Origin of the sequence: Ilumatobacter fluminis (assembly GCF_004364865.1) — a bacterium.
GTDB lineage: Bacteria > Actinomycetota > Acidimicrobiia > Acidimicrobiales > Ilumatobacteraceae > Ilumatobacter > Ilumatobacter fluminis.
This window is the reverse complement of sequence record NZ_SOAU01000001.1, coordinates 169919-227589: the sequence shown is the minus strand read 5'-3', so window position 1 is coordinate 227589 and position 57671 is coordinate 169919. Positions and strand designations below refer to the sequence as shown.

The 57671-nt window shown below is 68.0% G+C and carries 45 protein-coding genes (2 of these 45 running past the window's edge); 18 read left to right on the top strand and 27 right to left on the bottom strand.

Going from position 1 to position 57671, the window contains the following annotated elements; all coding sequences use genetic code 11:
• A protein-coding gene (locus BDK89_RS00965) for a hypothetical protein (protein WP_133867172.1) crosses the window boundary here: on the bottom strand, positions 1-66 show its start. The gene continues 531 nt to the left of window position 1, outside the view; 66 of the gene's 597 nt are visible here — the first part of the coding sequence; its start codon is at positions 64-66; the stop codon falls past the left edge of the window.
• 190 nt (positions 67-256) lie between these two features.
• Entirely contained in the window at positions 257-2812 is a 2556-nt protein-coding gene (locus BDK89_RS00960; RefSeq protein ID WP_133867171.1) for a LuxR C-terminal-related transcriptional regulator, read from the bottom strand.
• Positions 2813-2993: 181 nt separating this feature from the next.
• Between BDK89_RS00960 and BDK89_RS00955 the strand changes: the two genes are divergently transcribed.
• A complete protein-coding gene (locus tag BDK89_RS00955; RefSeq protein ID WP_133867170.1) occupies positions 2994-9644 on the top strand; it encodes an autotransporter outer membrane beta-barrel domain-containing protein in 6651 nt (2216 codons plus the stop codon).
• A gap of 60 nt (positions 9645-9704) precedes the next feature.
• On the opposite strand, the gene BDK89_RS00950 is transcribed toward BDK89_RS00955, so the two are convergent.
• The 5 genes from BDK89_RS00950 to BDK89_RS00930 form a co-directional block, all read right to left on the bottom strand.
• Positions 9705-9968 (bottom strand): hypothetical protein, encoded by a 264-nt coding sequence (locus BDK89_RS00950; protein ID WP_133867169.1) that lies wholly within the window; start codon positions 9966-9968, stop codon positions 9705-9707.
• A gap of 154 nt (positions 9969-10122) precedes the next feature.
• Positions 10123-11067 carry a methylenetetrahydrofolate reductase gene (locus BDK89_RS00945; RefSeq protein ID WP_133867168.1) on the bottom strand — a complete coding sequence of 315 codons (945 nt, stop codon included), beginning with the start codon at positions 11065-11067 and terminating at the stop codon, positions 10123-10125.
• A 34-nt stretch (positions 11068-11101) separates the two neighbouring features.
• Entirely contained in the window at positions 11102-12247 is a 1146-nt protein-coding gene (locus tag BDK89_RS00940) for a glycine cleavage T C-terminal barrel domain-containing protein (RefSeq protein ID WP_133867167.1), read from the bottom strand.
• A gap of 54 nt (positions 12248-12301) precedes the next feature.
• Positions 12302-13570: an acyl-CoA dehydrogenase family protein gene (locus BDK89_RS00935; RefSeq protein ID WP_133867166.1), complete on the bottom strand. Its 1269-nt coding sequence runs from the start codon at positions 13568-13570 to the stop codon at positions 12302-12304.
• Between the two features lie 92 nt (positions 13571-13662).
• Positions 13663-14850 carry a Fic family protein gene (locus BDK89_RS00930; protein ID WP_133867165.1) on the bottom strand — a complete coding sequence of 396 codons (1188 nt, stop codon included), beginning with the start codon at positions 14848-14850 and terminating at the stop codon, positions 13663-13665.
• A 106-nt stretch (positions 14851-14956) separates the two neighbouring features.
• Here BDK89_RS00930 and BDK89_RS00925 point away from each other — a divergent pair, with 106 nt between their 5' ends.
• Complete coding sequence (locus BDK89_RS00925; protein WP_133867164.1) at positions 14957-15748, top strand: enoyl-CoA hydratase/isomerase family protein; 792 nt, start codon at positions 14957-14959, stop codon at positions 15746-15748.
• Positions 15749-15757: 9 nt separating this feature from the next.
• On the opposite strand, the gene BDK89_RS00920 is transcribed toward BDK89_RS00925, so the two are convergent.
• Positions 15758-16726, bottom strand: a complete 969-nt coding sequence (locus BDK89_RS00920) for an LLM class F420-dependent oxidoreductase (protein WP_133867163.1) — start codon at positions 16724-16726, stop codon at positions 15758-15760.
• 37 nt (positions 16727-16763) lie between these two features.
• Positions 16764-17453, bottom strand: a complete 690-nt coding sequence (locus BDK89_RS21525; RefSeq protein WP_166657290.1) for a hypothetical protein — start codon at positions 17451-17453, stop codon at positions 16764-16766.
• 213 nt (positions 17454-17666) lie between these two features.
• Between BDK89_RS21525 and BDK89_RS00905 the strand changes: the two genes are divergently transcribed.
• Complete coding sequence (locus BDK89_RS00905) at positions 17667-19451, top strand: HD-GYP domain-containing protein (RefSeq protein ID WP_133867160.1); 1785 nt, start codon at positions 17667-17669, stop codon at positions 19449-19451.
• Positions 19452-19482: 31 nt separating this feature from the next.
• Positions 19483-19887, top strand: coding sequence for an MmcQ/YjbR family DNA-binding protein (locus BDK89_RS00900; protein ID WP_133867159.1), 405 nt, complete (start codon positions 19483-19485; stop codon positions 19885-19887).
• A 12-nt stretch (positions 19888-19899) separates the two neighbouring features.
• Here the strand turns inward: BDK89_RS00900 and BDK89_RS00895 are convergent, their stop codons facing one another.
• The 3 genes from BDK89_RS00895 to BDK89_RS00885 form a co-directional block, all read right to left on the bottom strand.
• A complete protein-coding gene (locus BDK89_RS00895; RefSeq protein WP_243839063.1) occupies positions 19900-20448 on the bottom strand; it encodes a hypothetical protein in 549 nt (182 codons plus the stop codon).
• Positions 20445-20756 (bottom strand): helix-turn-helix domain-containing protein, encoded by a 312-nt coding sequence (locus BDK89_RS00890; RefSeq protein ID WP_208293914.1) that lies wholly within the window; start codon positions 20754-20756, stop codon positions 20445-20447. Before BDK89_RS00890 ends, BDK89_RS00895 begins: the two co-directional genes overlap by 4 nt.
• A gap of 123 nt (positions 20757-20879) precedes the next feature.
• Positions 20880-22955 (bottom strand): RecQ family ATP-dependent DNA helicase, encoded by a 2076-nt coding sequence (locus tag BDK89_RS00885; RefSeq protein ID WP_133867158.1) that lies wholly within the window; start codon positions 22953-22955, stop codon positions 20880-20882.
• 143 nt (positions 22956-23098) lie between these two features.
• On the opposite strand from BDK89_RS00885, the gene BDK89_RS00880 reads away from it, so the two are divergent.
• The 5 genes from BDK89_RS00880 (at position 23099) to BDK89_RS21520 (ending at position 27511) form a co-directional block, all read left to right on the top strand.
• The gene (locus BDK89_RS00880; RefSeq protein WP_133867157.1) at positions 23099-24652 is read left to right on the top strand and encodes a Plug domain-containing protein; all 1554 of its coding nucleotides are present in this window, start codon (positions 23099-23101) and stop codon (positions 24650-24652) included.
• A 152-nt stretch (positions 24653-24804) separates the two neighbouring features.
• Entirely contained in the window at positions 24805-25719 is a 915-nt protein-coding gene (locus tag BDK89_RS00875; RefSeq protein WP_166657289.1) for an ArsA family ATPase, read from the top strand.
• Entirely contained in the window at positions 25716-26813 is a 1098-nt protein-coding gene (locus tag BDK89_RS00870) for an ArsA family ATPase (protein WP_166657288.1), read from the top strand. Before BDK89_RS00875 ends, BDK89_RS00870 begins: the two co-directional genes overlap by 4 nt.
• A 199-nt stretch (positions 26814-27012) precedes the next feature.
• Positions 27013-27351 carry a hypothetical protein gene (locus BDK89_RS00865; RefSeq protein WP_133867154.1) on the top strand — a complete coding sequence of 113 codons (339 nt, stop codon included), beginning with the start codon at positions 27013-27015 and terminating at the stop codon, positions 27349-27351.
• 1 nt (position 27352) lies between these two features.
• Positions 27353-27511, top strand: coding sequence for a hypothetical protein (locus BDK89_RS21520; protein ID WP_166657287.1), 159 nt, complete (start codon positions 27353-27355; stop codon positions 27509-27511).
• Between the two features lie 181 nt (positions 27512-27692).
• Here the strand turns inward: BDK89_RS21520 and BDK89_RS00860 are convergent, their stop codons facing one another.
• Together BDK89_RS00860 and BDK89_RS00855 are read right to left on the bottom strand one after the other, a co-directional pair.
• Entirely contained in the window at positions 27693-28091 is a 399-nt protein-coding gene (locus tag BDK89_RS00860) for a type II toxin-antitoxin system VapC family toxin (RefSeq protein ID WP_133867153.1), read from the bottom strand.
• A complete protein-coding gene (locus BDK89_RS00855) occupies positions 28091-28357 on the bottom strand; it encodes a type II toxin-antitoxin system Phd/YefM family antitoxin (RefSeq protein ID WP_133867152.1) in 267 nt (88 codons plus the stop codon). The genes BDK89_RS00860 and BDK89_RS00855 overlap by 1 nt, the downstream gene beginning before the upstream one ends.
• 423 nt (positions 28358-28780) lie before the next feature.
• Here BDK89_RS00855 and BDK89_RS00850 point away from each other — a divergent pair, with 423 nt between their 5' ends.
• The gene (locus BDK89_RS00850) at positions 28781-30157 is read left to right on the top strand and encodes a M20 family metallopeptidase (RefSeq protein WP_133867151.1); all 1377 of its coding nucleotides are present in this window, start codon (positions 28781-28783) and stop codon (positions 30155-30157) included.
• Between the two features lie 96 nt (positions 30158-30253).
• On the opposite strand, the gene BDK89_RS00845 is transcribed toward BDK89_RS00850, so the two are convergent.
• Positions 30254-30478 (bottom strand): hypothetical protein, encoded by a 225-nt coding sequence (locus BDK89_RS00845; protein ID WP_133867150.1) that lies wholly within the window; start codon positions 30476-30478, stop codon positions 30254-30256.
• A 186-nt stretch (positions 30479-30664) separates the two neighbouring features.
• Positions 30665-30958: a hypothetical protein gene (locus tag BDK89_RS00840; protein ID WP_166657286.1), complete on the bottom strand. Its 294-nt coding sequence runs from the start codon at positions 30956-30958 to the stop codon at positions 30665-30667.
• Between the two features lie 120 nt (positions 30959-31078).
• Here BDK89_RS00840 and BDK89_RS00835 point away from each other — a divergent pair, with 120 nt between their 5' ends.
• On the top strand, positions 31079-34240 hold the full coding sequence (locus tag BDK89_RS00835) for an AfsR/SARP family transcriptional regulator (protein WP_166657285.1): 3162 nt from the start codon (positions 31079-31081) through the stop codon (positions 34238-34240).
• A 47-nt stretch (positions 34241-34287) separates the two neighbouring features.
• Here the strand turns inward: BDK89_RS00835 and BDK89_RS00830 are convergent, their stop codons facing one another.
• On the bottom strand, positions 34288-38007 hold the full coding sequence (locus tag BDK89_RS00830) for a hypothetical protein (protein ID WP_133867147.1): 3720 nt from the start codon (positions 38005-38007) through the stop codon (positions 34288-34290).
• Positions 38008-38144: 137 nt separating this feature from the next.
• Positions 38145-39362 carry a restriction endonuclease gene (locus BDK89_RS00825; protein WP_166657284.1) on the bottom strand — a complete coding sequence of 406 codons (1218 nt, stop codon included), beginning with the start codon at positions 39360-39362 and terminating at the stop codon, positions 38145-38147.
• Positions 39363-40335: 973 nt separating this feature from the next.
• Between BDK89_RS00825 and BDK89_RS00820 the strand changes: the two genes are divergently transcribed.
• From BDK89_RS00820 to BDK89_RS00805, 4 genes are all read left to right on the top strand, one after another.
• Complete coding sequence (locus BDK89_RS00820) at positions 40336-41073, top strand: peptidoglycan-binding domain-containing protein (protein ID WP_166657283.1); 738 nt, start codon at positions 40336-40338, stop codon at positions 41071-41073.
• Positions 41074-41309: 236 nt separating this feature from the next.
• Positions 41310-43256 carry a hypothetical protein gene (locus BDK89_RS00815; protein ID WP_133867144.1) on the top strand — a complete coding sequence of 649 codons (1947 nt, stop codon included), beginning with the start codon at positions 41310-41312 and terminating at the stop codon, positions 43254-43256.
• 60 nt (positions 43257-43316) lie between these two features.
• Complete coding sequence (locus BDK89_RS00810; RefSeq protein ID WP_133867143.1) at positions 43317-44756, top strand: hypothetical protein; 1440 nt, start codon at positions 43317-43319, stop codon at positions 44754-44756.
• Between the two features lie 4 nt (positions 44757-44760).
• Entirely contained in the window at positions 44761-45828 is a 1068-nt protein-coding gene (locus tag BDK89_RS00805) for an N-acetylmuramoyl-L-alanine amidase (protein ID WP_133867142.1), read from the top strand.
• 3 nt (positions 45829-45831) lie between these two features.
• On the opposite strand, the gene BDK89_RS00800 is transcribed toward BDK89_RS00805, so the two are convergent.
• Positions 45832-46593 carry an endonuclease/exonuclease/phosphatase family protein gene (locus BDK89_RS00800; protein ID WP_133867141.1) on the bottom strand — a complete coding sequence of 254 codons (762 nt, stop codon included), beginning with the start codon at positions 46591-46593 and terminating at the stop codon, positions 45832-45834.
• A gap of 76 nt (positions 46594-46669) precedes the next feature.
• A complete protein-coding gene (locus BDK89_RS00795; RefSeq protein WP_133867140.1) occupies positions 46670-47125 on the bottom strand; it encodes a TY-Chap domain-containing protein in 456 nt (151 codons plus the stop codon).
• Positions 47126-47277: 152 nt separating this feature from the next.
• On the opposite strand from BDK89_RS00795, the gene BDK89_RS00790 reads away from it, so the two are divergent.
• Together BDK89_RS00790 and BDK89_RS00785 are read left to right on the top strand one after the other, a co-directional pair.
• Positions 47278-48255: a metallophosphoesterase gene (locus tag BDK89_RS00790; RefSeq protein ID WP_133867139.1), complete on the top strand. Its 978-nt coding sequence runs from the start codon at positions 47278-47280 to the stop codon at positions 48253-48255.
• Positions 48256-48395: 140 nt separating this feature from the next.
• Positions 48396-49322, top strand: a complete 927-nt coding sequence (locus BDK89_RS00785) for a PGN_0703 family putative restriction endonuclease (RefSeq protein WP_133867138.1) — start codon at positions 48396-48398, stop codon at positions 49320-49322.
• Here the strand turns inward: BDK89_RS00785 and BDK89_RS00780 are convergent.
• The 4 genes from BDK89_RS00780 to BDK89_RS00765 are packed head-to-tail and all read right to left on the bottom strand — an operon-like array spanning position 49319 to position 51569.
• Complete coding sequence (locus BDK89_RS00780) at positions 49319-50035, bottom strand: endonuclease/exonuclease/phosphatase family protein (RefSeq protein WP_133867137.1); 717 nt, start codon at positions 50033-50035, stop codon at positions 49319-49321. The genes BDK89_RS00785 and BDK89_RS00780 overlap by 4 nt on opposite strands.
• A 33-nt stretch (positions 50036-50068) precedes the next feature.
• Complete coding sequence (locus tag BDK89_RS00775; RefSeq protein WP_133867136.1) at positions 50069-50482, bottom strand: hypothetical protein; 414 nt, start codon at positions 50480-50482, stop codon at positions 50069-50071.
• Positions 50482-50865: a hypothetical protein gene (locus BDK89_RS00770; RefSeq protein WP_133867135.1), complete on the bottom strand. Its 384-nt coding sequence runs from the start codon at positions 50863-50865 to the stop codon at positions 50482-50484. Before BDK89_RS00770 ends, BDK89_RS00775 begins: the two co-directional genes overlap by 1 nt.
• On the bottom strand, positions 50862-51569 hold the full coding sequence (locus tag BDK89_RS00765; protein WP_133867134.1) for a hypothetical protein: 708 nt from the start codon (positions 51567-51569) through the stop codon (positions 50862-50864). The genes BDK89_RS00770 and BDK89_RS00765 overlap by 4 nt, the downstream gene beginning before the upstream one ends.
• Positions 51570-51670: 101 nt before the next feature.
• Here BDK89_RS00765 and BDK89_RS00760 point away from each other — a divergent pair, with 101 nt between their 5' ends.
• A complete protein-coding gene (locus BDK89_RS00760) occupies positions 51671-55027 on the top strand; it encodes a TM0106 family RecB-like putative nuclease (protein ID WP_208293913.1) in 3357 nt (1118 codons plus the stop codon).
• A gap of 126 nt (positions 55028-55153) precedes the next feature.
• Here the strand turns inward: BDK89_RS00760 and BDK89_RS00755 are convergent, their stop codons facing one another.
• From BDK89_RS00755 to dpdD, 3 genes are all read right to left on the bottom strand, one after another.
• Entirely contained in the window at positions 55154-56266 is a 1113-nt protein-coding gene (locus BDK89_RS00755) for a DGQHR domain-containing protein (RefSeq protein WP_133867133.1), read from the bottom strand.
• A 5-nt stretch (positions 56267-56271) separates the two neighbouring features.
• Positions 56272-56922, bottom strand: coding sequence for an HNH endonuclease (locus BDK89_RS00750; protein ID WP_208293912.1), 651 nt, complete (start codon positions 56920-56922; stop codon positions 56272-56274).
• Between the two features lie 286 nt (positions 56923-57208).
• On the bottom strand, positions 57209-57671 hold the 3' portion of the coding sequence (gene dpdD, locus BDK89_RS00745; RefSeq protein WP_133867132.1) for a protein DpdD. 1703 nt of this gene lie beyond the right edge of the window; the window shows 463 of its 2166 coding nt (coding positions 1704-2166); its start codon lies beyond the right edge, outside the window; it ends in the stop codon at positions 57209-57211.

Sequence of the window (57671 nt, the reverse complement as noted above, 5' to 3'; positions counted from 1 at the left end):
CGGCGTGATCGGCAGGCGTGCGTCGACGCGTCCGGCCATCGGGGCCGGTGGTCGTTCTCGGATCATGTTGTTCCCTCCCCGGGACGGTCGGAGTGGGGAAGTCGGTGATCGCGAGCGTACGACGGGGGTGTGACACCGTCGTTGCGCCGTGACGCCGGCCTGCCACCAACCGGCCATGCCGTTGCGCCGACCACCGCCGGCAGTGCGCCGACCACCTCCGGCAGATGACCGACCGACGATGGGCGATGCTGACGGGTCAGGTGCTCGGCCGGAGACGCTCGAGCAGACCGAGTCGGTCGTTGACGCCGAGCTTCTGGTAGGCGTTGCCGAGATGCGTCTCGACGGTTCGGCGCGAGATGCTGAGCCGGTCGGCCGCCTCACGGCTCGTGAGACCCAGGGCGGCGAGGGCCACGACGTCGTGCTCGCGGCGGGTCAGTCCGACCTGTGCTGCCAGTTGGTCGACCCCACCACTGTCGCCGGTCGACACCTCGGCCGCGCGTTGCAGCAACCGTCGTCGGTCGCGCGCCGTCGCGGCCGGCGACCGTGCCGCATCGGTCGCCGCCTCCGCGGCGAGGTGAGGCGCGCCGAGTGACACGAACTGGTCGACGACGTCGGTGAGGGCATCGACGTCACCGTCGACGGCTGCCCCGATGTGGCGCTGCTGGCACTGCGGATAGCGCCCCTCGAGCTCGGTCAGGTCGAGCTGGGCGAGCAGCTCGGCTGCGGTGTCGGCGCGACCGATCCGGCACAGGTCGTGCGCACATCCGAGAGCTGCGATCACGCTGCCGCCGTCGGTCGCCGCGTCGAACCCGGCGACGAACGCCGCACGCGCGTCGTCGGGGAATCCCTTGCGGTGTGCGACCCAGCCGCGTGCTCGCGCCAGGTACGGGTCGAAGATCCGCGCCGGATGGTCCGGGCGACTGTCGATCAGCGACAGCAACTTCGCGGCGTCGTTCGGGTCGTGCCGCTGTGACGCCGCGAGGGCCTGCAGGATGATCGCCCAGCGGATCATGCCGCTGTGGTGGACCGTGGCGAACGCCGTCTCGGCCTCGGCGGCGAGTTGTTCGGCACGGTCGTACTCGCCGCGCAGATACCAGGACCACCCGTGCGCCAACTTTGCGAGTGCGACGTTGGAGGCATCGCCCGAGTCGCTCCAGCGGTCGGCCGACTCGGCCACGATGCGGTCGACTTCGGCGAACTCTCCGGCGTCGGCGAGCGCTTGGATCCGGACGCCGGCCATCACGGAGTCGGACAGAGCGAACACGTCGGGCCCGAACGATCGGTAGAAGTCGAGTGCGTCCGCGACGAGGCGGGCGGCGGCGAGCGGCTTCCCTTGTGACCGCCACCCGTGCCCGAGCGTCATCGCGACGCGAACGGCGGCGACGCCGGGCGGGAGGTCACGCAACCGCTCGGCGAGATCGACGGCGTCGGTGATCCGGCCGTGGGTGATGAGCAGTGACGCAACCGATGCACCGAGTTCGTCGCGCACCTCGCCTTCCGGCCACGAGTCGAGGGTCGCCGCCAGCTCGAGCAGTGGTGCGTCGTCGGCGCCGTGCCAGTACCAGCCGGTCACGCGCAGCTCCTCGAACTCGGCGCGATCGCGGTCGCTGTCCACGACCGCGTGCCAGTCGTCGAGCGTGGCTCGCAGCTCGTCCCATCGACCGGCGTGGTACTGGAGGTGGGCGAGGTTCCGGATGTTCGCGACGTTGGGCTCGGCGTCAACGGCGGCGCTCGCGAGGCGGGGCCCGAGTTCGAAGTCGTTGGCCGTCTTCGCCATGAGGGTCGCTTCGGTCAGCACCTCGGGGGCGACGGCGACGATGCCGTCGAGCGACCACGTGGCGAGCCGGAACCGATCGTCGCCTCGTCGCATGCCGAGAGCGACGACTCGCTCAGCGACTCGGGACCGGATCGTGCGCACACCCAACGGCGATTCGATCGCTCGCAGGATCTCCCCGTGGAGTGGGTGGGCGGTGCCGATCATCAGCCGGCGGCCGTCGAGCACGGTCGAGACCAACCCGCGTTCTTCGAGCGACTCGAGCAGCTCGGGCTCGACGAAGCTGAGCAGGACGCCGTGACTGATCGGGCCGACGACGGCGATGTAGCGGAGTGCGTCGCGCTCCGGGGGCGACAACGACCGCAGTCGCCGCTCGAGCAGGTCGACCAGCCGCGTCGACGCCCCGGGGATCCCCGTCAGCTCGGTTCCGGTCGGGCCGGCACGGAGCATCCCGTCGCTGCGAGCCGCTTCGAGCAGCTCACGCACGTACAGCGGATTGCCGCAGGTCACCTCGTAGACCGTCCGGGCCGTGGCCGGTGCCACCTCGGCGCCGAGTCGGACCCTGACGAGTTCGGCGGTGGCCGCCTCGTCGAGATCGGGGCACTCGATCGCCACGATGGATTCCGCGACGAGTGCTCGTTCGATCGGTGGCGGCACACGCGCGCCGGATCGGGCGGTCAGGACGAGGCTGGCGAGCCCGGCGTCGGCGACCTCGACGAGCACTGCGGCACTGGCGTCGTCGAGCTGGTCGATGTCGTCGACGAGGATCATGGTCGGCCCGGCCTCGGCTTCGAGCGCACGCTTGATGGTGAGCGTCGGGGCGACACCGGTGTAGGCGTCGGACGGTGAGAACCCGGCGGCAACGGCCCCGAGTGGTAACTCTCCACTGAAGGTCGAGGCGTAGACGCGGCGTGCGGCTCCACCGGCGCGTTCGTGTTCGTCGACGAGGTGGCGGGCGAGGTAGCTCTTGCCGACACCGGCGCCACCGGTGATGAGCACGCCCGACCGATCGGGGTCGTCGACGACGACGTGCGCCATCCCGACCGCCTCGGACCTCCCCACAAGCACAGGACAAATCTAGTGATCTCGGTCGAGCACCTCGTCGTCGACGGGAATCGTGACGCTCGCGTCTACGTAACTCGTTACGGATGACCGTACGCAGCGGCGTTCGTACTGTGCTCGCCAGGGACAGGCGGACACGGGCCGAAAGGGGCGCGCAATGGGAGACGGACGGAGCGGACGACGTTCGGGGCAGTGGTGGCGGACGGGGCTGTTCGTGCTGCCGTTGGCGGCGATCTTGGTCGCGGTACTCACCTCGGGCGGGCGGAGCGCCGCGCTCCCGACGTTGGGCACCGGCCAGGTGCCGCTCGCCGCCGACACCTCGGTGGAGGCGTTGCTCGACGAGATCGACGTCGACGGCAACAGCTACGGAACCGGCACCGACTTCGTCGACGCGTTCGACTCGAGTGCGTTCACCGGCATCAGCCTCGAGGCCGTCGGGTCGGCCGTGCTCGTGACCGACGACGCCTTCACGGTCGCCGCCAACGCGACCCTGCCCGGCACGTCCGGGCTCGCCGTCGACATCGTGGTGCACGCCGAGGCGGCGACGCCCGGTGACGCAGCGGCACTGGTGGTCGCCATGCACGTGAGTGACCCCGCCGACCGAGCCACGCTCGGCGAACTGCTGCCGCTCGTCGACGGCAAGGCCGGCGTCGCCGATCTGGTCGCCGACACGATCGGCGTCGTCGCGTTCGACGGCGCCGGCGACATCGACGCCCTCCCGGGCGAGTCAGCCGACTTCGTCGCGGAGGCACTCGGCGAGGCGACCGTTCCGGCGCCGCTGGCCGATACGAGTGGCGGCGCCGTGTCGATCGCGGGCGACTTCGACGCCGGAGCAGGATGGGACGAGATCGTCGACATCGTCGGCGCCGACGGCCAGACCGGCATGGCCGTGCGAGGCGTGGTCGCTGCGTCGGTCAGCGACCTGACTGGCCAGCACGCCGGGTCGGTCGGGCGTGCCGTGCTCGCCGCGCTCGACCTCGACGTGACCGCCACGGCGACCGGGCCGTCGTGGACGTCCGACCCGGTCACGCTCGCGCTGTCGAGCGGCAGCGCCGACTGGACGTTCGACGTCAACTACAACCAGGCGTCCGAGAACGTGCAGGTGAGCGGAGCCGGCTCGAGCTGGGACGCGACCGTGCCGCACGTGTTCGAGACACCGGTCGGGTTCGGCCCCGACCTGTACGTGTCGCAGAACCTCGGTGAGACGGTGACGCCGTCGATCATCCGGGTCGGCGGCACGATCGACACCTTCACCGTGCCGAACACGTCGATCGACATCGACGTCGCCGCACAGTTCACGAAGAACGGCACCAACTTCAGTGCTGCACTGACCGGCACCGCGACCGTCGACGGGGACAGTGTCACGTTCGCGATCACGCCGTCGCTCAGCGACGGCGCCCCGGCAGTGGGGTTGACGGCGACGTTCCCCGACCTCGACGTCGCCGGGCTGGAGACCATGTTCGGCAGCTCGCTGTTGAACTCCGGCGACATCCCACCCTCGTTCCGAACGACGTCGATCTCGAACCCGGTCGTCTCGATCTCGATCGCCGCCGACGTGTTCCGAGTCGGCGCGACCGGCAAGCTCGAAACCTCCGTGTTCGACGGCGACGCGACGGTGCTGGCGAGCCTCATGGTGTTCGCCGACCTCGGCACGACGCCCTCGGCGATGGTCGGTGTGAGCCCGTCCGAGCGCCCGATCGGCGGCGACGGTGCCGCGGGCGACGACATCATGCTGTCCGACATCGTTCCCGGTCTCGACGCCGCCTTCGACGTGGCGGTGTACGACGCCGACGATCCCACCGTCGGGTTCGGCGTCGTCTTCTCGACCGATCGCGCACGGATCGGTGGCGACCCCTGCAGCGTGTCGGCCGACCCGTGCCCGACACTCAACACCCGGCAGACGGTCACGACGAACGTCGCCCAGTGGCTCATGCCGCTGTGGGGGTACGACGGCAGCAACGAGGCGCTGACCGACAGCACCTCGCTCACCGGTTCGTGCACGATCTGCTCGTTCCGGACCGACTATCAGCCGGCGACCTCGTTCATCGTGCCGCAGGGGCTGACGACGGCCGGCTCCTTCGTCATGCCGCACCCGATCGGCGCGCAGTCCGACACGTCGGCCTGCACGAGCGATCCGGGCTCCCAGGCGTGTGCCGACGCGCTGGGGTTGCTCGGCGCGATCGGCTTCGATTCGAGGGTCACGATCACCGGCACGATCCCGATCCCCGGCTCGTCGATGACCGATGTCGGCCTCACCCTCGGGGTGAGCCTCCTCGATGCGTCGGTCGCCGACCGCCCCACATGGCTGCACGATGCTTCGCTCGGCCTGTCGATGACGAGCGGCCTGTCCGGCTTCCAACTCGGCATGCTCGGCACGATGGACGTGGCCGTGAAGCAGGGCCTGTCGGGCGATCAGGCCGCAGCGATGTTCGCCGGGAACAGTGGCGCGATCGCCGCCAACACGCTCGCTCCCGCCGGCGCCGCCGACTGCGCCCGCGGCGGCGTGAAGAAGGTGGAACGCGACGGCACGGGCGGCTTCACCGCCGGCGAGACGTACTGCAACGACCTGTTGCGTCTGCTGGTGAGCGCATCGATCGAGGCAGGGCCGGACGGCGTCGCCGTCGACCTGATCGGCGATGCGCAGTCGATCCTGGAGTCGGGTGACCCGAACCCGGACGGCTGGCGCCCGATGGGCTTCGACAAGTTCGCGATCGGCCAGGTCACCGCGACCCTCGGCATCGAGTCCGGCTCGTCCGGCACCTCGGTGACCCTGGGAGGCGCCTTCAGCGGATCGATCGAGACGACGCCGAACATCCCGTTCAGCGCTGCGCTCGAACTCGGCTTCCTGCCCAACCTCGTCGAGTTCAACGGCATGCGGCTGAACGTCGCACAGGTGTCGCTCGACAACATGGTCGAGATCTACGAGTGGGTGTCCGGCCAGGACGTCCCCGACGGCATCGAACTGCCCGGCGTGTCGTTGCGGAACGCCGCGATCAACATCGGCACCGACGACATCCAACCGCTCTGCATCCAGGCGGGCTTCGTCCTGAGCGGCGACCTCTACATCAGCGACGACCCTGGGCCGTCGGATCTGCCGCTGTTCAGCTGTGACGCCAACCCGACGTCGGCCACGTTCGGTCAACTGTCACCCGCGCCGACGGCTGCATGCGACCAGGACGACATCGAAGCCGGCTGTGTCGCCGGCATCCGGCTGGCGGTCAACGATCGAGGCCTCGTCGGCGACGCGTTCATCGCTGCGTTCGACGCCGGCCCGGTCCACGTGCTGGCTCCCGCCGTCGGCGAGACCGGCGAGGACGGACGCGGCGTTTCGCTCCGGTTCGAGGTCACCACCGGCGGCGCGTTCATCCACTTCTACGGCGGCGCGGCGCTCGGCGGAACCGAGTCGAGCAGCGGTTGTTCGCTCGGCGCCTACTGCGACGCGTGGGCCAACGGCGACTTCAACGCCAAGCTGACGGCGACGCTGTCGGGCGCCGACGTGAAGCTGTACGGACAGGTCACGTCCGCGCTCCCGGCCATGAACTACAAGATGCTCGTCGCCGGCCAGTTCACCGCGAACACCGCCGGCTTGACCGACCTGTTCGGTGACGGCACGATCCCGGACAACAACTTCGCACTGCATGTCGAGTTGGCGAACAGTGAGGTCGCTCCCGAACTCGACTTCGCCTCCGACCTGCAGTCGACCGTCAGCTCCGATCTGGCCGAGCTCACCGATGGGCTGCGCGACATCCAGAACATCGCATCGGCGCTGCGGAACAACCAGTTCTCGAAGGCGAAGCGGCTCCTCAGGGAGTACGACGCCGACTCGAACATCGACACGATCATCGACGTCATCGACGACATGCTCGACGGCGCCAGCGACTCCGAGGTCAACGCCCGGCTGAGCTTCCTGCTGAACGGTACGTACTTCGGGTTGCCGGGGATCGAGACGAAGAACATCGACGGCGACTGGGTCTGTGGATGGCCGCAATGGGGCTACGGCCCGAGCGGCAAGACGAAGACGAGTGCATCGGGCTATCCGAACGGCTTCTGCTTCCTGCACGAGCCCTTCTACATCCCGGGTCTGTGCAGCACCCTCGGGCTCGGCAGCACCTGCACACTCGATCAAATCCTCGACCGCTACATCATCGATCCGATCATCGACTCGGTGATCGCCGGCATCGACCTCGCGATCGACGCGACCGAACTCGCGAACGACCTCTCGTCGCTCGTGCTGAGCGGTGACCTGTTCAGACTCGAGTGCGCCTCGTTCGACTGGCGCGCCGGCACACTCGGCGACCTCGGTTCGGGCTACACGAACGAGATACAACTCGGCCTGTTCGTCGTACTGTTCAGCCAGGACGTCGGCGCCAGCGTGCAGTGGGACTTCGGCGTCAACGGTGACGTGTTCGCCAAGAACGCCTCCAACCTCGCAACGTCGGTGATCGACGCACTCGGCGGCACCACGCCGTCGACCTGCTGGTCGGCCGGACAACTCGCTGCCTTCTTCGGGAACGAGATCGTCCGTCCGGGCGTGACCGTCCCGGCCCGGATGGCGGCCCTGACGGTGGTCGAGCCGGGCGGCAGCCCGAACGTGGTGCACGAGGGCAACGTCGCCACGGCCACACTGACCTACGACCGTCCCGTCGCCGAGGCCCGCACCGTGTCGGTGACGTGGGGTGACGGCACGTCCGGTTCACTGACCGTGCCGATCGGCGCGACGTCGGCGTCGACGAGCCACACCTACGCCGACGACGGCCCGTCGCCGAGCGCGGCGGAGACGAAGACCGTGTCGATGACCGACCCGTTCGTCGGTCAGACCCTGTCGGTCGCCGTGACGGCGCTCAACGTCGATCCGAGCGGTGTCACCGTCGTACCGACTCCGGCGTCGATCGCCGAGAACGACTCGGTGTCGGTCGAGGTGTCGTTCACCGATCCGGGCGTGCTCGACACCCACGACGTGACGATCGAATGGGGTGACGGGTCGAGCGACACCAACTCCCTCGCCGCCGGCGTCACCTCGACGACGTTCACCCATCAGTACCTGCAGAATCCGCTCGACGAGGTGGCCGACATCGAGGTGACGGTCGTCGACAAGGACGGCGGCACGGGTTCGGGAACGTACGACCTGCCGGTCGTCAACGTCGCCCCGACGATCACCGGCATCGTGCCGGGCGGCGTGATCGACGAGGGCGTCGAGCAGCTCTACACCTTCTCGTGGAACGACCCCGGCACGCTCGACAGCCACCAGCTCGCGATCACGTGGGACGCACGCAACGGCAACACGGCGATCGACGAGATCTGGACGGTGACCGGGCTCGGCATCCTGGTCGATCGTGCCGACGACGGCCTGGGGGTCGACGACGCCGATCTCACCATCGACGCCGAGCTCCCGGTGACGCCGGGGGTCCCGACCCGAGCGATCGTCGTGCCGCACACCTATCGCGACGACGATCCGACGAGCACCCCGGCCGACGTGTACGACATCGCCGTCACGATCACCGACATCCCCGATGGCGACGTCGGAGTCGGCGGCACCGCCGAGACGGTGAACGACGTGGCGCCGGTCGTCGATCGGGACCGAGCCACGCAGACGGTGCAGTACAGCGACGAGCTCGGCACCGTGACCGTGACGGCGTCGGACGTCTCGCTCGACGTACTGCAGGCTTCGGCGACGATCACCCCGGACGGCGACAGCGCCGCGACGCTGCCGTTCGGCGGGCTCCGGCTCGACACCGTCGGATGCGCTCCGGTCGCTGGCGACCGGCAGGAGTGCACGTGGGAGGTCAACGGCATCGTCGACCTCGGTGCCGGCAGGTACCAGATCGAGGTGACCGTCGTCGACGACGACACCCTCGCCACGTCGGTGACGACCGAACTGGTCGTGATCCCTGAGGACGCCGTGGTCGACTTCCCGACCTCGAACCCGATCGACGTCCGCGTCGACGCACCGGGCGGCGACAGCCCGGCGTTCACGCTGCGCGCCGACATCTCCGAACTCGTCCCCGACTTGGCCGAGTTCGGAGCGCACCCCGGTGACATCGAGCGGGCGATCGTGAGGATGAAGCTGTCGGCGGTGGGTCCGGGGACGGCGTCACCGGAGGTCGAGTGCCGACACGAGTCGGTCGATCCGGTCGGCGACGGCTACGACCAGCACCTGATCGTGACGTGCGACTTCGACGATGTCGAGGTCAACACGTACCACGCTCAGGTCACGGTGTACGGCGAATACTGGACCGGCTTCGGTGAGGACGTGGTGACCGTGTCCGACCCGAGCCTCGGCTTCGCGACCGGAGGTGGCTGGTTCTACTGGCCCGGGACGTCCGACGAGGCAACGGGGTACGCCGGCGACCGGACCAACTTCGGTTTCACGCTCAAGTACAACCGCAAGGCCACGAACGCACAGGGCACCGTGCTGATGATCCGTCACCTCGAGGACGGTTCGATCATGCGCATCAAGTCGAACTCGATCGAGGCGCTGGCGATCGGCTCGTTCGCCGACGCCGACGGCACCCCGTTCGGTTGGGCGTCGATCACGGCGAAGGCGACGTACCAAGCGGCCGACGCCGCGGAGCCCGAGGGCAACCACCAGATCGTGCTCTACGTCGAGGATCGAGGCGAACCCGAAGACGACAACCTGTGGGTCGAGCTGCGGAACAAGGACCGCTCGCTGGTGCCGGAGATGACGCTCGACCGGGCCGCACACCCGAACGCCCCCGACCTCGAGGGCGGCAACATCCAGGTTCCCCACCAGAGCGCCGGCACCGACGGCGAGCCGGGCAACGGCAACGGCAAGGGGAAGAAGAAGTAGTGGTGGTGGCCGGCCGGACCGTGGCGTGCCCGTCGTTCGGACACGCCACGGTCCGTCCGGTCACCAGTTGATGCGTTCGCGGCGGGGTTCGTCCTGGGTGCGTCGCGTCGCGGCGACGCAGGCGAGACCGAGTGCCAACGCGGTTGCTGCTGCGAGCGAGGCGCCGAGTTCGACCTCGCCGTCGGCGATGGCGCTCGATGCGCCGGCTCGGCCGGCGTCGACGCCTGCGGCCGACTCGTCGTCAGCCGCGTCGGCCGTGGATGCCCCCACCAGGCATCCGGCCATCAGTGTTGCCACGGCGATGCCGCGGCGAATCCCTGCCATTGTGTTCTCCCGTCCCGTCGGCGTGCCGTGGTCTCGGCACGCTTCCGCCTCATGCAGTTGTACCAGAGTGGTCAACCGACCACAAGGTGTGATAACGCTGATGTGTACCGAGGTACACGTGTCACCCGCTCGGGCCACACGAGGCGAATCCGATTCAGCGGAGGCGCTCGGCGACCGACGCCATGAGGCGGGCGCGCTCGACCGGGCCGGCCGCTGTTGCGGAGCCCGACAGGTTGATCGCCGCGAACCGGTCATCGGAGAGCAGTTCGTCGCCGAGCTCGACGGCGGCGGCGACGCCTGTCTCGACGGGATCGTCGCTGGCCAAGATCCGGTCGGCCAGGCCGTCGGGCAGCGCGACGCCGGGGAACTGCGACAGTGCTCGCGCCGACGACACATCGGTCATCACCGGGACCGGGGCGACGACGGCGAGCGAGGCACCGGCCGCACCGCACCCGTCTGCGAACTCGGCGACCGCCTGCGGCGCACCGGCGTGGTTGAGGATGACGACGTCGGCGCCGGCGCGCTCCTTCATCGCCACGCGTTCGGCGCGCCGATCGCCGGGTGGGGCGATCGGGCTCTCGGCGACGGAGACGTGAGCGCCCGCGGATCGTGCGATCCCGGCGAGCTGGGCCCCGTCGAGGGTGAACGTGGCCGTCGCGTCCGGTCCGAAACGCGCGGCCGGGTGGTCGCCGGTGATGCAGTGCACGGCACGCACCCCGGCGGCGACGAGTCGCTCGATCTCGGCACGGTGCTGGTCGGGTGAGCGGCGACGTCCGGTGACGGTGACCACGCACGGCAGGCCCATCTCGGCGAGCCGGTCGGCGTGATGATGGGGTGCCGCGTCGTCGGGGTCGTCGACGTGTTCGCCCACCAGCACGATCGCACCCACGTCTCGGTAGATGGCGGCGACCTCGGCCAAGACCGCGTCGTCGGTCGGGAGACGCAGATCGATCACGAAGCGTCCGAGGTCGACCGGGCGCGCCCGGTGTATGACCTCGACGGCGGCCTCGGTCACCACGGCATCGACGAACGGGCACGGGCGGCCGTCGACTTCGCACCCGAGGTCGGGTGTGACCCCACCGCACGGTCCGTGGACCATGTGTTTCGGGCACGGTGCCGCCGTCACGTCGGGCTCAGTCTTCGAGCGAGTCGGCGAACGGCAGCTCGACCAGCCGTGCGGTGCGCTGCCCGTCGTCGAGCTCGACCGATCCGACGTCGCCGGGTGTGCAGGAGGCGTCGAGCAGAGCGAGTCCGATGTTGCTCTCGAACCGGGGCGAGTGGGTCGCCGCACGGAGCAGCCCGACGCGGTCGCCGCCGATCGTGAACGGCACGGGTTGCTGCAGCACGCCGATGTCGTCGCCGTCGATCACGACACCTCGCAGACGTCGCTTCGGTCCGTCGTCGCGGATGCGACGCAGGGCCGCCTGTCCGATGAAGTCGGGGCGGTCGAGATCGAGGTGGTCGGTGAGGCCGAGTTCGATCGGGTCGGCGTCGTAGCCGGTGTCGGTCCCGTACGACAGGAGCACGTTCTCGATCCGCTCGGTCGCGTTCGGTGCGCCCGGTCCGATGTCGAACGGTTCGCCGGCGGCGGAGACGGTGTTCCACAGGTCGACCGCCCGCGTCGCGTCGTCGAGGAAGATCTCGCAGCCGCCTTGGGTGCTCCAGCCCGACTTGCTGACGACCACCTCGACGGCGGGCCCGTCGTCGAGCCGCATCGGGGTGGGCCGCTGCTCGAACTGGTCGAGTTCGTCGAACCATCCGAAGCCGAGTGCGTCGATCACGTCGCCCGCCTTCGGTCCTTGGATGGCGAGTGTGGCGGTGTCGAGCTCGGCGACCTGAGCGCGGAACTCGTGGGCGCGGATGATCGCCTGGAGCCAGAGGCGCACGTCGGAGTCGGAGATCGAGAAGCGCCACGTTCCGTCGTGCCAGTGGAACAGGACCGGGTCGTTGATGAGGCGACCGTCGTGGTCGCACATCGGTGCGTAGATCGCACGGCACCGGTCGGTGTCGCTCGTGTCGACGGCCGTGACGAGTTCGACGACGGCGTCGGCGTCGGGTCCGCTCACCTCGGTGTGGCGCTGAGCAGCGACGTCCCACATCGACACGCCGGTGGTGAGGCGCTCGTACTCACGCTCCGGGTCGCCGTAGCTCATCGGGAGCCACATGTGGTTGTACGTCGACACGGCCGTGACGCCGGCGCGTACGGTGGCCGGGAAGAACGGAGAGGTGCGGACTCGGGGTCCGATGGCGGCGACGAGATCGGGAACGGACGTGGTCACACGTTCCGGTGTGCCCGTCACCCGCCCTGCTCAAACGGCAGCCTCGGCGTTGCGCTACTCCTTGACGCCCTTCGGGGCGCGCTGGCCCATGTAGCCGAACATGTAGCCGGCGACGCGTCGCATCTGGATCTCCTCGGTGCCTTCGGTGATCCGGTAGCGGCGGTGGTGTCGGTAGATGTGCTCGAACGGCTTGTGGCGGGAGTAGCCGAGGCCGCCGTGCACCTGCATCGCCCGGTCGGCCGCTTCACAGCACAACCGGTTCGACCAGTAGTTGCACATCGAGACCTTGTCCGACACCGACCACACGCCGTAGGTGTCCATCTGCCACGCCGTCTTCTGGATGAGGGCCCGCAGCATCTCGCACTGGGTCTGTAGTTCGACGAGGGGGAACTGGATCGCCTGGTTCTGCGACAGCGGCTTGCCGAACGGCTTGCGTTCCTTGGCGTACTCGATCGACTGGTCGATGCAGAACTCCGCTGCGCCGAGGCTGGAGGCGGCTTGGCGGATGCGGTTCTCGTTGAAGAAGTGCTGCACGACCTGCAGGCCCTTGCCCTCACCGCCGAAGATCGCCGAGTTCGGCACGCGCACGTCGGTGAGCGAGATCGTGGCGTGGTCGGTCGGCATGTTGAACGTCCACAGGAACTCCTCGATCTCGAACCCCGGCGAGTCGGTCGGGACGAGGAAGGCGGTGATGCCGGTGCCGTCGCCGTCCTCGCCGCTGGTGCGGGCGAAGATCAGGTCGTAGGGCGCCGTGTCGATGCCGGTGTTCCACGTCTTGTTGCCGTTGATGATCCAGTCGTCGCCGTCGCGGACGGCGCGGGTGTCCATGTGGGTGGCGTCGGAGCCGTGGTCGAGTTCGGTGATGCCGAACGCGAAGCCGGTCTCGAGTCGGGCGAGCGGCTCCATCCACTCGGCCTTCTGCTCGTCGGTGCCGTAGTGCATCATCAGGAGCAGGCCGACGTTGTTGCCGACGATGCTGTGTTCGTTCTGCAGGTCGTTGTGGAGGCCGAGGCCCTTGCGGGCGAGGTGCTCACGGATCACGGCCATGCCGAGGTTCGTGCCGTCCTTGCCGCCGAATTCGCTCGGGAGCGCGTACCGGAAGTGGCCGGCGTCGTCGGCGGCGAGCTTCGCTTCGCGCAGGAGCGCGTACCACTCGTCGTTGGGGAGGCCACCGCGTTCCCAGTCGGTACGGGCGTCTTCGCGGCGGTGGTCGAAGAAGCGGATGTTGTCGTCGCGCTCCTCCATCGGCTTGATGACCTGCTCGATGAAGTCGTCGAGCTCGTCGAGATAGGCCGCCAGGTCGTCGGGCAGATCGAAGTTCACGTGTTGCCTCCGTGGGTCGTGACCGTGTCTCCGAACGTAACGACGGCCTCTCGTGCGACCGCAGTCGGAGCGTCGCCGCGTCGACGATGTGGTTACGCGGGCGGCGTTCGGCGTCCGCCCCGGTCGGCGAAGTCGTCGAGTGCGGCGAGGATCTCCGGAGCGGCGTACTTCCGGTTGCGGCGGCCGACGGTGACCTGTTCGAGTGCGCCGATGTCGACGAGGCGCCCGATGGCGTCATCGGCCGCCTGGGCCCGCACGTCGATCGCTCGCTGCAGCAACGCCGAGTCGAGCACGGGTTGGCGGACGATGACGTCGAGCGCACGCCAGACGGTGGCCTGCGGTCGGGCGACGAGTCCGTCGCTCCAGCGCTGCCGGATCGATCGGACGCTCTCGACGAGGGCACGTCCGTTCACGACGGCCGCGTGGATCGCCTCCGAGACACGTTCGATGATCGGAACGGGTTCGCCGTTGCGGTACGCGTCGAGAGCGTCGAAGTAGCGGTCGACGTCGACGAGCAGTCCGGAGGAGACGGGCACGGCGACGTGACGTGTCAGGCCCTTCGCCCGGAAGATCGCGTGGAGTAGCGCACGGCCGGTGCGACCGTTGCCGTCGGTGAACGGGTGGATGGTCTCGAACTGTGCGTGGGCGATCGCGGCCTGGACCACGACAGGGAGGTCGTCTCGCTCGACGAAGGCGACGAGGTCGGCGACCGCCGGACGGACCCGCTCGTGATGCGGTGGGACGAACGCCGCCGTGTGCGGGCCGTAGCTGCTCGCGCCGATCCAGACCTGTTGATCGCGCCATCCGACGGCGTCCGGTTGGACGTCGTCGAGCAGCGTTCGTTGGGTCTCGAGGATGGCGGCCTCGTCGACCCGGTCGGCGAGGCGGAGCGCCGCCCGCATCGCAGCGGTGTTGGCGGCGATCTCGGTGGCGTTGCGTCGGCTCCGGTCGCCCAGCTCGGCGAGCGCGACCGATCGGGCCGATGCGGTCAACCGTTCGATTCTCGACGACGAGGCCGACTCGCTCCGCAAGAGGATCGCACCGTACGGCACGAGCTCGACGCCCAGTTCGGCATCGAAGGCGGCAAGCATCGTGGCCGCTTCGTCGGCGAGCGCTGCCACTGCCGACGGCGTGTCGACGACGACCGACTCGATCGTGGGGACGACCGCGGCGAGGTACGGGCCGGCATACGTCGTTCGCCAGCGTCGAGGGATCTCGGTCGTCGGCGTCCACGACCGTTCCTCGTACGCCACGCTGGGCCAATCGGGGTCGGGCGCCATGAATCGATCATAGTATGAGTTTTGCCATAACTCATACTATGGATCCTGAGTTTCCCGGCTGGCGCCCGACTCGTCCAGCCTCGGGGTCGGTCGGTACCGTCGCTCCATGTCCTCGGAGAGATTGCTGGTCGAGCGTGCCGACGGGATCGTGACCGTCACCCTGAACCGGCCACGACGCAAGAATGCCGTGCCGTCCGACATGTGGGACGAGCTCGCCGAGACGTTCCGCGAGATCGCCGTGCGACGTGACGACCGAGCGGTGATCGTGACCGGCGCCGAGGGCGACTTCTGCTCGGGCGCCGACCTGGCCGGTGACGGGAACGAACCGCCCGAACACCTCGACCAGCACCAGCTGTCGGCGATGCGGCGGGTGGGCGCCGCGTGTGTCGCACTGGCGGAGATGCCGAAGCCGACCATCGCCAAGGTGTCGGGCGTCGCCGTCGGCGCCGGCTTGAACATGGCGTTGGCGTGCGACCTCGTCGTCGCCGACCGCACCGCTCGCTTCGCCGAGATCTTCGCCAAGCGCGGACTCAGTATCGACTTCGGCGGGTCGTGGTTCCTCCCCCGCCGCATCGGCCTTCATCGTGCCAAGGAGCTCGCCCTGTTCGCCGACCTGATCGACGCCGACGAGGCCGACCGGATCGGTCTCGTCAACCGTGTGGTCGACAACGACCAGCTCGACACGTTCGTCGCCGACTGGGCGGCGCGCCTGGCGGCCGGCCCGCCGATCGCGCTGGCGCAGACGAAGCGCTTGCTGAACGAGTCGTTCGAGTCGACGCTGCAGCGCTCACTCGAGAACGAGGGCTCGGCCCAGACGGTCAACTTCGCCACGTCCGACACGGCCGAAGCGGTGCGTGCGTTCGTCGAGAAGCGCACCCCCGAGTTCAAGGGCCGCTGACGAACCCGGTCAGCCGGGAGCGAGCGTGCCGAGTGTGCGCTCCGCTGCGTGGCCGGCCGTGGCGGGAACGAGGCAGATCTCGTCGACGCCGGCGGCGGTGTAGTCGGCGATGCGGTCGTCGACGTCGTCGGCAGTGCCGATCAGGCCGATCGCGTCGATGAGTTCCGGCGGCACAGCGGCGAACAGTTCCTTGGGGTGCGGACTGGAGCGGGCGAACTCGACCAGGTCTCCGAAGCCGGCCTCGGCGAACATCTCGCCGTAGCCGGGGGCGGCGAGGTAGGCGACGAGTCCCATCGTGATCTGGTGCAGCGTCTCGTCGGTCGGGTCGATCGCAGCCGGGAGCCACGCTGCGACCGTGGGGCAGGGGCGGCCGGCCGCTTCTGCCGCCGTTGCGAGTTCGTCGACGAGGCGTCGAGCCGCTGCCGGCGTGACCATGTTGAGCACGAGCCGGTCGGCGACCCGTGCGGCCACGCCGATCGCACGCACCCCAAAGGCCGCGACGGTGAGGCTGCTCTCGGGCGACGGCAGTCGGAGGCGATAGCCGGTCGTCGAGACGGTCTCCGTTCGGAGGTCGGCCTTGCGGCCGCTGAGCAATTCGGCGGTGGCGACCACATGGTCCTCGAGCGTCCGTGCCGGGCGACCACGTTCGAGTCCGTGCCAGCGTTCGACCACGACGTCGCTCGACGTGCCGAGCGCGACGTCGACGTGGCGGCCCGTCAGGTTCGCGACCGAGGCAGCGCCGACGGCGACGGTCATCGGGGTGCGCGCATGTACCGAGAGCGGTCCGATCGTGAAGTCGATCCGGTCGGTCACGCCGGCGATCGCCGTGGCGAGTGCGAAGGCATCGTACGTCGCCATCTCACCGATCCACAGTTCGGGGTAGCCGAGTTCGTCGGCGAGACGGGCGACGGCGACGTTCTCCTCCGGCGGCCGGTCCTGCCACAGGCCGAGCACGGCGGAGACCAACGGGGCGGGCATCTCCCGATGATGCCGCGCTGGCGGGGGTCGGCCGGAGTCAGGCGGGGCGACGGCGGGCGGCCACGACGCAACCGAAGCCGACGGTGATCAAGAGGAGCGACGCCACTCCGAGTCGCCCGTTGCTGCCCGTCTCGGGCAATTCGGCGACCGGCACCGGCCCCGCAGCAGCGACCGTCGATGTGGTCGACGAGGTCGACGGCGGCAGCGGCGGGGTGCCGACGGCACCGACTCCGAACAGCAGCTCGACATCGCTGTCGGTAACGGAGAGGCCGAACGACATGCCAGGTGAGCCATCCTCGAGCGTCAGGAAATAGGCAGCCTCGTCGCTGTTCTCGATCGCGAACGTGAGTCGATACTCGCCGGGTTGTACCTCGAACCGCTGGCAGACGGGCACCGAGGTACAGGGCATCGCCTCGCTCAATGGGTCCGCCACTTCCGGGTTGTGCAGAGCGACGCGAGCCTCTCGGGCGATCAGGAAGTCTTCGTCTGCGTCGATCGAGACCGAGATCGTGTACGTCTCCGACTCGGCAGGTACTGACGGTTCGGTCGGCGGGACGCTCGTCTCGACGGGAATCGTCGGCTCGGGCGCTGACGTCTCCGGCGCGGACGTCTCCGGAACCGAGGGCTCGGGCACCGACGGGTCGGGGCCGGCGGACGCGACGGAGCCACCGACCATCAGCGCCACCGCAGCACCGATCAGCGCCGCTCCCGTCCGTCCTCGACCCATGTCGTCCTTCCGCCTCACGCACCGATCGACCGGTGCGCACCTCCCCAACGTATCCCGTCGAGCATCTCCGGTTGCAGCGTTTCCCACCACGGGAAACGGCCAACCGAACCCGATCCTCACGAAGAGAGACGGCGTCGAACCGCGCATTCAAGCCTGCGACAAGAACCCCCAGGGCGCGACGACAGGCGTACGCACACTCTCCATACTGCTGTTATGGCGGGACCCACTCGAGGCGCAACGGAGTCGTCCGCGACGTGGCGCGCCTCACGTGCGGGATCGTTCGCGATCCGGTCCGCCGCCTTCCTCACGCCGATCGTCGCGGCCTACGTGGCGATCCGGCTCGTGGGGACGCACCTCATACGTCCGACCGGAACGGTCGGGCTCGTGGTGTGGATCCTGCAAGCGGCAGCAGTCGGTGCGCTGGTGTCCCATGCTGTCGGTCGCCTGACGCGCCGGCTGCTGCCGCTCGCAGCCCTCATGCAGCTCACGCTCGTGTTCCCCGACCGGGCGCCGTCGCGCTTCGGCGTGGCGCTGCGCTCGGGCACCGTGAAGCAGATGCGGGAACGGGCGCAGGTGTACCACCGGGACGGATTGGGCTCGTCGCCGGCCGAGGCGGCGGAGAACGCGATCGTGCTCGTGAACGGGCTGGGCCGTCACGATCGACTCACGCGTGGCCACACCGAACGGGTGCGTGCGTACGCCGACCTGATCGCGGAGGAGATGGGCCTGTCCGACGACGACCGCAACGGGTTGGCGTGGGGCGTACTGCTCCACGACGTCGGCAAGATCGAGGTGCCGGCGGCGGTGCTCAACAAGAAAGAGAAGCTGACCGACGACGAGTGGCAGCAGCTCAAGCGACACCCGGCGATCGGCGCCGAGATGTTGCGCCCGCTGGCGCCGTGGCTGGGCGAGTGGGTCGGCGCCGCCGGCGAGCACCACGAACGATGGGACGGGAAGGGCTACCCGACCGGGTTGGCCGGCACCGACATCTCGCTCGCCGGTCGCATCACGGCGGTGGCCGACGCATACGACGTGATCACGTCGAAGCGGTCGTACAAGGAACCGATGTCGAACGCCGCAGCTCGCGAGGAGCTCGTGCGGTGTTCGGGCGGACAGTTCGATCCGGCGGTGGTGCGGGCGATGCTCAACGCATCGGTCGGTCGATCACGATCGGCCGGGTGGTTGGCGTGGTTGACCGAGATCCCGATCGTGCGGGCGGGCGTGTCGGTCGCGACGTCGCCGGCGGTGGGCGCAGCGGCGTTCACGACGGCGGCCGTACTCGGATTGGCCGACGACTCCGCCGAACGGCGCACGGCGTTCGCCGCGGAGCTGGAACAGCTCACGGCCACGGCGACGACCGACGTCCCCACTGCGGTTGGCGCGACGCCACTCGACCAGACAGCCGAAGAACCTGCGGCGCCCGAACCTGCATCCACGGGTGACGACCGGCGTGCCGCTCCGGAACCGGCGCCCGACGTCGCGGCGACGGTCGTTCCGGTCGTGGGCGAGGCGTCGACCGGCGCCTTCGTCGACACGAGCAGCCCCGACACGACTCTCACCCCATTAACGACGACACCGGCTGCGACGATCCCGTTGGCACCGGTGACGACCTCGACGTCACCGTCGACGCAGAAGCCGAACTCCGACGGTGCTGCGCCGTCGACCACGCTCGCACCGTTCGAGCAGCCGGCCGGTTCGCCGACCGGCCCGACGACGAGCCCGACGACCATTGCGGCGCCTGGGGCGCCGGGTGCTCCGACGGTCGTTACGCCGTCGACGACGGCTCCCGTTCTCCTGCCGTCGATCGAACTGCCGTCGGTGAGCACCCCGGCGGTCACGACCCCGGTCGTCACCGTCCCGTCGGTGACGACACCGGTGGTGACGACGCCCCCGATCACGGTGCCACCGATCGTCGCGCCGCCGACCAGCACGACGACGGTGCCGCCGCTGATCTCGATCGACATCGACCTGCCGTTGCTCGGCGGGCTCCTGCCCTGACGCCTGCGTCGCCCGGCGTACGATCGCTCGCATGGCGAAGCCGAAGGGTCGTGCGTATGTGGACGACGTCCCCGAGGAGTACGAGGACCGGCTCCGTGCGATCGGCGAGTCGCTGCCCGAGGCGTACGAGGAACGGGCGTGGGTGGGGGTGCGGTGGCGTGTCCGCAAACAGACCTTCGCGCAGCTGTTGGCGATCGACGACGAGGGAGAGCCTCGTCGGGTGGTGCTGACGTTCCGGTCGCAGGGCGAGGAGCTGGAGGTGTTGAAGAACGCCGGCCATCCGTTCTTCCTGCTCGGCTGGGGGCGGGACGCGATGGGGATGGTGATCGACGACGACACCGACTGGGACGAGGTCGCCGAACTCGTCACCGAGAGCTACTGCACGAGAGCCCCGAAGAAGCTGATCGCCCTCCTCGACCGCCCACCCGACCCGTAGGAGCGGGTGGGGTCACGTGTCGTTGCTGCGGCTCAGCGCCACGAGTCGTTCGATGCGGTGGTCGGCGCCGCCGAGGTAGGTGGCGAGCACGCCGATCACCCGCTCGACGTCGAGGCTGCCGGCCTCGTGCATCTCGGCGAGGTCGGCCCGGTCCCTCGGACGGTCGAAGAACGCCTTGAAGACGGCCAGGTCGGAACAGTCGAGGAACGGCACGTCACGGCCGGCGAACGGTTCGACTCGGGCTCGGGACGCCGCTCGTTCGTGGAACTCCGTCGTGTTGAAGAAGACATCGACCGGAACCTCGCCCCACCACAGGCGGGTCTGGCCGTCGGCGTGGATCTCCCGGCGTTGCGCCGGGGCGATCTCGATCTCGTCGGGGAGCGCCGCCTCGACGCGATCGAGGTCGTCGGTGGGCAGGAACAGGTTGACGTCGATGTCGATCGTGCCGCGCGCCTGCTGCGTGCACCACGCGAGCGCGAGTGCTCCGCCGAACGCGTGTGGGATGTCGGCGTCGGTGAGCCGTTCGTCGAGCTCGACGATGCGTCCGACGAGGTCGATCACGAGGCTCGCCCGAAGACGGGGAGGTCGAGTCGGCGACGATGTCGTGCCGGGAACTGGCCTGCGAGCCGGAGGACCGCCTCGAGCTCGTCGCCGCGTCGGCTCGCCGGGGCGGCGCGCTTGGTGAAGGCGATCACGGGTTGGACTCCCGCAGCTCGGACGATGCGCTGGAGTGTCGCCGCAGTCGGCGACTTCGCGCCGTGTTCGTAGGCGGACAGGGTCGCGTGCGAGGTGCCGGCCCGACGAGCGAGCTCCCGCATCGACAGCCCCGCCCGCTCCCGAACCGTCCTGATCGTCACCGCAGCCTCCACGAGACCACTGTACCAACGTGGTATCCGATCAGATACCAGTCGGATGAGGTCAGACCCCAACCGACCCGCCGAGCACGGTGATACGAGTCAGGTCGTCGGTTGGGGTCTGACCTCATCCGACCGCTACGACTCGCGCTTGGAGCTGGAGGCGAGGGCGGCGGGCCAGACGGGGCCGGCGCCGGCACGGCGGAGGCGGCGGGCGACGTCGGTCATGGTCCAGCTGGAGTCGACGATGTCGTCGATCAGCAGGACGGGCCCGCCCGACACGGTGCCGTCGACGGCGAACGCTCCCTCGATGTTGATCTGCTGGTGGACGCTGTTCTGCTGCTCGACCTGGGGTGGCCGCTCGTCGACCTTGACGACGACCGGTTCGAACGGCAGGCCCAGTCGAGCGGCGACAGCTATAGCGAAGTCGGGCACGAGGCGCGGGTAGCGCAGCGACGGCACGCAGGTGACCCACGTAGGTGCGGGGTCGGGACCCCACTCCTCCACCATCTCGACGAACGCATCGACGAGTTGGTCGTCGAACACCCCGTCGTCGAGCTTGCCCCGCCGGACGAGCTGCCCCCAGCCGGCGTCGCCCCAGATGCCGAGCACGCGACCGTCCTCGGCCCGCTCTTCCTTCGGGAAGTTGCGGCGACTGCCCCGCTCGGGGTCGTACACCTGCTTCTTGGTGGTGAGTTCGATCGGGCGCTTGCGGAGGAACCGTTCGGCTTCGGCGACGAGTTCGGTCGGCAGGTCGATGGTGGCGGTGCTGCCCGTGCAGTTGTCGCAGATGCCGCAGTCGGATGCGTCGGGGTCGTCGAGCAGGTCGGCGATGTGGCGCATGCGGCAGCCGTCGGTGTGGAAGTAGTCGAGCATCGACTGCTGCTCGCGCCGGCGGGCGGCGGTGACGGCGTTGATGCGCTCGGCCGGGTACTCCCACGGCACATCGGTGCGGGCGTACTTCGATCCCTCGACGCGTTCGAGCACGCCGTCGACGTCGAGTTGCTTGGCGACCATCTCGAGCCGGCCGATGCTGACGTTGACGTACTCCTGGGCTCGGATGAGCGATGCCGGTTCGTCGAATCGGTCGTAGGCCTCGACGAGATCGTTGACGAGGTGTTCGGCGGCGAACGCGTTCTCGATGAAGTAGTCCTGGATCGCCGCGTCTTCGAGACCGCGCAGCAGGATGCCCTCGCTGCGGTCGAGCGCACGGCCGGCACGGCCGACCTGTTGGTAGTAGGCGACGGGTGAGCCGGGCGACTGGAAGTGGACGACGAATCCGAGGTCGGGTTTGTCGTAGCCCATGCCGAGTGCGGTCGTCGCGACGAGCGCCTTGATCTCGTTGCGCTGCAGCTTCGCCTCGGCGGCGAGCCGCTCCTCGTTCGGGAGGCCACCGTGGTACGCCTCGACGTTCACCCCCTTCGACCGGAGCCAGTCGGTGACGTTGTCGACGTCGCGGACGGTCAGGCAGTAGACGATGCCGGAGCCATCGAGCGTCGGCACCGTTTCGGCGAGCCACGCCAACCGTTCGGCCGGGCGGTCGAGCGCGTGAGCGCTGAGGGCGAGGCCGTCTCTGCGGAGCGGGCCTCGGAACGTGGTGAGTTCGGCGCCGAGCTGCACGGCGACGTCGGCGACGACGCGATCGTTGGCGGTGGCGGTGCACCCGAGGATCGGCACCGACGTGCCGGCCAGCTCGTCGAGCAGGCGACCGATGCGGCGGTAGTCGGGGCGGAAGTCGTGCCCCCAGTCGGAGATGCAATGCACCTCGTCGATCACGATCAGGCCGGGCCGCTCTCCGACGAGCGGCATGATCTTCTCGGCGAACTGTGGGTTGGCGAGCCGTTCGGGAGAGATGAGGATCAGGTCGACCTCGTCGGCGCGCAGCTGGCCCTCGAGCTCGTGGACGGTGGTGGCGGACGCGCTGTTGATGGTCTCGCAGCGCAAGCCGAGTCGGGTCGCGGCGTCGATCTGGTTGCGCATCAGGGCGAGCAACGGCGAGATGAGCAGGGTCGGCCCGAACCCCTGCTCGCGCAGCAGGTGGGTGGTGAGGAAGTAGACCGCGCTCTTGCCCCAGCCGGTGCGCTGGACGACGAGGACGCGGGAGCGGCTGTCGACCAGCGCACTGATCGCCTCCCGCTGCCCGTCGCGGAACGATGCGTCGGCGCGGCCGGTCAGCTTCCGGAGCGCATCGAGCAAGAGATCGTCAGCCGCCATGAACCCGAGCATGCCAGAGGGGTGTCGCAAGGTTGCACCGGTCGGTTGAGGTCACGACGGGGTTCGCGGGCCGCCGGGGTTGACGTCCGTGGTGGGATGGTCGGCAACGGTGGCGGGCGGCGTTGCCGGCAAAGGAGGCGGACATGTCCACCCAGCGGACCATGTCGGGCAGCGGAAGGCGACTGGTCGCGGCCGGTCTGACGGCGGCGATGGCACTCGCCGCGTGCGGAGGCGGTGACGACGACTCGGCCGACACGACACCGGCGACGGAGCCAGCGCCGGCGGAGACGACCGAGCCCGAACCTCCCTCGACCACGGCGGCGCCGGTGACGACCGCATCCGCCACGACGGTCCCGGCCTCGACCGAACCGGCCACGCCCGACACGACCGAGCCGGCGGAGCCCGCCGGACCGGTCACCGTCTACAGCGAGGACGGCGCCGTCGCCCTCACCGTGAGCGCGGCCGACGCCGAACGGGTGAACCCGACCGTGCGGGTACTCGATCCGTCGGAGTGGCCGCCCGAGTTGGGCGACGCGGACCAGCTTCCCGGCGTGACGATCTACGAGATGGAACCCGACGGCGCCGAGTTCGACGAACCGGTCGTCGTGTCACGCCGCCTCGACATGAGCGCCTTTGGCGACACCGTCGACCTCGGCAGCGTCCCGCTCGTCGTGCCGTTCACCCAGAACGACGACGGCCAGTTCGCCCCGCTCGACGACCTCACGGTCTCCCGTGTCGGCGACGATCTGTTCGCCTCCGGCACGACCACCCACTTCAGCCCGCTCGGCACGATCAACCTCGCTGCGGCCGTCTCGGTGGTGGACGTTCCGATCAGCGTGGATGCGGTCGAGGCGATTCCGGCGGAGAGCGTCGCGGATGCGCTGCGCAACGTGCGCGGCGTGTTCCCCGACCAGCAGGGCGGTGTCGTGCAACCGTTGGAGGTGCGCGGCGTCCCGGCCGGCCAGTTCCCGCTGGACGGGCTCACCCCGACCGTCACGTCACTGACCGACGCCCCGCTCGATCCGGGTCCCGTGTTCGCCGCGACGATGACCGAACCGTTCTTCACATCGCCTGACCCGGCCGAGGCGCCGACCGTCGAGGCGGTCGAGGTGATTACGTCGTCGTCGACCGACGTGCCCGGCAGCCCGCTGTTCGGGGACCCGGGCGACGTGCCCGACGACCTGGCGATCACGGTCAACCTGTACATCGCCTCGCTCTACGAGGACGACGGCGCCGAGAGCGAACGGTTGCGTCAGGTCGCCGAGGACCTGGCCGCGAAGGCGGGGTTGCGGTTCGAGGTCATCCACAACCCACTGTTCTCGTACCCGTCGTACTTCCGACTCGAGGTCGACGAGGTCGAGATGTACGAGGACGTGTCGCTGTACGCCGCTGCGTACACGGGCGACTTCGGCCCCGATGCCCAACTGGTCGACCTCGCCCCGATGAAGTGGGCCGACGACGCGTACGTCGCCGATGTCGGGCTCACGAGCTATGGGGACGTGAAGCACGGGCTGATCGTCGCGATCGAGGACACGCGCCCGGCTGACGAGCTGACCCTGATCGAGCGGTACGACCAGTTCTGGTCGACGCCCGGGGCGATCATGGCCCTGTTCGTTCCCGACCCATTCCCCATCACGGCCGAAGAGGGTGTCATCTACGAGGGCCCCGCCGGCTACCAGATCGTCGACATGCCCTGAAAGGACACCAGCGTCGGATGATGTCAGACATCATCCGACGAGCCCGCTGAGGGTGGGGGCCGCCGGCCGGTCGGATGATGTCTGACATCATCCGACCGTCGACTGGGTACCGTGGGTTCATGTCGGTCGGTGGTCCTTGGGTGGGTGCCCGGGTGGCGATCGTGGCCGGCAAGGGTGGGGTCGGGTCGAGCACGGTGGCCGCGGCGATGGCGCTCGGTGCTGCCCGTGACGGGCTCGACGTGTTGTTCGTGTCGGTCGACGGTCGACCAGGTATGGGCACCTTGCTCGGCGGTCGTGAACTCGACGACCGCGAGCGTGAGCTCGGCAAGGTCGACGGGTCGGGCCGTCTCCGGGGTCGCACGATCCCGGCGCATCAGGCGTTCACCGACTACTTGGAGATCAAGGGGATCGGGGCGGTCGTCCGCCGTGCCGCCGCTGCGGCGTCCCTCCCGATGATCGCCGCCGCCACGCCCGGGTTAGAGCACCTGATGATCCTCGCCCGGGTGAAGGAGTTCGAGCGCGACGGTCACGCCGACCTGATCGTGGTCGACGCTCCCCCGGCCGGTCGGGCGACGGCGTTCCTGCAGTCGGCGCTGGCGGTGTCCGATCTCGTCACGACCGGTCCGGTTCGTGAACAGGCCGACGAGGTGATCGAGATGCTGCACGACCCGGCACGGAGCCGGGTCATGGCGGTGACCCTGCCGGAGGAGACGCCGGTGACCGAGGCGATCGAGTTGACCGCCGAGGTCGACCGGTTGTCGATCGGTCACCTGCCGCTCGTCGTGAACGGCTGCTGGCCGGAGCTGCCGGGCCTGGCGAAGTCGCCGGGGATGGCGTCGCGGTCGCACCAGCTGAAGTTGTCGGCCGACGCGAAACGGGTGTTGGAGTCGGCGTCCGGGTTCGGGCGCGCCCGCCAGATGCAGCAGGAAGAACAGATCGATCGACTGACGGCGGCCGTGGAGCAACCGATCATCCGACTCCCGCGGCTCACGACGGCCCGGCTCGGACCGAGCGATCTGCCGGTGCTGGCCGACGCCCTCACCGGCGACGAGGGCGGTGCGTCGTGACCGGTTCGTTGCGTGACGTCGTCGAGCAGACCGATTTGTTGGTGACGGCCGGACCGGGCGGGGTCGGCAAGACGTCGACCGCCGCCGCGCTCGGCGTGGCCGCGGCTCGGGCGGGACGTCGTGTGGTGGTGCTGACGGTCGACCCGGCGCGCCGGTTGGCCGACGCACTCGGGTTGGCCGAAGGTGAAGGTGCCGACCTGCCGCATCAGGTGGAGCTGGCCGGCGCCCCGAAGGGCGGCGAGTTGTGGGCGGTCATGCTCGACGCACAGAAGACCTTCGACCGGCTCGTGCGCGAGCAGTCGCCGAGTGAGCAGCAAGCCGACGCGGTGCTCGGCAACGCGGTGTACAAGGCGCTGTCGGGGTCGCTCGCCGGGGCGCAGGAGTACATGGCGGTCGAGCGGCTGCATCAGCTGTACACGAGCGGTGAGTGGGATCTCGTCATCGTCGACACGCCGCCGTCGCGCCACGCGATCGACCTGCTGGAGGCGCCGGATCGGCTGACCCGTTTCCTCGGTCATCCCGTCTATCGGGCGCTCACGGCGGGGCAGCGCACGTTCGCCCGCGTGACCGACGCAGCGTCGTCGGTGTTCCTGTGGGCGGTGAAGCGGTTGGCCGGCCCGAAGCTGGTGCAGGACGTGTTGGAGTTCTTCCGATCGCTGGCCTACGTCGAGCCGGGGTTGCGGAAACGGGCCGAGGAAGTGTCGGCGCTGCTGCGGGCGGAGTCGACCAGCTTCGTCGTCGTGACGAGCCCTCGGTCGGAGTCGGTCGGTGAGGCGAATCATCTGATCGACGCGCTGGAGCACCGTGGTTTCCCGTTCGGCGGGGTGATCGCCAACCTGGTGCATCCGATGCCGGAGTCGTTCGATGTGTTGTCGGCGAAGGAGCGAGCCGCACTCGAGACGTTGGAGCCGGGCCCGCTCGCCGACCACGTCGCCTGGCACCGCGAGCTGACCGAGCTGGCGGAGTCGGAACGGGAACAGCTCGCCACGATCGGCACGGCGGGCGCGAACGTCCCGATGCTCGAGCTGCCGCTGCTCGACATCGACATCCACGACGTCGACGGCCTGATCGTCCTCGCCGACCTCCTCACCTGACGGGGTCGGATACGTTTCGTCGGTCGGCCGCTCTCGTCTCGACCGAGTGGCCGACGAAACGTATCCGACCCCATGTCGTCTGATGCGGCTTGCCCGGCCGGCCGTCGTCGACGAACGAACTACGTCACACCCTCGTCGTAGGTTGATGCGTATCGGAGGTTCGCCCTCCCAGCAGGTTCCAGCAAGAAGGCGGGACACCATGTCGACCCGTAGCGACCGATTCGCGCTCTATGAGATGATGAGAGCGGCGTGGGGCGAACCACTTGCCTCCGCCATGATGCAGGCGATCCCACCGATGGCACCCGACGACTACGCCACCAAACAGGACATCGAGCACCTCGCCGTCCAGTTGCGCGGCGAGATGTCCGAGCTTCGCGGCGAGCTCAAGGGCGAGATGTCCGAGCTTCGCGGCGAGCTCAAGGGGGAGATGGCGGCCCTGCGCGGTGAGTTCCGTGCGTCGTCGCGGCACACCTTGGTCACGATCATCGCGGCAGCGGCTTCGATCTGGTTGTCGTTCTACCTCCCGGCGGTGCTCTGACGTGGAGGTCGTCGACGACGAGCAGATCGTCGAGCTTCACCGCAAGCTGGTCGAGGTCCTCGGCCCGAACGAGGCCGACACGCTGATGGCCTTGCTGCTTCGCGGACGGTGGGAGTTCATCGCCGACCGCAACGACATCCAGCGCCCCAGCACCGTCTGACCACCCCGCCGGCGGCGCCGACGACGAAAGGTGTCGGACCGACCTGGCGACGACAGCCTTGCTGACCGCGACGCAGCCGCCGATCTAGATGTCGCAGCGTTGTCTCGTCGAACCAGATCTCGCCACGCTGTCGTCGAGCGACTGTGTGCGCTGCGCGCGGTCGTCGGGCCGCGCTCGACCGCTACGTGCGGCCGGGCGCGACCGTCGTCATCGCAGCGGCGCGCACAGCGTCGGCAAGTCGGTCGTCGTACGTGATGACGGCGTCGAGTTCGTCGCCGAGCGTCAGGGCCGCCGCGAGATGGAGCGCGTCGAGGCTGCGCATGGTCGGGGGTTCGAGCAGGGTCGCGCGTTCGAAGACGTCGGTCGTCAGCGTCATGATCGTCAGGCTGTCGAGCAGCTCACGCGCCGCCACGGCGAGGCCCGGGTCGATACGCCGGACCGCACGTACCAACTCGGTCCTCGTCAGGTCACTCGTGACGAGCCGGCGGCTCGGCTCCGTGACGTAGTGCCGCAACTCGTCGGACTCGGGATCGGCGACCATGAGCTTGACGGCCGCCGAGGTGTCGAGGTAGTCGAACATCAGTAGCGCTCGTCGTCGCGTGCGGCGACGATCTCGTCACTCAGGGAGCGGCCGATGTCGACCGGTGCCGGCAGGTCTCCGAGAGCCCGCTTGGGCAGCCTGGCGAGTCCGGCTTCGACGAGGCCGTCGAGCGTCGACGACGGCAGTGGCGAGAGCTGTGCCACGGGTCGGCCTCGATCGGTCACCACGATGACCTCACCGCCTGCGGCGCGGGCGACGACGGCCGACGCGTTCTGCTTGAGCGCTCGGATGCCGACCTCGTCCATGTGCTTCATCGTAGAACATCGGCCATGCAGGAGGTACCGCGCCGGTCGCCTCCTCGACCAGCCGCACAAGGCGAGCCACTGCTCGACCTATGCACTGTTCCTCGGGGCCAGCCGGCTCGCGGCCGTTGGCGACATCATCAACGAACCGTCGCTCCTCCTCGGCGGTCATCACCTCGAGCGCGTGCACGAAGGGCCGGCCACTTCCGTCCGGCGTTCGACATCGGATCTCGAAACGGGCCCCGTCATCCACTGGCCTCACCGTGATGTACGAGTAGGCACGCACGATCTCCCACGGCGACTCGCCGCCGATCAGTTCGATGGCTGGTGCTTCCATGTCGAGGACGGTACGACGGGGGTGTCGCAGGGTCTCGGGCTCACCGGTGGCTGGCAGGTGCGACGGTCGCGCCGGGTAGCGTCCGCGCCATGACACGGGAAGCGGCGGTCGCCGCGGCATACGAGCAGGTCGATTCGGGAGCGTTCTTCGAGACGTTGGCGCGGCGGATCGCCGTGCCGACGGCGAGCAGCGAGGCGACGGCCGACGTCATGCACGAATACTTCGACGCCCAGATCACGCCCGACCTCGAGGCGCTCGGCTACACGGTCGAGGTGTACGCCAACCCGGCGCCCGACGGCTTCCCGTTCCTCATCGCCACCCGAGTGGAGGACGAGTCGCTGCCGACCGTGCTCACCTACGGCCACGCCGACGTGGTGCGCGGCCAGGCCGATCGTTGGGCCGAGGGCCGCTCGCCGTGGGAGCTGCGTGACGAGGGCGACCGCTGGTACGGCCGCGGCACCGCCGACAACAAGGCGCAGCACTCGATCAACATCTCGGCGCTCGGCATCGTGCTCGCCACCCGTGGCCGACTCGGCTTCAACTCGACGATCCTGCTCGAGACCGGCGAGGAGGTCGGCTCGCCCGGACTGCGCGAGTTCTGCGAGCAGCACACCGCCGAGCTGCAGGCCGACGTCCTGATCGGTTCCGACGGTCCGCGCCTGCACCGCGACCGTCCGTTGGTGATGGGCGGCACGCGCGGCGTCATCAACTTCGACCTGACGGTCGATCTGCGTCCTGGCGGCCACCACTCGGGCAACTGGGGCGGCCTGTTGCGCAACCCGGGTGCGGTGCTGGCGAACGCGATCGCCTCGATCATCGACCGCGACGGTGCGATTCGGGTACCCGAGTGGCGGCCCGACTCGTTGACCGACGAGGTGCGTGCGGCGCTGGCCGACATCGAGATCGAGCAGGGCGACGACGCACCCGAGATCGACCCGACGTGGGGCGAGCCGGGCCTGACCCCGAACGAGCGCGTGTACGGCTGGAACGCGTTCGAGGTGTTGGCGTTCGAGACGGGCAACCCGAAGGCACCGGTGAACGCGATCCCGCCGCGGGCGAGCGCGCACTGCCAGTTGCGGTTCGTGGTGGGCACCGACGGCGACGACATCATCCCCGCGCTGCGGCGACATCTGGAGCGGGAGGGCTTCCCGGAGGTCGAGGTGACGCAGGCCGACGTGTTGATGGGCGCCACCCGCCTCGACCCGACCGACCCGTGGGCGCAACTCGCCGCCGCCTCGATCGAGGAAACGGTCGGCACACCCGCCGACCTGCTCCCGAACGCCGGCGGCTCACTCCCCAACGACGTGTTCACCGACGTGCTCGGCCTGCCCACCGTCTGGGTGCCGCACAGCTACCCCGGTTGCAACCAACACGCCCCGAACGAACACGTCCTGCTGCCGTTGATGCGTGACGGCCTCGCCATCATGACCGGCATCTTCTGGGACACCGGCCACCAAGTCGATTGAGGTCAGACCCCATCCGACCACCCATCACCGCTCAGCCCGCATGACCTCGTCGGATGGGGTCTGACCTCAATCGACGACGACCCTGACCATCGCAACTCAGCGGGTGAGGGCGACGATCAGGCCGGCGAGGCCGGTCGTCCAACCGACCAGCGCCCAGGTCTGCGCCCGGATCGACTGGTGCATCTCGGTTCGCAGATTCGCCTCGAGTGCGCGCATGTCGGAGCGTACTGCGCTGAACTCCGACCGCATCTCGGTCCGGACCGAGTCCAGATCGGACTTGGTGGCGACGTCGGCCCAGCCGACGGGTGGCAACATGCTCATGCCGTTGTTCGCCACCCGGTCGCTCGTTGCTGCCTTGATGAGTTCATGGACTCTCGTGCCGTTCGGCCTCGCTGATCGACATGGTCGGTCGACTCCCTCCGGTTTCCAGGTTCCGGGTGGTGGTCCACCGATCGGGCAGCCTCACGACTGCCTGCGGAGAACAGTACCAAGCGGGTGCGCGTCCGGTCAGCGGGCTACGTCGATGGCGGCGGTGACCTCCGCGCGCGATGCGTCGTCGATCTCGTGGAGTGGCGAGCGGAGGAACTCGTCGAACGACTGCCGCCCGTCGGTGTTGTGGTCGGACCCGAGCCCGGACTCGTCGCCCTTCTTCCAGTGCATGCCCTCCGGCAGGTGCGGATGGAAGCCCCACACCACCACCTGCAGAGCGGCGTCGACCTTCACGTACCAACTGACGTCGATCCCGTGCTCGTCCACCTCACGTCGGTAGACGATCCGCGGAGGAGGCGTGTGGTCGACCATCGACGTGACCGTAGGGCGGTCGAATCGACTTGTACGAGACCGACGCGTCCGCGGAGCTCGACACGTGCGCAACGCTCCTTCCCTCGTCACCGCCACCAGCGGGAATGGCAGACTGCGGCCATGGCGGACATCGGGCGCGGGGCGCTCGTCGAGGTGCTCGGGCCATTGCGAGTGGTGGCCGATGGTGTCGACGTCGGGGTCACGCGCGCCGCCCAGCGCCGGGTGCTGGCGATCCTCGCGCTGGCCGGTGGGCGTCCGGTCGACGCCGAGGTGCTCATCGATCGGATGTGGTCGGGCGAGCCGCCGGCGACGGCGAAAACCGCATTGCAGACCCACATCTCGGCCCTTCGGCGACTGCTACCCGAGGGGGCGATCCGCACCGAGCACGGCGGCTATGTGATCGACACCGCCGTGCTCACCCTCGACACGACCCTGCTCGACACCGAACTCACCGAGACGACCGACCTCGCCGACGCGGGCGACTGGCACACCGCGGGAACCACGGCGGCCGAAGCCCTCGCACGGGTCCGCGGCGAACCGTTCCACGATCTCGTCGACGACGACTTCGCGATCGGCGAACGAACCCGTCTTACCGAGGTGGTCGCGACGCTGACCGAGTTCCGATTGGAGGCGCAGCTCGAGATCGGTCAGGCGGGTGCGGCGCTTGCGGGCCTGGAACGGCTCACGGCCGAGTACCCGCTCCGCGAGCGCGGATGGCGGCTGCTCGTGCGGGCGCGATCGGCGAGCGGCCGGACCGCCGAGGCGTTGCGCGCCGTGCAGGACGCCCGGGCGGCGATGGCGGAGGCGGGCCTGACGATCGGGACCGAGCTCGTCCGCTTGGAGGCCGACCTGTTCCTCGACGAGGACCAGCCGGCGGTGGAACGGCCGCGCACCAACCTCGTCGATCCGCTGACGACGTTCATCGGCCGTGACGAGTTGGTCGACGACGTGGCGACCGACGTCGCCGAGCATCGCCTGGTGACCCTGCACGGTGTCGGCGGTGTCGGCAAGACCCGCGTCGCACGCGAGGTCGCACGTCGTCACGTCGACGCGGGCGGCGCTGCGTGGTTCGTCGACCTGTCGGTGCTCGACGAGGCGTCCGACGTGGCCTCAGCGGTGGTCGCTGCGATCGGCATCCTGTCGGAGGCACCGACCGTCGACGCTGCGCTGCAGGCCTGGGCCCCGAACACCAAGGCGCTGGTCGTGCTCGACAACTGCGAGCACGTCGCGTCCGACGCGGGGCGGGTGACCCGATTCCTCCTCGACCACGGGGCCCGGATCACCGTGCTCGCGACGAGCCGTCGGCTGCTCGGCGTGCCGGGTGAACGCGTCGTGGCACTGCCACCGATCCCGGTCGTCGATCCGGGCGGTCCGGTCGGCGAGCTGACCGGCAACGACGCCGTTCGGCTGTTCGTCGACCGGGCGCGGCTCGTGGGCGGTCTCGACGGGATGACGCCCGACGTCGCACGCTCGATCGCCGCGATCTGCCGGCGGCTCGACGGTCTGCCGCTCGCCATCGAGTTGGCGGCAGCACGCACACGCCACATGACGCTCGACACGATCGACCGTCGGCTCGACGAGCGGTTCACACTGCTCACCACGAGCGACGGTGACGACGATCGGCACGGCGCGCTCGCGTCGGTCGTCGGGTGGAGCTACGACCTGCTGTCGCCGGCGCAGGCGACCGTGTTGCGGGCGATCAGTGTGTTCCGCGGCACGTTCGACCTCCCGTCTGCAGCCACCGTCGTCGAACTCGACGAGGCCGCGACGGCCGACGCGCTGGGCGCGTTGGTCGACGATTCGCTCGTCGTGTTCGAGCGCCCCACCGGCAGCTACCGGCTGCTCGAAACCGTGCGGGCCTTCGCCGCGATCGAACTCGACCGAGCCGGTGCACACGACCTGATCGAGGCGCGCCACCTGGCGCTGCGCGTCGGCACGTGCGTCGCGCTCGAGCCGGCGTGGCTGTCGACCGGGATGCACGAGGCGATCGAGTCGTCGAGGGGGATGATCGACGACCTCGTCGCCCTGGTCGACGACACATCCGCCCGGCAGCGGCCGGACACCGCTCGGATCGCGCTCCACCTGGGCCGCTGGTTCCGACGCGACTTCAAGCATCCGCAGGCGGCGCACTATCTCACCGCAGCCGAAGGCGGTCTCGACGACGCGCTGGAGAACGAACGGCTCAGCCTACTCAGCCGCGAGTTGTGGGCGGTCGGTCGATCCGAGGAAGCGTGGGTGGTGGCCCAGGCGAGCCGCGACGCGGCGGACCGGCTCCCCGATTCGACGGCGAGTGCAGCTGCGCTGTGTCGGTACGCCAACATCCGGTTGAACCGGCTCGCCATCGACGCTGGCGACGCCGTCGAGGTGAACCGGGCCGGTGTCGAGATGGCCCGGCGACTCGGCGACCCGGCGTTCCTGCTCCGGACCGAGATCTACCTGGCGGCCTCGTTGGCGTTCGTCGGTGAGTCGGCCGAGGCGTTGCCGCTGATCGACGACATCCGTCGGCGAGCGATCGACCTCGGAGACCACACGACCGTGTTGGAGTCATTGACGATCGCCGGTCACGTCTGTCGGCTGTGCGCGCCGACCGATCGCGATCTTCGGCGGGCGCTGCTCGACGACCTGTTCTCGCGTTTCGACTTCGCTGAAGCGCTCGTCGACGAGGACGCCAGCCTGCTCATCATGATGGCGCTCGAGCTCGGCGAGACGGCGCTGGCGCGGCGGATGGTCGCCCAGGTCGAACGTCAGCAACGCTCGCCGACTCAGGCGACGGGGTTGTTCACCGTCACCGGGCTGTTGTTGCGCCGGTTCGACGGCGACGCCGACGGCGTGTGGGCCGACGTCGAGCCGCTGCTGACCGGCTGCCACGAGCGGATGGCGTCGACGTTGCACACGATCGCCGCCGATGTGGCCGCCGACCGGGGCGACCTGGCCGGCGCGTACGACGTGCTGCGCCGGTTCGAGTCGTACGAGATCTCGCCGACCCAACGCAGCGAGTTGGTCGGGGTACTGGCCGCTGTCGTGCGTGCCGAGGTCGATGCCGGTCACCGTGACGCAGCGGTCGAGACGCTCGACCGCATCCGGTCGATCATGCGTGACCACCCGCCGCGTGCCGAGGGCACCCGGGCGATCGAACGGCCCGCCGTCTACGCCCTGATGGCCGAGGCAGAGGTCGCCTCGATGATCGGCGGCGCCGACCTCGCTTGGCAAGCAGTCGCACGTGAAGCGGCGTTCGAGTTCGACCGTCAGCTGGCAGTCGAACGGCATCGCCGCTCCGCCTGACCGCAACCGATCGTTCGGCTCGCAGTCCGATCGGCTGATCGGCGGCATCAACCGATGCGGGTCCAGTACGTCGTGAGGTCGGCGTGATAGCCGTCAGGGTGGAGGGCGAGTTCGTTGTCGCCGTTGCAGTGGAACCCGTGCGAGAACAGACTGCCCGCTTGCGAGAGCGGGCCACCCAGCCCCTCCATCCACGGGCTGACCGACGTGCCCCACTGGTCGGTGACGGTCAGCCTCCCCTCGTATGCGCCTTCGTCGATGATGTGTTGGAGTTCACCCGCATCGTCGATGAAGAAGTCGCCCGACTCCCAGCCCCGACGCTCGAGCGTGCTCGTGGAGTCGTCCGTGATCGAGCTGATCACCAGGTCGACGTCCATGGAGTAGGTCGCGTACAGGTCTCCGTCCTCTTTGGCCACGAACGTGATCCGTTCGTGCCCGCCGTCGTAGCGACGGGTCATTCCTGTGTTCGGATAGGCGGCCGTCAAATCGGCGAGGTAGCGCGGCACCTGGAGGTCCCACGCACCGTAGATGCAGCTGTCGCCGCTGATGGTCACCGTCGTCGTGGCGACCTTGGTGGGGTCGACCTTGAGCGTCGCGGTGATCTCGTACGTACCGGGCGTGTCGCCGGCGGTGTACAGACCGGCGTCGGTGATCGGTCCGCCCGTCGCCGACCACGAGATGTCGGCGGCATCGACCACGTTGTCGCTGACGTCGCGGACGATCATCTGTTGCGTCTCGCCGATCTCCAGCGTCTCGTTCTCCGGGAGTAGACGGATGTCGTCGAGGCGGACGTCGACGGTGTCGAGCCGCTCAGGGGCGCCGGCGCCGCGAAGACCGGAGATGCTCGCCGACCGGACGACGATCACGTGTGGGTACGACGGCGCCTCGTAGTTGAACACTTCCAGCCCGGGTGATGTCACCAATGTCTCGGTGGGCGTGATCACCTCGACGATCGGGTTGCTCGCGTTGTGGACCGTGATGTCGAGCGTGAACCACTCGTCGGGGTTGTCGAGCACGACGTCGTCCGGGTTCACATCGATGATGATCGGCTTCGTCTCGACGGGGAGCGAACCCTCGACCGACCGACCGGCGAACACCTCGGCGATCGCTCGGACGCGGATGCGATCGGCGCCGAGCTTCGTCGGGCGATAGTCGAGGCTGGACACGTCGGCGGCGAAGTTGCCGTTCACGGAGTCCATCGTGACGTAGTGCTCCGCGGCGAAGACCGACGGGAGGACAGAGACCCGGAACGGCTCGGCGCAGTACGGCCGCAGACCCGGGCCGAGTTGGTTCAGTGCGGCGCCGAACGCTGTTCCCTCGAGCACACCGTGCAGCTGGACGATGAGGTGCTGTTCGAGGTTGCTCCACTTCGTGCCCTCGAACGCGTAGCCCAACAACTTGCCACGCAACACGCCGAAGACCGATCCGAACAGCTTGTGGACCCACGCTCCGACGTCGCCGCCGGTCGAGGCCGCGACGAGTTCGATGCCGACCACGTGTCCGGGAGTCGTGAAGTCCTCGTTGAAGGTCGTGACCGTGCCATCGACGTTCAACGCGTCGAACCTCGTCGGGAGTGTGATCGAGTCGATGTACTTCGTCAGCTCGATGGTCGCGAACACGGTGCCGACCAGGCCGATCAGCTCGCCGTAGACCCCCGGCAACATCCCGCCGTACTCGGTGATCGTGGCGATCGCGTCGAGCACCTGGCGTTCTGCTCCATCGGAGCGGATGATGCCGTCGACGCCATCTTCCATCAGGTCGCTCAGTTGCTCGGCGTCGGGGATGACGCGGTTGGTCGTCCGGCACTGCGCGACGCTCTCCGTCAGTCGCCCGACCCGCTCTGACGCCGCGGCGGCGGGCTCGTCCGGAGAGAACGACTCGGGGGCCGATCGGTCGGCGGCAGGCGCCGCGCCGTCGGCCAACGCTGCGGCCGCATCGTGGAGGCCGAGGTCGGCGATGATCGATTCGGCGAGGGCCAGCTCTGCGGGCGAGGCGTCGACGACCGATCCGGTGAGGAGGTCGCTCAGGTCGTCACCGCTGGGGTGGTCGAAAAAGCCGATGAGCATGCGAGCGGCGAGCAGGTGGGCAGGTACGTCTTCGACGGCGATCGCCCGCAACTCGTCGCGGGTGAGTCCGGCGTCGACCGCGCGGGCATCGGCAAGCGCAAGGAGCGAGGTGACGATCTCGTCCCAGGTGCCCGGCGCGGCGGGCAGCGCCAGGATCGGCACGGCGAACGCCGCGCTGCGCTCGCTGCCGAGCACGAGGCGCAGGCGGACCGTGCCGGCCTTGGTGGGGTCGTCGGGGACGAGCGGAGCGACGATGTACGGGCCGGCGTCATCGGTGAAGACGGGAAGGTCACGTTGGCCTTCGGGCAGGTCGATGACGACGCCGAACTCGGAGAGGTCGGCGCCGAGGTCGAGCCCGGCGATGTCGATGCGGTCGAACGGCTCGACGGGGTCGGTAGCGAGCGTGACACCCGCCAACGAAGCCGACGTGCGCGTCGTACTCCCGACGACGTCGGCGATCACGTGGGTGGTGGCGTGGGTGTAGATGCACACCCGCCCGTCAGCGCTGAGCTTGGCGAAGACCGCGTTCGGGAACGCACCGCCCGCCGTGTAGTTGACGTTGGATGCAGCGTCAGGCCGAGGTTCGTCGCACGGAAACACGGTGAGGTGGCCTGCGTCGGCCGCCCGCACCGCCGTGATGTTCATGAACGCCGCCGTGGCGTCGACCGGAACCGGGCCGCGTCCGGCTACACGGAACTCGATCACCTTGCCGGCCCCGACCGGTTCGGTGTGCTGCGAGTTCCCGTCGAAGGTGGCGTTGCCGGTTCGGGTCTCGAGCATGCGCACGGGAGCGCTCATCGACAGGTCGGCACCCGGATCGACGTGGCCGTTGACGTCGACGACGAGGTGGGTGGCAGCGTGGGTGTAGATGCACACCTTGCCTCCGGCTCCGATCTTCGCCAGGACCGCATTCGGGAACGCACCACCCGGCGTGTAGTTGACGTTCGACGCCGGATCGGGCCGCTCCTCACCACAGGGCCACACCGTCAGGTGACCCGCCGCGTCGGCCAACACCGCCGTGACGTTCAACCACACGGCGACCGCGTCGGCTGGTACGCCGCCGCGGTCGGCAACCTCGACCGCGAGGGTCCGGCCGGCGCCGATGGCCCCTCCGCCCGCGAGCCGGCCGTCGATCGTGGCGTGGCCCGGTCGTGTGTCCGCGAGCCGAGCAGGATTGGAGGGCACCAGCCCTCCGCCCGCCGGCACGTAGCCGTTGACGTCGACGACGAGGTGGGTGGCAGCGTGGGTGTAGATGCACACCTTGCCTCCGGCTCCGATCTTCGCCAGGACCGCATTCGGGAACGCACCACCCGGCGTGTAGTTGACGTTCGACGCCGGATCGGGCCGCTCCTCACCACAGGGCCACACCGTCAGGTGACCCGCCGCGTCGGCCAACACTGCCGTGACGTTCAACAGCGCAGCATCAGCGTCGTTCGGCACCTGGCCACGGCCGGCCACCACCAACTCGTACCGCTCGCCGGACGCCACCGCACCCTGCCCCTCGGACCGGCCGTCCGCAGTGGCATGGCCGGGGCGCGTGTCGAGCAGACGCTCAGGCACCAACGGCACCACATCGCCCTCCACCGCCGCCTCGACGGGAGCCGGGCCGTTGTCGGAGGCGACATCGGCGACGGCGAACAGCGGCACGAGCAGCGCCATGACCACCACGAGCCGGAGCCCGTCGATTCGCTTCGCCTGATCCATGGTCGCTCCCGTCGATTCGCAGATCCGCCTCGCCGGGCGGCTGCGAACGAGCGTCGCGTCGACCACTCAACAGCCGCTCAACAGGGCCGTAGGCGGTTGCCGGCGGAGTGCGAGCGGTGGGAGCGGCGCGGACGCCCTCAGTGGCGGGCGGTGGGCAGCGACGCCTTCACGTGCGAGATGACACGCGAGAGGCCGGTGCAGAGATCGTCGTCCTGGCGGTTGTTGTAGGCGTCGAGGACGACGAGGCGTTCACTGCCGTTTCTCGAACGGGCGATCGCGAGGTACGCCGGGTACAGGAACGGTGTCGCCTCACCGACGGTCGCCGTGTGGAAGTCGGGCACGCCGAACGCCTTCATCTGGCCGCGGTACCTCGCGATCGCGTCATCGGACTTCACGGAGTTGAACTTGTCGATGATCCTCGTCAGGTCCTTCGCCGGATCGGTCCACTTGAGTCGTTCGGCGATCTTCGGTCCGTCCATGTCGACGGCGAGCCGTTGCGGTTCTTGGTCGAAGCGGGTGATGTACGTGCCGCCGACGAGGTCATAGACCGTCCACGCCTGCGACATCGACGTCTTGCCGAGCACCTTCATCTTCTTGAGGTCGAGCTGCACCACCGACGCCGGCAACCACACCGCCCCTTGCCACACGATCTCCTCGCGCCCGATGCCGAACGTGCCGGAGGCTGCCTTGTCGATCATCTGTTCCGCGACGGTCTGCGACAGACGTCGTGAGAAACCCACTTCCTGGATCATCGGTCGGTGCTGCAGTCCGGTGATGGCGGCGGAGCCGACCTTGGCCTTCAGTTCGTCGGTCCCCCAGATCGTCACGCCCGTGTCGGCAGCGAGCTGCGTCGCTCCCGGCTTGGCGCCGTTGAGCGAGACGATCAGCGCATGCCCGAGCCCGAGGTCGCGACGTGCTTCATTCAGCTTGGCGACGATGTCGCGGTCGATCGGGCTGGCCCAGGCCTTGCACTCGATCGCAACCGACAGCGTGAGGAACTCGTCGGTCTTCTCGGCCAGCACGTCGATCTCGTAGCGACCGCCACCACGCCCTTCTCGCACGACGTTCTGCTGCACCCGGTAGCCGGCGGCAGCGAAGACGTCAGCGACCTGCTTCTCGAGTTCGGCGCCTTTCTGCTGATCGGTGCGCAACGGCCGGAGCGACGGCCTCGGTTTCTCCGCTGGTGCAGGCTCGGTGTCGGCGGCCGTGTCGACCGACAGCTGCGCGTCGACCGGCTTGCAGGTCGTGCAGGTCACCTTCTTGATCGATGGGTCGTACCACGCCGTCGTTCGCTGCTCGATGCGCACCCCACACGACACGCAGTTCCCCGGATACCGCAACGGCATCAGCTTCATCAGACCTCCCGCTGGTCTCTCGATTGTGTTGTGCGAAACGTACTGCCTGGCACTCATGGAGAACAGCACGAAGGCGCACACGCTGCTCGGGCTGATCGAAGGTGCCGTTTCAGAGATGTCGTGACGACCGTCCGGGGTGCACCCTCCGGCATTACCCGCGCACGATCATCACGCCATGCTCTGCGCCGTGCACGCACACCTTGCAGAGAGTCACGAAGTCGGCCGAGCTGCGCAACCCCATCGGGCTTCAGGGCCGAGCGTGGAATGGGTCTCGGTCCACGACGCGGATATCTGGTGCGCGTACCATCGCCCCTCGTGGGCGCGGGAACCCATTGCGGGAGTTCATCGTTCGTCTGTCGACGGCAGAACGGCACGGCGAGATGCCGCTCGTTCGACGCGCCTGCCCCTCTGCGATTCATGAGAGCGGGGGCTTGCCGTGTCGCACGGTGATGGCGATCCAGGCGTCTGGTGTTCGTCCTGCGGAGCCGGACCCACGAGTGGTCGCTTCTGCGGGAAGTGCGGGCGCGATCTCGATGCCGATGCACTCGTAGCGGCCCCACCGGACTCCCATTCGAAGTGGTGGATGGCGGGCGCCGCCGTTGCTCTCGTTGTCGCCGGTGCGGGCACGTGGTGGGCGCTGTCGAACACGAGCGACGATCCGACGGATGCGGTGCGGTTGACGACCCAGGAGCGATCGGCAGCTCCACCGGACGCCGCCGATGAGGAGGAGGTGCCACTCGGAAGCACCTCGGTTCCGGTCGCCACGACACCACCCCCGACCACCGAGATCGCCGTCGTTGATGTGGCTTCACCGACGACGGGTGTCGCCCCGCCAACCACCGTCGCCGCAACGACCGAGACCGTTCCGCCGACGACACTCGGCCCTGGCGACTCCTTGAATCAGTTGGCGGCGGAGCGGGGTCTTCAGGTCGAGACCCCGATTGCGGAGCACTCGTGCGGATCCGTCGTGTTCGTGAGTGGGAACGGGCCACCGCACCTGTTGGCGTGGACCGGGTCGGAGTGGGAGGAAGTCGTCACGTCGACCATGGCTGCCGAAGCCGCCGCGCTCGAGATCACGGACCGATGGGTGTGGGATGTGACCGGAGACGGCCAGCCCGAGGTGCTCGTCCAGTTCTACGCCGACGGCGCAATGAGACCATTCGGCGGAGTGCTGTTCGCAGGCAACGGTGACTGCTCGTGGCGATGGATCCCGACGGTCGACAGCTGTGGAAGCCATCAGCTCTACGAGAGCCTTGCGCTCGATCCACCACGCGGAGTGTTCGGGAGCGGCTTCTCCGGCGGCTGCTCCGTTCGGGAGTCGGTGAGCCTGCGGTGGATCGCTGCGCACGAGATCCTCCTGGCCGAGGCCATGGGTGGGGTACCGACCTGCCCCGACTACGAGAATCGACTCGATCTCCCGCTCTTCGTGTGCACCGAGGGCTGGCCCGTCTCGATGGTGCAGGAGGCTCTGCTCGCAAGCGGGTTCGACGTCGACCCGGACGGCTTCTACGGGCCGGGCACCCAACTTGCCGTACTGCAGTACCAGGCGTCCCGTGGTCTGCCGATCGATGGACTCGTCGATGACCAGACGTGGACGAGCATGCACCCGCCCGGTGGGCCGTACTTCCCCGACTTCGACGGCGACGGCGTCTCTACGCCGCGTGAGATCGGCAGCGCCACGGGCGCGACCGAGTACGGCGGCGATTGGTGACGACGTTGCCGGCCCGAACCATGTGCGACTGCCCGGTCCGCCGGTTGCACGCACCATCCCTACTGGCCCGTCGGGCCCCAGGAACTGTGAGGTAAGAGATGCAGACGTGCCGTTCGTGCGGTGAGACCCTGATCGCGGGCGACCGGTTCTGCACCGCTTGTGGAACACCGGTTGCGGACGGGTCGGATCACTCCACCGCCGGCGGGCACGGAGCCGCCGAAACCGTCGAGATCGATGTGCACCCCACCGAGACCGAAGGTCCCAAGACCGGTCGGAAGTGGCGGAAGGCACTCGTCGGCATCATCGCCCTGCTGGTCGTCGCCGGCGCTGCCATCGCAGCAGTCCTGATCGTCGGCGGTGGGTCTGACGAATACGTCGGCCCGAACGATGACACCGTGTACCTTCTCGAGCGCGATGGCGGAGGAGAGGTCGTCGAGTTCTCGTTCGTCCCGTTCGACTCGGATGATCGCCCCGTCGAGATCACCGACGACGCGTTCGCCTTCCTCCCCGCCTTGGTCGCCGGGGGCGGCCTGAGTTCGGCGGAGACGGGTGGGCCGGTGATCGGCAGTGCCTACGGCGACGACGCCGAGGTTCGCCACTTCGCCTCGGGGGACGACGATTTCGAGACGCTACTCAGTGGCGGCGACCGATACGACGTCATGTACCGCCCTGATGGCGATCTGGTGCTGATCGTAGAGACTCGTTCCTCCGGTGACCGGTGCTACGTCGGATCGACCGGTGAGCAGCCGAGGCGAATCGCCCGGGGCGATGTCTGCAGATTCGACGGCGACGGCAACCACGTGATGACGCTCGTGGATGATGGCGACGAGACCACATACGAGGTGTACGACCTGGACGGAGAACGGCTGCTGGTCGGCGACTCACCGAGCTGGCCGCGTTTCGCTGCGTTCGACGGAACCCTGATCGTGGACGATGGCGCTCGTGACCGGTACTCCGTCACGCTGATCGACATCGAGACTGGACGGATTCTCGCTGAGTCCCGACGTGGTGACGAAGCCCGTGTCCTCGACGAGAGCGACAACGGGTACGTGCTCGTCGCCACGAGAACCGACGACGATGTCGTTCTCGAGCGGCTGGGCATCGACGGTTCGGTCGTACGGCTCGACGAGACCGACGAGGCGGTCGGCGGCGGTTTCCTGACCGAGGATGGCAACTCGATCGCGTCGCTGTCGTCATCGGACGGGCGTACCGAACTCAGGATCGTCTCGGTGGACGATGACGTCGTGTCGAGCAGCGACACGTTGATCGCCGAGGAGTGGGTCACTGCGTACGTCCCAGAGTTCGGCCACCGCGACGGCAAGTACCTCGCCGTGTCGGGACTCGACGACGAGCTCGATGCGGTCATGTCGATCGAGACCGACGAGGGACCGGTCGCCATCGACGTCGACGATCTTCTGTCGGTGACGACGGTCTCCATCTCGCAGAACGGACAGATCCTCTTTGCGAGCGTGTTGACCGAAGACGACGGCCGAGCCGAGGCGTCGGTGCTGGCCGTCGATCTCGAGACCGCCGAGTACCGGTGGCTGATCGAAGACTGGACCGAACTGTCGATCGACGCCGTGCACCCGAACGGCAGCGGCGTGCTGATCGTCGGGGTGGAGAACGACGAACAGACGGACGAGCTCATCGCGCATGTCGATCTCGCCGGCACGGTTGAGCTCATCGACGAGGGCCCAGAATTCTACGACGTCAGGTTCACCGCAGATGGCGACACCGTGTCGTTCACGGTCGACGACAGCGACGTCGACTCCCTCGCCTACGAGATCGGCTCGCGAACACAACCCCAAATCGTCTATCGCGACGCCAGCATCGCATGGGCGGGTTGGGACATCGTCAACGCACCGCGCTCGGTCGACGAGCTCTCGACCCTCTCCTCTTCCGATGACGAGGCTGCGGAGAGAACGCCACAGGACGCCGTCGCCGACATGATGATGAGCGCTCTCGAAGAGAGCATGGCCGACGGAGAGTTGGACGGCGTCGCGATCGATGAGGCGTGCGTCCGACGGGTGCTGGGCGGCTTGAGCGACGAGGACGCTCAGCTGATCCTCGCCGCAGGACCAGACGACGATCCGGAGGGTCTGAGTACCGACGCCGAGGAGATCGCAACGTCGATGCTCGACTGCGTCGACATCGATCCGGGGGCCATCGATGGCGACAGCTGAGAACCGAGCCATCGGGGGCTGCCGGCTGATCGGTGAACACGTGCAGGGAAGGACGCATCGATGAGTGAACAATCCGAAGCAGTGCGCTGCGCAGCGTGCGGCGAACAGGTGCCGCCTCGCCCGTTCTGCGGACGCTGCGGCGCAGAGCTACCTCCTGCTGGAGGCGGCGCCGCTGCGCCGACCGCCGGATCGGTCGTGGCGGGTTCGTCGGGCGGCTCGAAAGCTCTGATCGGAGTGGCGGTGCTCGGCGCGCTGGCAGTGATCATCGGCGGGGTCGTCTGGTGGACGTCGCGGTCCGGAGGAGACGATCAAGAGCTCCGGACCCAGCCGGTTGCCGCGGCTGACGACGACGATGACGACGAGACGCTCCCGACACCGCCGCCGTCGACCACTGCGGCCACGACCACGCCGACCACCGTCGATCCTGCATTCGATGCTCCGGTGGGGGCACGTCCCCTCCCGGCCGACGAAAGCGGCCGCTTTGCCGTTCCGTCCGAGCCCACCACACTGGACGTTTCGACGATGTCGTGCCCGGGCCTGCTCGCCGAGATCGATGCCGACTCCTGCATCGAGCTGGAGACCGATGATGCCGTCTTCGCTCTGTCGGGAACTCCGGGGGAGGGAACCACGCTGCTGCGAGTCTTCAGACTCGCGACGACCGAGGAACGCATCATCGCAACCGAGGTGCTGACCGGCGATCCCTTGGCGGGCGAGCTCCCCGCCGGCGCCGAGTCGGAAGTTGATGTCGCGCAGATCAGCACCCCGTCCGGCGGTGCGTTCGTCGTGCGTGCGTCGGAGCGAGACGCCGACGACCGGGTCACCGGTTGGGCGACGTTCCTCCGACCGGCCGGGGACGGGGCCGAGGTCATCGGCGTGATCGAGGAAGGGCCGACCGATGTCGCCGTCGACGACGGTCTCATCCTCGTTGCGAGTGACCGGCCGGGCAACGAAGACGTCTTGTTGACCACCATTCACCCCGTACCCGACGGCTGGGTGGGCGTACGTGAAGTTCTCGGTCGCTCGGCAGCCGACGATGCCACCGCTTCCGGGACGCCGGCGCCGTGGACGAACGTCGGGAGCTTCTCGGGACCCCCGGTGCCAACGACGACGCAAGCACCGGCGACGATCGCACCCGACACCGGTGGCTCCGCCGGCGGCAGCGGACCGTCGACCGGCGGCAGCGGCGTGGCATGTGACGGTTCGTGGATCGCCGTGATCGCCAGCCTGCCAGGCAACCAAGTCGGCGGGTCGCTCGCGAACAATCCGGGAGCACGGGCGCTCGAGAACGAGGAGACCTGCGCATCACTCAATCCGAGGTTCTCGACAGGGGCAAACGCTGGGCTGCCGATCTGGGTCGTCTACTACGGCCCCTTCATCTCGCTGGGCGATGCACAGCAGACGTGCATCAACCTCGGACACGTCTCGGCGAACACGTGCTATTCGGCGCCACTGACGAACAGCGTCGCCGACCGGTCCGTCCGCTACGGACCGTTCGACTGAGCGCATGTGCGGTAGCGCCTCCCGTTTCACTCGCCGCGAGCTACTCGGGCTCGCAGGCGGCGGATTGGCCGCGATGGCGTTCGGTCCCACCACGTCGGTGAGGGCGAGCCCCCTCGACGGTCCGATCGTCATCCGACCGCGGTCTGTATGGGGTGACGGCCTGCCACCGACGGGTCCCCTCATCGCAGAGGACGTCCGGTTCCTTCTCGTTCACCACACCGCCGGGCGAACCGACTATGCCGAGTCGGAGGTCGTCGATCAAATGCGTCAGGTGTATCGGTTCCACACCGGGCCCGAGAAGGGTTGGCCCGACGTCGCCTACAACTTCTTCGTGGACCGGTACGGCGGTGTGTGGGAGGGACGGCAGGGAAGTCTCGACGGTCCGATCGTGGCCGACGCGACCGGTGGCAGTCAGGGGTTCGCCCAGCTGGTTTGTCTCTTGGGCAACTTCCATGAGCACGCTCCGACACCCGAGATGATGGGTGCGCTGGTCGGTCTGCTCGCCTTGCTCGCCGACCGGTACGACATCGCGACCGAACCCGGTTCGACGGTGACGTTCACGTCCAGAGGTTCGAACCTCTGGCCCGCCGGTACCGATGTCGTGGCACCGACGATCGCCGGGCACCGGGACATGTCGCAGACCGTGTGCCCTGGTGATTTCGTCTACCCATTGCTCCACGTGGACGTTCCCGCGAGTGTCACGACGCTCCGATCACCCCCGCAATTCCTCCCGGAAACGACGCCGACCGAGCCGCCCGTTCCTGCCACCTCGACACCGCCGACCAGCGCCGACCAGACCACGACGACGACAACGAATCCGACGACGACCACAACGGCGCCGACGACGACCCAACCGGACCCGGTGGCGGCCACCACGACATCGCCCCCGCCCAGCAGCACCGTGGCACAGGAGCAATCAGGCTCCAGCGGCTGGGGAGCCGGCGAAACCGGAGCGGCGATCGCACTCGGCGGGGCCGCTGCGGGCGCCGCCGCGATCGTCGGGCTGCGGCGCTCGCGCCGCGCCTCCGACGGGCAGTCGGGCGCCGACCGACCCGAGCCGCCTGGCGACTGACGACTATCCGAGCAGCCCGATCGTCGCCACGAGAGCGGCGTGATCAGAGACGCCCGACCGACCCTCGCCTGGCGGCGACACCAGTTGATGGCCGCCGGACCGCAGCACGTAGTCGGCCTCGAGGACGGCCAGAGAACGCGTGGTGTGGATGTGATCGAGCCGGAACGGGTGACCGGTCCGGCTCCACCACGACGCAGCTCTCGCCGCGGAACCGTGACGTGACCGCCATCCGTCGTCGAAACCATGGTCGGCGAGCTGCTCGAAGAGTTCTGAGCGATGGAACGTTCTCGACCACTCATCAACGCCGCGGACTCCGTTGTTGAGGTCACCGATCATGATCGCCGGAAGTTGACGGTGGTCGTCGGCGATGCGATGGAGTCCTCGCCACCACTCCTCCTTGATCTTGCGCCCATCGACGACCGAGTCGCTTCCGGGCCCGTAGAGACCGATCAGGGTGACACCCTCGACACGCAGGGCCGCTACCCCAGCCCAGGGGCTGCACGGGTCGGCGACCTCGACACGCTCGGTCGTGACTCCCGAACGTACGGCGATGGCAACGCCCCGATATCGAGCGGGGGGCAGGGTCGCATGGATGTCCCATCCGTGTCCGGCGAACAGGTCGTGAAGAGCAAGGTGTTGCCGGGTGGATTCTGTCAGCACCAACACATCGGCGTCCAGCGTTGCAGCAGCCGCGACGACCGTCTCGAGTCGATCGGGTGCTGCACCGCGGATGTTCCAGGTGCCGACGTTGAGCGTTGGTGTCACAGGATCCGCCTTTCAGTCCTCGCTGTCGAGCGACTCTCACGAGTTCCGTCGACCGTAGTCACGCTGGGTTCGTGGTTCACACCGAGGCCTCATCCCGACGACCGCACAAGCACACCACGCAGGGGTTGTCGGCGCCGAACACGTCGACGTTCACTGGCGCTCGCTCGTCGAAGCCGACGGCTGTGGTCAGCACGGCAAGCACACGTCCGGCGATTGCCTCACCGTCGGCGTGTTCGTCGTTGCGCCACCAGTTGAGGGGCCACTCGCTCTCGCCGGCCGAGTCGGGCTTCGCGAAGCCGAGTGCTGCGAGAGCCGATTCCTCGCGAGCGTCGAGCCGGAAGTCACCGATCAGGTAGTGGTTACTCGAGACCTCGATGTGGGCGTGTCCGTGCCCGACCATCATCTGCACGTAGCGCTGGTTGGGCTCCTGCTGCACGATCAGGCAGTGCGCCGGCAGGGCTACGAGGCGGTCGACCAGCCGTGCAAACGCTTCGGCCCATGTCGCCCAGCCGCCGCCTCGGCTGGGCGCCACCCGAAACTGCTCGTACCTGGTTCGCTCACGATCAACGGCGCATGAGCAGGCGAGGTCGGGAGAGTCGATCACGCGGTCCATTGTGACGAAGGGGTGTCGCATGGTTTCTCGGAGAGGTCCGCCACGTCGGCTGCGCGTGCGAGACTCGCGAGATGAACGACGATGCGGGATCATCGTTCGAGGGGCCGGGCTACGACATCGTCGGTGACGTCCACGGCCACGTCGAACAACTCGAGAAGCTGCTGACGAAGCTCGGCTACACGGAGGGGAAGGACGGCGTCTATCGCCACCCGACCCGACAGGTCGTGTTCGTCGGCGACCTGATCGACTACAAGCGCGACGACCAGCTCGCCACGCTACGAGTCGTCAAGGCGATGCACGATGCCGGCACAGCGGTGGTGGTGCTCGGCAACCACGAGTTCAACGCCGTCGCCTATGCGACCCCGAATCCGGTGAGGCTCGACTACTGCCGTCCGCACACGGTCAAGAACACCAAGCAGCACCGCGAGTTTCTCGAGGAGGTCGGGTTCGGCTCACCGCTCCACCACACGATCATCGACTGGTTCCGCTCACTCCCGCTCTGGTGGGAGCTCGACGGGCGGCTCCGGGTCGTCCATGCATGCTGGAGCGAATCCGACATCGAGCACCTCCGATCGGTGCTCGACGACGGCCGGACCCTCAATGAGTTCGTCATCCGAGAGGGTTCGACGAAAGAGACCCCGACCTACAAGGCGATCGAGAACGTGCTGAAGGGCCCGGAGGTCGAGATGGCCGATCATCACTACATGGACAAGGGCGGCCACCGGCGTGACAAGGCACGGGTGAAGTGGTGGAAGGCCAAGGCGACGACCCTCGACAAGCTTGCGATGGTTCCCGAGCGGACGCAGCTCTTCGACAAGAAGGGCAGAAAGGTCAAGCGCCTGCCGGCCGACCCCGTCAAGGCAGCAGTCCCGCGCTACACGGGGACGGTACCCGTAGTGGTGGGCCATTATTGGAACTCGGGGCGGCCGAAGACCCTCAACGACCGAGTCGCCTGCGTCGACTACAGCGCCGGGAAGGGCGGCCCGCTGGCTGCTTACCGGTGGTGCGGCGAGGAAGTGCTCGTCGACGATCACTTCGTGACGACCTGACCTGCCCACCACCGGGCCAATGACCGGAGGGCGGCCACCGTGTCGCCCTGACGTGCGTCGTTGTTTCGCACATGCCAGCGGACCTCGTCGACTGGCAACGTCCGATCGACGGCAGGTTGACATGAGTACGGTCGGGGATCGTGACACCGTCCTGGGACTCCGTCGAACTCACCGTCGCGTCGGACGACGCCCGTACGGCGCGGTACCGACGGCTGCAGTCCTGGTACCGGCAGAACGTCCTCGGCGTCGAGGCCGGCCGCTACCGCGACCGCAACGGTGTCGTCCGTCCGCTCGGCAGCCTGCTGCCGGACGACCGGGTGCACGAGCGACCCGGCCTCAACTTCCTCTCAGACGAGATCACCCGCTACGCCGTCGATCGAGCCGACATCGTCGTAGGTGAGGGCGGAACGCTGGAACAGCACCGGCTGTTCCACAACATGCTCTCGAGCATGCCGATGTGCTTCAACATCTTCGGCGCCGTCCGCAGCGACCGAGCACTGGCCGAGCGCTTCGTGCACGATGTGCTCGGGATCGAGTTGAGCGCGGTCGAGCTCGTGGAGTGCGAGTGGACCCCTCGCGATCCCGACTCGTCGATCGGAGATCGGACAGCGTTCGACGCTGCGGTCGTCGTCCGCTCGACCACCGGTGCCCGTCATCTGGCCGCGGTCGAGACCAAGTACACCGAGCCGTTCAGCCGCACTCGCTACGGCGCCCGCGACCACGATGCCGGCCGCTACCGGGCCGTGTACGGCTCGACGGGCTGGTTCACGCCCGGCTCGTACGACGACCTGACCGCGCCGTCGACGAATCAGCTCTGGCGCAACTGCCTCCTCGCTGCGAACGCTGTGACGTCGGGCGAGTTCGACTCGGCGGAAGTCATCGTGGTCGCGCTGGAGGACGACCCTGGGGCTTCGAAGGCGCTGGACGGTGTTCGCAGACACATGCTCGACCCCGACCTCTGCCGGATGGTGTCGCTCGAACACATCGTCGAGCGCGCCGCCGATCTTCCAGGGTTGGGAGACTGGGCTGCAGACCTCCGGCGTCGCTACATCGAGCTACCTGATTAGCTCGCTGCGCTCGGCCGGTCGGCGACGATCTCGACGGCCGCACCGCTGTGGTCGGTCAGACGGTGTCCGTCGATCTGGTTAGGCCAGCTCTGGACCGCCTCGACAGCGAAGTGCCGGCTCACCGCGATGTGGTCGATGAGCCGGCCTGCCTGTTGCTCCCCCGAGGTCGCGACGGTGACCTGCCCCAGGCAGTCGGCGAGCGCTTCAGCGACTCGGAGCGGCTGGCTGCCTCGCGGGATGCGCTGGTTGAAGTCGCCGGCGACGATGGTCGGTCCCTCGGCGGTAGTGGCATCGATCTGGTTGCCGAGTTCCTCGCAGAACTCGAGGTGCTCGTCCCATCCGGTCCGGTCGCGTCGACCCGATCTCACGTGCGCATCTCGCCAGGGGATGCAGACCGCCAGCACCTGCACGTCGACGCCATGGGCGACGGTGCGTGCCCGGACGAACCGACCCCGGCAAGCGCCCCGTTCGACGACCTCGACGTCGGACCACGGCGAGCGGGACCAGGCGATGACCTTGCGGCGCCCGTCCACGAATCGGTAGCCCCAATCCGCTCCTCCGTCGACCCGGTGCGGATACGGCTCCCAGTCGTGGAGCGAGTCCTCGGTCGTGACGACGATGTCGGCGTCGACGGACTCGAGCTGGCGAAGCGCTCCCCCGTGCCGCTCGGTACCGGGCACGGCCCACTCGAGATTCCAGGTTGCTACCCGCATCGTTGCCCCGCAGCTCGTTCGAAAGTCCCGGGCCTACAGCGCTCGCAGCCACTCATCAATGGCGGGTCCGGCGCAGCTGCCGCATCGGAACGGTGATTCGATCTCGCTCTTCGGCGCCGCTTGCCCGACCCAGCCGAGTGGGCGGGCTCGCCATGCGACGAGCATTCCGGGTGAGATCGCCGGGCCGGACCACTCGGGCCGGATGTTCCAGCGGCGACGCAGTTCGTCGAGAGCCGCATCGAGGTGTTCGAACGGCAGCAACGCGAGATCGGTCACCTCGGTTCGCCACGTCGCGTTGCCCGACATGTTCACGAGGATCACCTCGCTGCCGACTGCGAGGTCGCACGGGGCACCGACCATCTGGTCCCACACGGCGAACCAGCTGTACTTCGGCCAGTCGTCAGGCGGTGTGTCGACGGCGGGTTGGATGGACGTCTGGAAGATCATCAGTACCTCTCGAAGTCGAACTCAGCGCCACACGCCATGTCGAAAGCGTCGTCATCAGATTCAAGTTCGCCCAGGTACTCCCACCCCATCGGATCCTTGCTCTTCTGGAAGTAGTGCGAGCCGAGGCGTCCGACCCAGCCCTCAAGGAAGCCGTCCCCGTCGAGGTCTTCCTCGTCGCCGTCCGCTGGTCGACCGTGGATCGTGCCGATCTCGACGTACTGCTCGTGTTCGTCCGGGCTGATCTCGTCGACGGCCCCGCTCACCTCATTGTGAACGAACAGCGAGGACCAGTCGTCGAGAGCAACCACGGCACCATTCGCAGCGAGGCGTCGAATCGCGCCTTCGTCCGTCTCGGAGCCGACCGCGATGATCCTGAGGCTCATGACCCACCGGCGAACGAGGCCGCACTGAGACCGCTCCGGTGGAAGAAGTCGGCCTGCTCGTCCGACGTCCGATCGCGGATCTTGGCGTCGATCACCGTGTCCCAGGCAGCCGGCGCAGTCGGTCGGGCAGCGTGGACGATGCCCACGCCCAGATCTCGTGCGGCGACCTCCACCTGACGCCAGGTCGGACCGGTGCACTTCGGTCCGGTGTAGAAGACCCACGAGAAGTCGGCACCGCGTCCGAACTCGTACGCCTGGTAGACCGACACCACGTCGAACCCACCAGGTTGCTCGACCTCGATCGCGAGGAACACGATCTCCGGTTTGGCGTCCGCTCGTCGATTGACACGGGCGACGAGGTCTGGCTGCGTCCACTTCCCGCTGCCCTTGGCCGACGTTCGAGACGTGTGCTCCACCGCGATGTTCCGCATGCTGTTGTCTTTGCCCCAGCGACGTTCGACGCCCCGGCGTACCTCCTTGTAGAGACCGGGCTTCTTGCCGGTCTCGCAACCGAAGTACTGGACGCCGCCCCTCACCACGCAGATCGGTGTGTCGTCATCCGCCTCCAGCTCGCGCACCTTTGCCTGGACCTTCTCGACCGTCCAGTCGTCCCCGAGCGCCCGTGCGAGCTTTGCGTAGCTCGCCTTCTCGTGCGGCTCCTTCTTGAGCGCGCGAACGATCTTGTCCTTGTGTGACCTCGCCATCACCCCGCCTTTCTGCCGCCCAGCATGACACGTCGCCGGCCCGCTCCAGGGGTACCCGACGGCACGGATCTGTGTGGCACCCCGGTGCCATAGTGGGCACGGTGCGGGAACGGTTGTTGACACCTTCGAAGATCACGGCGTGGCTCGACTGCGCTCATTACCTCACGTTGAAGCACGAGGTGGAGAGCGGGGTACGAGACAAGCCGCCGAGCATGTTCGGCGAGATGGCGCAGATGCTCGTCGACAAGGGGCTCACCCACGAGCAGGAGGTGCTCGCCCGCTACGCGCAGAAGGGTCGCCCCGTCCACACCGTGCCGGAGCGCTGCGACGACGAGTCGTTCGCCCGGTGGGTCGATCGCGTCGGCGACGTCTTGCCGGAAGGCCACGACGTGATCTTCCAGATGCCGTTCGTGCACGACGGCATCCAAGGCGTGGCCGACTTCCTCGAACGGGTCGACCTGGCCGACGGCTCCTTCACCTACGAACCGGTCGACGCCAAGCTCGCCCGCAAGGCGGCCAAGTCCGGCCACGTCCTGCAGCTCTGCTTCTACGCCGAGGCCATCACCACCACCACCGGCCACGCACCCGAGCAGCTCCACATCGAACTCGGTTCGGGCCGGCGAGAGACGATCCGTGTGGCCGACGTGTCGGCTTACTGGCGGCGTCTCCGTGGCCAGCTCGCCCGCGTCGTTAACGAGCCGGCCGGTGAGACGAAGCCCGACAAGTGCGACCACTGTCCGTTCTGCGAGTTCGAGCAGGTGTGCGACGCCGAGTGGCGCGAAGCCGACTCGCTCATCCACGTGGCGGGTGTGCACACCGCCCACCGGGAGATCCTCGAAGCCGACGGCGTGGCGACCATCGCCTCGCTCGCCACGCTCGATCGTCCGGTCGACGAGCTCGACCCGGAGCGACTCAAGCGCTTCATCCGCCAGGCGAGCCTCCAAGTCGAGGCGCGTGAAGCGCCGGAAGACGACCCTCCCCCGTTCGAACTGCTCGTCGCCGCCGACGACCCCGACCAGCCGCTCGAGCCCTCGGAGCTGCGCGGCTTCGCTGCACTCCCCCGCCCCGACGACGGCGACGTCTTCCTCGACTTCGAGGGCCACCCGTTCTGGCGTGCCGACACCGAGCTTTTCTTCCTGTTCGGCCTGATCGAGTTCGACGACGGCGACTGGCGGTTCAAGGCGTTCTGGGCACACGACGAGACAGAGGAAGCGCAGGCGGTCGCAGACCTCATCGCCTATCTCTCGGAACGGCGGAAGCGTCATCCGGGCATGCACGTCTACCACTACAACCACACCGAACGATCGGCGCTCGTCCGGCTGACGGAGCACCACGGCGTCGCCGAGCTCGAACTCGAACGGCAGATCGCGACCGGCATGTTCGTCGACCTGTTCCCGGTCGTGATGGGGGCGATGCAGGTCGGTGTGGAGTCGTACGGGCTGAAGCACATCGAGCGGCTCACCGACTACGAGCGCGGCCACGACATCGACCGTGGCGCCGGCGCCGTCGTCGAGTACGAGCGGTTCATGGCCGACGGTGAGCAGCAGCGGCTCGATCGGATCGCCCGCTACAACGAGGACGACGTTCGGGCGACCCGGGCCGTGCGCGACTGGCTCGTCGACCACCGTCCGGCCGACCTCGCCTCGCGGCCGGCGGTCACCGAGCCGAAGGCCGACGACCGGGAACTCGACGATCGCATCGAGCGCCTCCACGAGTTCGAGCCGGGCACACCCGAGCACCTGATGGGCGACCTGCTCGGCTACTGGCGGCGCGAGCGGTCGGTGGTCGCCGCCGACTGCCTCCGCCTCTCGATGGCACCCGAACCCGATCAACTCGAAGCGTTCGGCTCGATCGGCCAACTGAAGCTCGCCGGTGTCAGCGAGCGGTTCGGCAAGAGCGGGAAGAAGCTCACTGCCGACGAGGCACTCTTCACCTTCCCACCGCAGAACATCAGCCCCGACATCGAAGCCGGTTCGAAGCTGATCCAGGCGATCAACGAACAGGAGTGGGGCTTCTTCACGGTGCTCGACATCGACGTCGATGCCGGCGAACTCCGTATCGAATGGCACCCCGATCAGGTCGAGGCCGGGTGGGTGCCGACCTCGCTCGTCCACTACGTCTGGTACGACGAGGGCCACAAGCTGACGGCGCTCTGCGCACTCGCCGACCAGATGCTCGCCGGCGAAGACGACAGGGTCGGCCACCGGATCCTCCGCCGGGAAGCACCTCGTTTCACCGCTGGCCACGGACCGGCCGAGCAACAGTTCGATCCGGACTACACGAAGATCTGCCGGTGGGCGCCGCACCTCGACGGCAGCTACGTGCCGGTGCAGGGCCCGCCGGGGACCGGCAAGACGTTCACGGGCGCTCACGTCGTCCGCACGCTGCAGCAACTCGGCAAGCGGGTCGGCATCACGGCGATGAGCCACGCCGCCATCGACAACCTGATGGAAGCCGTGATCGACCTCTACAAGCAGCAGGGAGACCTGTCGACGCTCCGAGCCGTGCGGCGGGGAGGGGCCGGTATCGACGGCGTCGACCCGGCCTGGAACAACGGTCAGTGCGTCGGCTACGACGTGATCGGCGGAACGCCGTGGCTCTTCGCCTCGCCCGACATGTGCGACGACCCGGTCGACGTGTTAGTCGTCGACGAGGCCGGCCAGCTCGGCCTGGCCGACACCCTGGCGGCGACCGTGTCGGCGAAGAACGTGATCCTGCTCGGCGATCCGCAACAGCTGCCCCAGGTCGCGCAGGCGAGTCACCCGAATCGTTCCGGTGTGAGCGCCCTCGAGCATCTTCTGGGCGAGGGAACCCGGACGTTCCCGCCTGAGCGCGGCGTGCTGCTCGATGTGACGAGACGGATGCACCCCGACGTGTGCGGCTTCATCTCCGACGTGATGTACGACGGCAAGCTCACGAGTCACGGGTCGTGTGGCGGCCAGACGACAGTTGAGGGCACTGGCCTGAGGTGGATCCAGGCCGAGCACGCCGGCAACGCCACGGAGTCGGCCGAAGAAGCCGAGCTCGTCGCCCAGATCGTCCGCCCGCTGATGGGCACGGACTGGATCGACCAGCACGGAGCGACCAGTCCCATCAGCATCGGCGACGTCATCGTGGTCACGCCGTACAACGACCAGCGTCGACTGATCGAGGCAACGCTGAACAGCGACTCGACGACCGCCGGCATCGAGGTCGGCACCGTCGACAAGTTCCAGGGCCGGGAGGCCGCCGTGGTCGTGTTCTCGATGGCCACCTCGTCAGCCGAGTTCATGCCACGCCAAGCCGACTTCCTCTTCAGCAAGAACCGCCTCAACGTCGCCATCAGCCGAGCCAGGTGCCTCGCCTACCTGATCTGCACCGACGAACTGCTCAACACTCGGGCTCGAGACGTCGAAGAGATGGAACTGATCGGGGCCTTATGCTCATTGGTGGAGCGGGCCCGCAGGACCTCGTCCTAGGGCAGGAACTGTCAGACGCTCCCGAGTCGTCGTGGTTGCGGCAGTTCGATCGACTGGGTTCCGGCAGTCTCGAGAACGTCGTCCGTCAACTCCGCGATTGAAGGCGGAAACATCGACTGAGGGCGCTCAACCGTCATCGTCGCCTCCAGCGAGCAGTCCGACCCCGGTATCCCAGTCAACTTCTCGTCGCATGTTACGCCTAACCGTGGTCAGGGCGTCGACAACCAGTTGCCGACCGGCCGACGTGTCGAGGCTCTTCGCGGTCCATTCTCGCTGCCAGAATCCCGGATCGAGGTAGTCGAGGATGTTGGCCTCAATCTCGACCCTTGTGGCGTCCGGATCGGCGAGATTGACATCACCTCTGTCGACAAGAGGGATCAAATCATCGATGACGAAGGTTGTCATCGCGACGAGTCCAACCTTCTGCAACAGTTTCGACTCGGCAGTCCAGAGTTCGGGCCAGCGCTCCTTGATCGTCCTCCACAACGTGAAGAAGAACTCAATCAGCGAGTCATCGTCAGCTAGATCTGGAATCTTCTTCTTGTCAATCGCCGCAAATGCCTGCTCGATAGAGGCCGGACGAACCAAGTTCGAACGATCCGCATCTGCCTGGCTGGGCTCGGTAGGCCACTCGACCGCCTGGAAAAAGGGCGATTCTGGAGAACTGTCAGCGACTCCAACGAACGTGTGCCGGCCAAGCACCATACGGGCTGATCTCAATCGTTCGGCCAGAGCATCCTCGGCATAGTGCAGCGCCAAGAGTTTCACATGATCAGTGGGCACCTTCGATGCCTTGCTGTTGATGACGAGAAACTGGAACGCAACCTCTTCGTCCTCAGCGTTCACAAGAGCTACAACATTGAGTGGAGTACTCGAGTCGAACGATTCCGCCCCGTACATCCGGTGTTGGCCATCGATGACAAGACCGGGTCGCGGATCGACATCGTCTGGGATGCGGATTGTGCCACAGGATCCAATCTGAGGTGTACCAATGTCTGGCAGTCGGAGTGAAACGACAAGGGCCGTGGGGATTGTGTTTCGATTGTCCTGTTCCAGGAACCGAGCGATCGCCCTCACTCGCGACTCGCTTCGAAGTCGCTGATGGCCGCCACCGCCGTGGCTGAGTCGCTCGACCTCAGCCCACTTGGCCACCTCACCCGCAGGGGCGACGAAAGATGCGGTGAGGGGCCCGGAGTCACCTCGCTGACAGGTGAAGATGGCTGGATACTCGTAGGTCATGCTTCCTATTCCTTTGCTGCGGTGAACTCTAGATTGAAGACATCGACTGCAGTCGATGCGCTCAATACGAGCGGTTGTCCCGGTCGCCCGATAGCGAGGTAGGCATCGCGAAGACTCAGATCACGGCTCCTGGCGACTTGCTTGGCCGCACGTGCCTGGACCGCAAAGCGCATCACCTTTGGTAGAGCTGACAAGTCGTCCAGGTCGTGCCCGACGACTAACGCTTGGACGGGGTACATAGCCCATGACGCGGCGCTCCCCTTCGCCTCGTTGCAGCCTTTGCACGCTGCAAGGAGGTTCTCAAAGTCTGAGTTGCCACCATATGCTCGGGGCCACACGTGGTCGATAGTGAACTGCAGGTGGTCAGCGCCACCAAAGTCGACCTCAACGCCACAGAGATAGCAGTTCGGCGCCTCACGTCGCGAGTAGGCCTCTACCGTCCTTCGCACCGAGTCGCGAAGCGGTTCAGTGGCTGAGCGCACGGCAGGCATAAGACGCTCGAAGACGTCTCCGGCGCTATCCCAGTGGATCAGCATCGTGTCGATGATCGCCTGCTTGATCTCCGCCTCGGCAGCGACCGGCCCATGGCGCCCCAACAACACCGTCCCCGCTGAAATCAGTCGTCTCGCTAGTTGTAGGCTGACCATCTCCTGCATCGCCTCAGCCCACTCCTCACTTCTGTTGGACGCTAGGAGTGCTCGCCTCAACTGGTTCCAATGCTCGCCTCGCCCCTCGAGGTGGTGCTCGAGCAGGTAGCGAGCAAGGTGTTGACCGTTGGTCTCATAGACGTACGCGCTAGTCACTGGAGTTGGCCCGCCGTGCAATCTGAATGAGGCGCCGACGACCGATACGGATCGTAGGTCACCTGAGAGCGATCATCCGGTTCCAACAAGGACTCCTCGAGGTCTGTATGCGTAGGACACGCCCCACGACTCGTACCCTCTACTGTTGGCCAGCCCAGTCGAGCAGGCACCTATAAATGCTTGTGGCGCCGCGTCCATTGACTCGAACCAATCGGGTCTCGTCTACAGCACGCTCAAGCGCCTGCGTCGCGGCATGCTTCGCATGACTGGTTTGCATCAGCACGACGTCGGATCTGCCCGCCAACCCCTGCAACTCCTGGTTGTTCTGATGTGCGCTCGAAAACTCGATTGTGGCGTCTGGCCACTCCTCTTGAATCCAACGGGTGGCGTTGCGGGCCGCCGTTTCCGAGAGGGAGTAGATACCGATGCAGTGCAACGGTCTTCGCGGAGCGGGCTCAGACGCATCGGAGCGTACGTCGCCTACCTCAAGCACAAGGCCAGCGTCCTCAAGGATCCTCGCCAGCAACCGCAACTCGGTGAGGTCGACTCGCCCCATCCACGCCTTACCCAGGCCGAGTGCCTCGCTCGCCAGTTGCAGTCGA

What these genes read in the sequence shown, in the direction of transcription:
- BDK89_RS00855 (WP_133867152.1), bottom strand. Translation starts at nt 28,357, where the DNA reads ATGGACGAGGTCGGCATCCGAGCGCTCAAGCAGAACGCGTCGGCCGTC.
- BDK89_RS00840 (WP_166657286.1), bottom strand. Translation starts at nt 30,958, where the DNA reads ATGGTCGACCACACGCCTCCTCCGCGGATCGTCTACCGACGTGAGGTG.
- BDK89_RS00850 (WP_133867151.1), top strand. Translation starts at nt 28,781, where the DNA reads ATGACACGGGAAGCGGCGGTCGCCGCGGCATACGAGCAGGTCGATTCG.
- BDK89_RS00950 (WP_133867169.1), bottom strand. Translation starts at nt 9,968, where the DNA reads ATGGCAGGGATTCGCCGCGGCATCGCCGTGGCAACACTGATGGCCGGA.
- BDK89_RS00925 (WP_133867164.1), top strand. Translation starts at nt 14,957, where the DNA reads ATGTCCTCGGAGAGATTGCTGGTCGAGCGTGCCGACGGGATCGTGACC.
- BDK89_RS00865 (WP_133867154.1), top strand. Translation starts at nt 27,013, where the DNA reads ATGTCGACCCGTAGCGACCGATTCGCGCTCTATGAGATGATGAGAGCG.
- BDK89_RS00845 (WP_133867150.1), bottom strand. Translation starts at nt 30,478, where the DNA reads ATGAGCATGTTGCCACCCGTCGGCTGGGCCGACGTCGCCACCAAGTCC.
- BDK89_RS00900 (WP_133867159.1), top strand. Translation starts at nt 19,483, where the DNA reads ATGGCGAAGCCGAAGGGTCGTGCGTATGTGGACGACGTCCCCGAGGAG.
- BDK89_RS00755 (WP_133867133.1), bottom strand. Translation starts at nt 56,266, where the DNA reads ATGACCTACGAGTATCCAGCCATCTTCACCTGTCAGCGAGGTGACTCC.
- BDK89_RS00790 (WP_133867139.1), top strand. Translation starts at nt 47,278, where the DNA reads ATGAACGACGATGCGGGATCATCGTTCGAGGGGCCGGGCTACGACATC.
- BDK89_RS00765 (WP_133867134.1), bottom strand. Translation starts at nt 51,569, where the DNA reads ATGGCGAGGTCACACAAGGACAAGATCGTTCGCGCGCTCAAGAAGGAG.
- BDK89_RS00775 (WP_133867136.1), bottom strand. Translation starts at nt 50,482, where the DNA reads ATGATCTTCCAGACGTCCATCCAACCCGCCGTCGACACACCGCCTGAC.
- BDK89_RS00825 (WP_166657284.1), bottom strand. Translation starts at nt 39,362, where the DNA reads ATGAAGCTGATGCCGTTGCGGTATCCGGGGAACTGCGTGTCGTGTGGG.
- BDK89_RS00835 (WP_166657285.1), top strand. Translation starts at nt 31,079, where the DNA reads ATGGCGGACATCGGGCGCGGGGCGCTCGTCGAGGTGCTCGGGCCATTG.
- BDK89_RS00830 (WP_133867147.1), bottom strand. Translation starts at nt 38,007, where the DNA reads ATGGATCAGGCGAAGCGAATCGACGGGCTCCGGCTCGTGGTGGTCATG.
- BDK89_RS00860 (WP_133867153.1), bottom strand. Translation starts at nt 28,091, where the DNA reads ATGTTCGACTACCTCGACACCTCGGCGGCCGTCAAGCTCATGGTCGCC.
- BDK89_RS00885 (WP_133867158.1), bottom strand. Translation starts at nt 22,955, where the DNA reads ATGGCGGCTGACGATCTCTTGCTCGATGCGCTCCGGAAGCTGACCGGC.
- BDK89_RS00805 (WP_133867142.1), top strand. Translation starts at nt 44,761, where the DNA reads ATGTGCGGTAGCGCCTCCCGTTTCACTCGCCGCGAGCTACTCGGGCTC.
- BDK89_RS00960 (WP_133867171.1), bottom strand. Translation starts at nt 2,812, where the DNA reads ATGGCGCACGTCGTCGTCGACGACCCCGATCGGTCGGGCGTGCTCATC.
- BDK89_RS00880 (WP_133867157.1), top strand. Translation starts at nt 23,099, where the DNA reads ATGTCCACCCAGCGGACCATGTCGGGCAGCGGAAGGCGACTGGTCGCG.
- BDK89_RS00955 (WP_133867170.1), top strand. Translation starts at nt 2,994, where the DNA reads ATGGGAGACGGACGGAGCGGACGACGTTCGGGGCAGTGGTGGCGGACG.
- BDK89_RS00920 (WP_133867163.1), bottom strand. Translation starts at nt 16,726, where the DNA reads ATGCCCGCCCCGTTGGTCTCCGCCGTGCTCGGCCTGTGGCAGGACCGG.
- BDK89_RS00770 (WP_133867135.1), bottom strand. Translation starts at nt 50,865, where the DNA reads ATGAGCCTCAGGATCATCGCGGTCGGCTCCGAGACGGACGAAGGCGCG.
- BDK89_RS00780 (WP_133867137.1), bottom strand. Translation starts at nt 50,035, where the DNA reads ATGCGGGTAGCAACCTGGAATCTCGAGTGGGCCGTGCCCGGTACCGAG.
- BDK89_RS00930 (WP_133867165.1), bottom strand. Translation starts at nt 14,850, where the DNA reads ATGGCGCCCGACCCCGATTGGCCCAGCGTGGCGTACGAGGAACGGTCG.
- BDK89_RS00905 (WP_133867160.1), top strand. Translation starts at nt 17,667, where the DNA reads ATGGCGGGACCCACTCGAGGCGCAACGGAGTCGTCCGCGACGTGGCGC.
- BDK89_RS00750 (WP_208293912.1), bottom strand. Translation starts at nt 56,922, where the DNA reads ATGCAGGAGATGGTCAGCCTACAACTAGCGAGACGACTGATTTCAGCG.
- BDK89_RS00945 (WP_133867168.1), bottom strand. Translation starts at nt 11,067, where the DNA reads ATGGTCCACGGACCGTGCGGTGGGGTCACACCCGACCTCGGGTGCGAA.
- BDK89_RS00810 (WP_133867143.1), top strand. Translation starts at nt 43,317, where the DNA reads ATGAGTGAACAATCCGAAGCAGTGCGCTGCGCAGCGTGCGGCGAACAG.
- BDK89_RS21525 (WP_166657290.1), bottom strand. Translation starts at nt 17,453, where the DNA reads ATGGGTCGAGGACGGACGGGAGCGGCGCTGATCGGTGCTGCGGTGGCG.